The sequence below is a fragment of the Acanthopleuribacter pedis genome, from assembly GCF_017377855.1.
Classification (GTDB): Bacteria; Acidobacteriota; Holophagae; order Acanthopleuribacterales; family Acanthopleuribacteraceae; genus Acanthopleuribacter; species Acanthopleuribacter pedis.
On sequence record NZ_JAFREP010000019.1, the window covers coordinates 1 to 57,671 of the forward strand.

The following is a 57,671-nucleotide window of genomic DNA, read 5'->3' on the forward strand; positions in this document are numbered from 1 at the left end:
GACTTTTTGACCTTTTCTGGTTTTAAATCAGCGATTAATTAACCTCTCCTCCTGTCATAAAAACCTCATTTGAGAATAAATTTCGGTGGGCTTATCAATCAAGCCCGCCAGAGCATGTCTCATGCCGAAATTTTACCATAAACACTTAGTTACAAACAGGTTAATCTGTAATTTTCTCTCTTAACTTAACGGCATTGCCCCTACCCTGCAGCGGACATCGCTAATTTCTTAGTCCTGCGCGATCCCAAACGAAACCTTTTATACATCGATAAAACCGCAAGCATTCATCGATTGATTTCCGCGAATAGTTTTTATTTCCTCTCCCGCCCGCGCCGCTTCGGCAAGTCGTTATTGCTCTCAACCCTCAAAGCATTGTTTGGGGGTCGGCGTGAACTTTTCGAAGGTTTGGCCATATCCAAGACCGATTACACTTTTCCCACGCACCCGGTGGTTCATTTAGACCTTTCCGCGGGTCGCGTCTCCAATCGCGGCGAATTTGAAAAAATATTGATCCAAAAAGTCCAGGATTGGGTGGAAGAACACAACGCGGATTTTCAGGTAACCAATGAATCACCACGCGCCTGTTTGAAGCAGCTTATTCAGTTCTTGGCGAAAAAAGGCCAGGTCGTTTTGCTGATTGATGAGTACGACAAACCCATCTTGGATCACTTAGACGATTTAGAAATGGCAAAAATGGTTCGCGAGGTGCTCAAAGATTTCTACAGTGTCGTTAAAGAGCAAAGTGATAACCTCCGTTTCGTGATGGTCACCGGCGTCTCCAAATTCTCAAAAGTGTCCCTCTTCTCGGGGTTAAATAATTTAGTTGACATTTCAAACATAAGAGACTACGCCGACTTGCTTGGTTTTACTCAGTCTGAACTTGATGCGAATTTCGGTCCCCATATGGAGGTAATGGCCACAGAACTTGATCTTTCCCTTGAGGAAGTCAAAGATAACCTGCGCATTTGGTATAACGGCTACCGCTTCTCCGATAAGCACATCTATGTTTACAACCCTGTTTCGGTAATGCGTGCGCTTAGTGAACGCCGCTTTGCAAACTTTTGGTTTGAAACAGCAACTCCTACAATGCTGATAAAACTAATTCGCGAGGATCAACGGTTCCGAATAGAAGATATCGGGGAAGAAATAGGCGGCCATATTGCGTTTGATACCTTTGACCTAGAAGCACTTCAGCTCAACGCATTGCTCTTCCAAACAGGCTATCTCACCATTGCAGAAAGTGTCGGACGCATTGAACGAACCTATCGCCTTGACTTCCCAAATTATGAGGTTCGTAAATCCTTATTCACTTATCTCATTGAGGATTTGACGCGGATCAACCGCGGTTTCTCCGCCGGTCCCTTAATCCGGTGCGCACGTGCGCTCACCGCCTTGGACCGAGATGAATTTGAGCGCGTCCTAAAACAAGATTTATTTGCAAACATCCCCTACACCTTACAAATGCCTTATGAAAGGTATTATCAGTCTTTATTTCACATGCTATTCGTATTACTTGGTTTGGAGATTCACGCCGAAGTCCCCACCAACCGCGGCCGCATCGACCACCTCCTAAAGACAGAGCAACACATTTTTATTTTTGAAATGAAATTCCTTCGTGCCGCGAGCGAAGCCATCCAGCAAATCAAAGATAAGCGGTACCCTTCCGGCTTTGCCTCAGATGGTAGACAAGTGGTACTTGTCGGGATGAGCTTTGAAGATTCAGGACTGCGAGAAGTATTGTTCGAACTGGTCCCCCAGCAAACAAAATAAGTGACCGTTGTCTTCAACTAAAAAAAGCGCGATACTAAGCGGCAATTTTTTGGTGCGAGGAGGCGGCAGTTGCGGGAATTTGGGATACCGGGGGCACCGGATCATGAACTGAATCGCGGACCGGCGAGTCAAGCGATCGGCCAGGCCGCGGCGGCGTCACACCTCTTGCTGGCCCATTACGAGTACCGCCATGTTCTGCAGGCACCCGAACACTGGCTCCCACAAAACCGACCCGACCTCGCCGGTGAACGCGCCTGGTCCGCCGGGATCTTGCCTGAAAATAAATACAGCAGCTTCCGCAACGACCTCATGCTCGGCAGTTTCCACCCCAATCATCGCGCCAAGTGGACCGCCCACGAGTTGTGCCATGGTTTGGTCGGTTTCGCCTGGAAACCCGACGCGAGTCTGCTCTTCCACGCCACCGCCGCCCGCTTGAGCGAGTTGCTGCCCGTCGCCCTCTTTTATTTTTTGGACGAGGTCCACTTGAACCGTTGCCCCGAACATCAGTTCGGCGGCCCCTTGTTTGGCACCTTTTGCGCGGCCTGCGAACTGGCCGCGGCGAAGGGCCCGCGCGCACCCCGCGACGGCGACGCTCGGTGGCTCGCGGACGGGCTCGACTTTGTCCAACGCGAACTGGATGCCGTCGCCCGCACCATCGAAACCGGCCGTCCCCTCGCCCGCCCCTGGGCCAACCTCGACCTGTGCAGCGACGGCTTGGCCTACGCCGCCGCCCAGCAGCGCCGCCTCAACAGCCCGGTATTTGCCCAATACATCGAAGCCTTTTTCCCTGAGCAATGCGGGCATCACAAAGACTTGCAAGGCCTCATCGACCGCATCGCCGAGGTTTCCGCCGCGCTCACCGGCGGCGCTGCACCCACACCCTGGCGGGCCGACCGCGCCTTGTGGCAAAGCCAGGACATCGGCTGGCGATTCTTGGAACTGGCGGAGGATTGCGACAGCGACATCGCGGTTCAACTGAAACAGGCTGCTTGGCGCTTGGCCGAATCACCAGACGACCAAGGTCTGGAAACGGCCATCGACACCTACCTCGCCCTCAACGAGGAATTTTACCTGCCCGAACCGGAATCGTTTTTCGGGGTCGGTTACGCTTTGCCCAAGGGTTTCGGTTTCGATTTGACCCAAATCGCGGCCGGGTTGCAATCGGCTTGTCCGCGCACCTGGGAACTACTGGACCAGGAACGTGTGGCCCACGCGTTTGCCGCGGCGGACGCACCGCAACGGCACCCGCTGGGTTTGCGGTTCGCCGAATGGCTGGCCGCGAGCAACCACGAACACGCCGAACTCGCGGTGGTCGAGGCCTGGTGCAGCCACGCCCCCGCCGCCGACCCGCGCGTGCTTTCCTTGGCCGGTCCCCCACCCGCAAAGGCCCAGTTCGTACTCGCACCGGACGCACGCCTGATCGACGTGGCCCAGCCACTCAAAAAGCAACTGGGCTTAACCGAGCTCAGTTTGCCGGCGAACCTGCCGCCCGCGCTGCTGGCGGTGCGCCGCGACGCCTCGGGGCAAGTCTTGTTATCCGAATGCGATCCCGGACCGGCCGCGGCGTTGCGGCGGCTGCGCGAGGGCGCGGCCGATCAGGCGCAACTCGGCCTCGACGACGAACACCTACAGGCCTTAATCGAAGCGTGCTTGATCACACCAACACGCTGGACTGTCTAGGTTAAGACCTAAGAAGCGCTGATGCGCGGTGATTTTCGCTAAACCTCTGGGCTGCAACGGCCTGAAAAAATACTCGCCGCACCCAGTGGGTGCGGTCGTACCCGACCCCGGTCCGTTTTTTCAAAACCATTTCGCTCCAGATCTTTATCGAAAATCCCTCACTCTTATCGCGCCTCTTAGGTCATACAAATCTGATAAGATCGGGCAAAACAACCAAGGGAGGCCCACTTGGCGGAACAACAAGAGATGCTTGGCGAAGGCAAATTTGTGCGTTTGGTACGCCAAGGGCGTTGGGAATTCGCGCGGCGCAAAAACACCACCGGCATCGCGGTGATCGTCGCCCGCACCAACCAGGATGAAATCATTTTGGTCGAACAGTTCCGTCCGCCCATCGGCAAAAACGTGATTGAGTTGCCGGCCGGTCTGATCGGCGACATACCCGGTCAAGAAAATGAAGCCTTCGAAACCGCGGCCCGTCGCGAGCTGTTGGAAGAAACCGGCTTCGAGGCAAAGCGCTGGACCCGCCTGACCGAAGGTCCCCCCAGTGCCGGGATGATTAGCGAATGGATTACCTTGTTCGGCGCCACCGACTTAACCAAGATTAACGAAGGCGGCGGCGACGAAACCGAGGACATCAAGGTTCACGTGATTGCGTTGGACAAGGTCGACGCCTGGCTCCAACAAAAAGCCGCTGCCGGCATCGCCATCGACCCCAAGGTTTACAGCGGCCTCTACTTCGCCGCCAAGCTGTAAATACGGAAAACGGGTCGTGTTTATATTTTTTGTTGCATCCCTGCTTGGTTTGGACATCCAGGCACCGGACATGTTTCGCGGTATTTTAATCTTCAGAGAAGACGCGCAATACGTGCTTATCAGTCGTTCCGAACACCAAATTGCCCTCGCCAATCGGGACGGGACTTTATCCGCCGTTTACAACAAAAAAGGACAAGGTCCCACCGAACTTCATTACCCCGTTTATTTGGGCCGCTTCGGTAAAGAATTTTGGGTTCTTTCCAACCACGACCAGTTGCTTTCATTTGACACCCAACTCCAACCAACTTACAGAGGTAGGTTTGATCCCGGTTTAGCCGACTTGGATATCGCCTACGGTTTTAAACAAAATGGAAAACCTTACTGGGCACACCGAAGCATGTCTACCACCCCTCACCTACTAAGCCAAGTCAGCTTTGGTGACACGCGTTTTCAATTAGCGCAATCCTTGTTGCTGCAAACCCCGAATGGCGAAAACCGCTCGGCTTTGGCGGTCACCGACAACCAGGTCGCCCAGGTTCACGGCCAATGGCTGGCGGTATTTCCCGTTGCCGTCGCCGAGGACCATTACCTGGTCAAAGTGTATGCAAAGGTTTCAGACCCGGAGCCGACGTGGGTTTTATCCGCGAGCCTCGATGCATATCCTCCGGTATTGGCGACCCGTCCTCACCATGGTTTTCTCGAGGGGTTTTACGCGTTGGCGGATGGGTTTTTGATCAAGTGGCGCGGCAAAGAAAAACGGACGGATCGCCATATCACCACCTTTATCGACGCCTTCTCCTCGAAGGGCCGTTTCAAAACAAGGTTCACCACGGAAAACGATTTGTTTCCCTGCATCAATGAACCCCTGATGTTTGTACTGGAAGAAACCAAATCCCAAGCCGTGCTTAAGGGTTTTGGCAGCATCAAGGCTTGGCGCACGTGGCAGACAGCGAACGGACCCGCGCATTAACCTGATCTTCCCGCGGGCCGGATGTTGCAGCGCGCGTTTCGGTGAACCCGATCCCATGCGCGCAATAGGGCGAAGTTCCGCTATGATGAAGCATCCCGATTTTCCGAGGTGGGGTTGATGGAACAGCTCAGCAACAAAGAGATTTTGCGTTACAGCCGTCATTTGAAGCTGCCGTCGTTTGGCATTCACGCGCAGCGAAAACTCAAACAAAGCAAGGTGCTTCTGATTGGCGCCGGTGGTTTGGGTTGTCCGATTGGGCTGTACTTGGCGGCGGCCGGCGTCGGCGCCATGGTGTTGGTAGACGACGATGTGGTTGAGGTGCATAACCTGCAACGTCAGGTCGCGCACGGCACGGCCGGGGCCGGCTCGCCCAAGGTCGACAGCTTGCGCAAACGCTTGCACGACCTCAACCCCCACGTTCAACTCACGACGCATCAACGGCGCCTTAACGCGGACTGGATTATGGACGTCATCGCGGATTGCGACCTCGTCATCGACGGCACCGATAATTTTGCCACCCGTTACCTGGTGGCCGACGCCTGCCATTTGGCCAAAAAACCCTTGGTTTACGGGGCGATTTACCAGTTTGAAGGCCAGGTCTCGTTGTTTGTTCCCGGCGAGCCGGGTGGCTGTTATCGGTGTTTGTTTCCCGAGGCACCGAGCGCGGGCGCGGCACCTTCTTGCGATGAAGCCGGCGTGCTGGGTATTTTGCCAGGCACCATTGGGCTGATGATGGCCAACGAGGCCGTGAAATTTTTGTGTGATTTGGGTGAAACGCTGAGCGGCTATTTGTTGATGTACGACGCCTTGGCGCCCAGCATGCGCCGCCTCAAATTAAACCGCGATCCGGCCTGCGCGCTTTGCGGCGATCAGCCGACCATCACCCGCGCTGAGACGGCGGCGGCAGGCTGCGCGATTCAGCCACCCGCGCTCGAGGTTCCCGAAATTTCCGTGGCCGAAGCGCACCAAGCGGGCAACCAAGGCGCCGTTTTTTTGGATGTACGCGGCGTGCACGAGTTTGACATTTGCCACGTTCGCGGCGCCGAACTAATTCCCCTCCCCACCCTGGATGCAGAAAGCGCCGGCAAGCTGAATCGGGAAAACCAACTCATCGTTTATTGCCACAAGGGCGTGCGCAGCCGCAAAGCAACGGCGCGCCTGCAGGCCTTGGGTTTTGAGAACGTGGTCAGCATGCGCGGCGGCATCGACGCCTGGGCCGAACACATCGAACCGGAGATGGCGCGATACTAACTCGCGCGCAGCGCCCCGCTCTGGCGCGCGCGCGTTGCGGCCAAACGCTGCTCCAAGCTGACGGAATAAGGCACGGCCTGTTCAATGGCCAGAACCTCGGGCGCAAACTGTTGAAGTTGCGCGGCGGCAAAAGCCCGGGTTTGGTGGATGCTCGGCAGTTCGCCGACAAATTGCCCGGAACGGAATAGCGGCTGTAACAGGTCCACCCCTTCGTCAACCCGAGCCCAGGTCGGCAATGATTCGCCGCCGAGCGTCTGGCGCGCAACGCCCTCTCGCGCACAACCCAACGCCTGGTGGTAAATCACGTCGCCGACGGCACGACCGTCGCGGAAGAACCGGCGCACCCCCTGGGGCCCGGGAATCGAGGTTTTTACCGCTTGATCCGAGACCTTCATGGTGTCGCGCCACGGCTGTCCCGGCAATTGCAAGCCGGCCAGCTTGTAGACCCCGCCGAGCGCGGGTTGGTCATAGGCGGTCGCCAATTTGGTGCCGACCCCCCACATGTCGATGGCGGCACCGGCCGCCTTGAGATCGCGAATGGCGTATTCGTCCAAGTCGTTACTGGCCACGATTTTGACTTCCGGCAAACCGGCCTCATTCAAAATGTCCCGGGCCGCTGTCGAGAGTCGGGCCAAATCCCCGGAATCCAAACGGATCCCCAACAACTGGTGTCCTTTTTCGGCGAGCTTACGCGCCACGGTGACCGCGCGTTTGACCCCGACCAAGGTATCGTAGGTGTCCACCAGCAAAACCGAGTCGGCGGGAAAGGTAGAGGCATAAGCTTCAAAGGCGGCGGTTTCGTTCTCAAAGGACATGACCCAACTGTGGGCATGAGTACCTTTTACCGGGATGTCATAGGCCAAACCGGCGGCAACATTCGAGGTTCCCGCGCACCCGCCAATGTAGGCGGAACGACTCGCGCTCAACCCGCCATTTAATCCTTGGGCACGCCGCAACCCAAATTCAAGCACCGGATCATCGCCGGCGATGCTGCAAATGCGCGCGGCTTTGGTCGCGACGAGGGTGTTGAAATTGATTAGGTTCAGCAGCACGGTCTCTAAAAGCTGAACCTGTAGCAGTGGCCCGCGCACCCGCAAAATGGGTGCAAAAGCAAAAACGGTGGACCCCTCCGCCGGCGCATCAATGTCACAGCTCAGTTCCATACCAGCCAAATAGTTCAAAAATTCCGGGGGAAACATGGCCTGGCCGTCGCGCCGCTGGAGCGACGCTAAATAAGAAAGTTCTTCCGTTGAAAAATGCCACTCGCGAAGAAAGTCGACGACGTCGGCAAGCCCGGCCAACACGGCGTAAGCCCCGCCACAGGGGTGTTTGCGAAAAAATAAATGAAAGACGGCAGGCGCTTCATGGCGGCCTTGGGCAAAATATCCGGCGGCCATTGTGAGTTGGTAAAGATCTGTATTCAAAGGAGAACTTGTTGGTAGCATGAGTACACCTCCACTAAGTGTAAAAATTACACTTTAGATCGCACAAAGTCAAGCGCCCGCCATGTTTTCGTGAAAAAAAGCTTGTCCCTCACGCAACCTTGCGCTTTAATTTTTTCTGTCACAACGTCGATCACGAGCACCATCTCCCGTTTTCCTTATGTTTATTTTGTGACACGGTTCGTCCGTCCTGTTTACGCCCATCTTATGGTTTGCGTTTCGGCGGCACCGGCTGGCATCTCCACTAATTTTTTGCTTTTGACAGCTCTCCTCATGGCTCGCGTTTTTGCTCGCACCCTCAAGGAGATTGCTTCATGTTCCCATCAAACCAAGGTTTGACGGCCGCGTTGGTCCGCGCCGCAAGCTGGTGTTTCCTTCTTTTGTCGGCACCCGCGCTCTGGGCTCAACCCTCGAGCGCCACCCTTGCCGGTTCTTTTCAAGATGAACTGTCTTGCCCCGGTGATTGGCAACCCGAATGTACCGCCTCCGGCTTGACCTACGACGCCGGCGACGATGTGTGGCAGGCGACCTATACCCTGCCCGCCGGTTCCTATGAATACAAAGTTGCGCTCAACGGATCCTGGGACGAAAACTACGGCGCGGGCGCCACGCCCGGCGGCGACAACATCGCCCTCAATTTGGACACCGAACAGCAAGTCCGTTTTTACTACGATCACCAATCCAACTGGATCACCGACAACGTCAACAGCGTGATTGCCACCATCCCCGGCAGTTTCCAATCCGCCTTGGGCTGCGGTTCCGACTGGGATCCATCCTGCTTGCGTTCGATGCTGCAAGACATCGACGGCGACGGCATGTACCAATTTGACGCGGTTCTGCCCGCGGGCGACTACGCCTGTAAAGTCGCCATCAACGAAAGCTGGGACGAAAACTACGGCGCGGACGGCGCGCCCGGCGGCAGCGACATCCTTTTCTCGGTCCCTTCAGACGATACCCCTGTTTCCTTTGTTTACGACACCGCAACCAACATCTTGACGGTAACCGTTCAGAGCAGCGGCGACGCGGGCCCCACCGCGCCGGCCGTTCAGCACGCGATTCAGGACGAAACCTTCTACTTTCTGGTGAATGACCGTTTCGAAAACGGCGACACCGCAAACGATTACGGCGGCATGCAACCCGGCGATACCGACGCCGACCGCCTGCGCCACGGCTATTGGCCCGCGGACAAGGGTTTCTACCACGGCGGCGACATCGCGGGTATTACCAACCGTTTGGATTACTTGCAAAACATGGGCGTCACCGCGGTTTGGATGACGCCGGTACTGCGTAACAACGCGGTTCAAGGCGACAGCAGCAACGCCCTGGGCCACTCCTCCGGCTACCACGGTTACTGGACCATCGATTACCAAAGCATCGATCCCCACATGGGCAATGAAGAAGATCTGCGCAACCTAATCCAAGCGGCCCACGCGCGCGGCATGAAAATCTACTTCGACGTGGTGGTGAACCACACCGGTGACGTCATTCGCAACGCACAGAACCAATACAGCTACCGCACCAAGGAAGACGCGCCTTACCGCGACGCCGCGGGCAACAGCTTTGACGACCGCGATTTCATCGGCGGCGACTTCCCCGCCCTGGACGCGGCGAGCAGTTTCCCCTATACCCCGGTGTTCCTGAGCGAAAGCGACGCAACCCTCAAAGGCCCGGCCTGGCTGAACAACCCGATTTACTACCACAACCGCGGCGATTCGAGCTTTAGCGGCGAAAGCAACACCTACGGCGATATCTTCGGTTTGGACGATCTGTTCACCGAACACCCCGACGTGGTCAACGGCTTCGTCGATATCTTTAGCCGTTGGGCCACCGAATTCGGCGTCGACGGCTTCCGTCTCGACACGGTCAAACACGTCAACATTGAGTTCTGGCACCAGTTCGGTCCGGCGGTAACCCAACGTGCACAAGCCGCGGGCATCGCCGACTTTTTTATGTTCGGCGAGGTGTTTGAATTCAACCCGGCGGTGCTGAGCCGCTACACCAAAGAAGCGGCGCTGCCTTCCGTGCTTGATTTTGCGCTCAAGGGCAGCATCGATCAGTTCGCGGTGAACAGCGCGGGCACCCACGTGCTGCGCGACCTGTTCGCGGCCGACGATTACTACACGGACGCCGATTCCAACGCCTACCAACTGGGAACCTTTATCAGTAACCACGACGTGGGCCGCATCGGCCACCTGATCCGCACCAACCGCGCCGGCGCAAGCGATGCGGAAAAAACGGCGCGCGTCCGTTTGGCCCACGCGGCGCTGTTCCTCGCGCGCGGCTTCCCGGTGGTCTACTACGGTGACGAACAAGGCTTTGTCGGCGGCGGCAGCGACAAGGACAGCCGCGAGGACATGTTCCCCAGCGCGGTCGACGCCCACAACGCGCTCGACCTGATCGGCAGCGACGCCACCACGGCACAAAGCAACTTCGATGCACACCATCCGCTGTACACGGCGATCCGCGACCTGGCCGCGTTGCGCCGCGAGCACGAGGCGCTGCGCCGGGGTTACCAAATCCACCGCTACAGCCAAGGCGACGCGGGCATCTACGCCTTCTCGCGCATCACCCGTGACCGCACCGAATACCTGATCGCCCTGAACAACAGCGACGCACCAGCAAGCGCAACCATCACCACCTTCGCGGCCGATACCACCTTCGAGGCGGTTTACCCCGCGGGCGGCGCGGCCTTGACAAGCGACGCCGCCGGTGGGCTCACCATCACGGTGCCAGGTTTGGATTTTGTCGTGTACCGCGCGGCTTCGCCCTTTACCTTGCCCGCGCCCAGCCCGATGCAATTCACCACCGTCAACGAGGGCGACTCGGTCGGCGGCACGGTTGAGTTGGCCGTTTCCGGCAACGAGAACCGTTTTGGTGAAATCACGTTTGCCGTATCGGTTGACGGCGGCGAATGGCAGGTGCTCGGCACCGACACCAACGCGCCCTACCGCGTGTTCTGGGACAGCAGCAGCGTGGCCGAGGGTACCGCGGTTCGCTTCGTTGCCACCTTCGACGACTTAAACGGCAACCAAACAGCCACCGAGGTTAACGCGGTTGTCGGCGACGCCACCGCCGACCAAGCGGCGTACGCGATCATTCACTACACCCGTGAAGACGGCGACTACGGTGACAACAACAGCAGCGATTACAACGATTTCTGGGGTCTCCACCTCTGGGGCGACGCGATTGCACCGGAAGAAGCCACCGACTGGACCGCACCCAAGAAATTGATCGGTGAAAGCGAATACGGTCGTTTTGCTTGGATCAAACTCTCCGGCAATCCCGGCGCGATCAATTTCATTGTTCACCGCGGCGATACCAAGGACGGCACCGACGCCGACCGCGCCTTTGACGTCTCCGACGGCACCCAAATCTGGCTGAAGGGCGGCGACGGCGAACATTACTTCTCCCAAGCGGCGGCCCAAGGATACGCCACCATTCGCTACCAACGCCCCGACGGCGATTACGGCGTGGGCACCGACACCTACTGGGGCCTGCACCTGTGGTCCGAGGGCGGCGCCAACGCGATTGACCCGGCGGCTGAAACCGACTGGAACGCCCCACGCGCCCCGGACGGCGTCGATGATTTCGGTGCCTTTTGGCGCGTCCCACTGAACGCGGGCGATCCCAACGCGGACCGCAAACCCTTGAAATTCATCATCCACACGCCAGGCGGTGACAACACCGATCCCGGCGGGGACCGCGAACCCGGCGGTGATCGTCAGATCATCCCGGCCGAACAACCCGCGACCTGGGTCCTTGCCCAAGACGAAACCCTTTACCGCGAACGCGGTGCGGCTGAAAACTTCGTGACCCTGCACTACCATCGCCCCGACGGCGATTACGGTGACCTGAGCAGCGACGACTTCAACGACTTCTGGGGTTTACACGTGTGGAACGGTGCCGCCTCTCCCACCGGCTGGACCAGCCCGTTGAAGCCGGCCGGTCAAGACGGTTTCGGCGTGTTTTTCCGTGTCCCGCTGCAAGCGGGTGCCACCGAATTGGCCTACATCATCCACCGCGGCGACACCAAGGATCCCGACGCCGACATGTTCCTCGACCTGCGTAACCGCGGCTATGAGGTCTGGCAATTGTCCGGCGCCGATCCCGCCGACGCCTACATCCTGCCGCGCGAATCCGGCGGCGGCCCCGGCGGTCCCAATCCCGGCAACCTCGGTGAACAGCGTGCCTACTGGGTAAGTCGCGACATCGTTTTGTGGGAAGGCGCGGGCGACCCCAGCTGGACCTACCGCCTGCACAGCAGTGCAACGGCGGACCTGGCCACGAGTAACGAGGGCGTTACCGGCGGCGAAGCCTGGGAACTTACCTTGGAACCCACCGGCCCCGGCCAAGCGATTTTGGCCAAGTTCCCCCACCTTGCCGGCTTACCCGCCTTGCGTGTACCCGAGCAAAACCGTGACGCCTTGGTCGCCTTCCTCCGGGGTCAGACGGCCGTCTCCGCGGTGAACGCGGACGGCGTGGCCATGGGCGCAACCGCCCTGCAAATCCCCGGTGTATTGGACGACGCATTCGCGGCCGCCTACCCCGAACCGCTCGGCATCGTCTGGCAAGACAACGTGCCCACGATTCGTGTCTGGGCGCCCACCGCGCAAAATGTGGGTCTTCAGTTGTTTGCCGGTCCCGCCACCGACGACGGCGAAGCCGCGGCCATGACCTTTGACGCCGAAACCGGTATTTGGAGCGCCACCCTCTCCGCCGAACGCAAGGGTTGGTACTACCTGTTCGACGTCAGCGTGTACCATCCCGCCGCCGGCGCGGTGGTCAACCTGACCGTCACCGATCCCTACTCGGTGGCCCTGAGCCTCAACTCAACCCGTTCCATGATCGTCGACCTCAACGACGCCGAGCTAGCCCCGTCGGGTTGGGCGACGTACAGCAAACCCGCGCTGGATGCACCGGAAGATATTTCCATCTACGAGCTGCACGTACGCGACTTCAGCATCAGCGACAGCACGGTGCCCGAGGACATGCGCGGCAAATTCGCGGCGTTGACCTTGCCCGAAAGCAACGGTGTCAAACACCTCAAGCGCCTGCAAAGCGCCGGTTTGACCCACTTGCACCTGTTGCCCGTGTTCGATATTGCGACCATCATCGAAGGCCGCGATCAACGCACCGAACCCGACTTCGACGAACTGCGCACCTTCTCCGCGGATTCCGAGATGCAACAAGAGATCGTCAGCGAAAGCGGCGATCTGGACGGCTTCAACTGGGGTTACGACCCCTACCACTACAACGTGCCCGAGGGCTCCTACACCATGGGCGCCAACGAGGAGAACCCCGACGGACGCGGCCGCGTCCTCGAATTCCGCGACATGGTGAAGGCCGTCAACAACATGGGTCTGCGCCTGGTGATGGACGTGGTTTACAACCACACCAACGCTTCTGGTCTGAACGAACGCTCCGTGCTGGACCGCATCGTTCCCGGTTACTACCATCGCTTGGACGAAAACGGCAACGTCACCAACAGTACTTGCTGCGACAACACGGCCACCGAACACGCCATGATGGAAAAATTGATGGTGGATTCCCTGGTGGTGTGGGCGCGTGACTACAAGGTCGACGCCTTCCGCTTCGACTTGATGGGCCACCACATGACCCGCAACATGGCCGCCGTACGCGCCGCCCTCGACGCGCTGACCTTGGAGAACGACGGCGTCGACGGCAGCAAAATTTACGTTTACGGTGAAGGCTGGAACTTCGGCGAGGTGGTCAACAACACCCGCGGTGAAAACGCGACCCAACGCAACATGGCCGGCACCGGCATTGGTACCTTCAGCGACCGTTTGCGCGATGCGATCCGCGGCGGCGGCCCCTTCGACAACGGCATCGACCTGAAACGTCAAGGCTTTGCCAACGGTTTGCACTACGATCCCAACGATTTGGATCAGGGCGACACCTTGAGTACCTTGATGGTGTTGACCGACCAGGTGCGCGTCGGCATGGCGGGCAACCTCGCCGGCTACCGCTTCATCGACCGCGACGGCAACGAGGTGCGCGGTGACCAGGTGCCCTACGGCGGCGACAGCGCCGGTTACACCGAGGATCCCCAGGAAGTGATCACCTACATTTCCAAACACGACAACCAAACACTGTACGACATCAACGTGTACGGCTTGCCGGTGGAAACCGACATGGAAACCCGCGTGCGGGTTCAGTCCTTGGGCTTGAGCATCGTGATGTTGGGCCAGGGTATCCCCTTCTTCCACGCCGGGGTCGACTTCCTGCGCTCCAAATCCTTGGACCGCGACAGCTTTAACTCGGGCGACTGGTTCAACCACTTGGACTTCTCGTTCCAAACCGGCAACTACGGTATTGGTTTGCCGGTTGCCGAGAAAAACGCGGACAACTGGGACCTGATGGCGCCGTTGCTGGCCGATCCTTCCCTAAAACCGGATCAGGCGGCCATGGCCCACTCAGCCGCGTTGTTCCGCGAGTGGTTGGCGATTCGCTACAGTTCGCCGCTGTTCCGCTTGCGCACCGCGACCCAGGTTCAGGAACGTTTGCGTTACCACAACACCGGCCCCAACCAGCAGCCAGGCTTGATTGTGATGAGTTTGGACGACCGCGTGGGTGATGATCTCGACCCCAACCACGACTTGGTGGTGGTGTTGATCAACGCCAATGACGACGACCAAAGCTTCACCATGCACGAGCTGATCGATGCACCGCTGAAGCTGCACCCGGTTCAGGTGGTTTCCGCCGACGCGACCAACCGCGCCAGTGATTGGGACCGCGCCACCGGCACCTTCTCGGTTCCCGGCCGCACCACCGCGGTCTGGGTGCTGAACACGGCGCCCAGCGCGGACGGTCTGCCCGATGCGATCCAAGCCTTGTGCGACCAGGTTCGCGCGGCCATGGAAGCGGGTGACATCACGATGCGCGACGGCGCCCGTGTCCTCGCGATCATGAACGCGGCCAAGAGCCTGGCCGAACGGGAGCAGACGGACCAAGCGCTGCGCCTGTTGCAAACGGCATCCTGGTGGATCTACGGCAGCAACATGCCGCAAGACATCAAAAACCGCTTGCTCGACGGCCTCAACGTGATCCTTAGCGACTACGGTCTGTAGGAAAACAAAGCGATTCGGTGGGGGTTCATCCTGCCGAATCGCACAAGGCAAATTAAACCCAACGCCTTTCCCAAGGCACAACCATTCGACGGGGGTGGATCATAAGGTCCACCCCTTTTTTGATTTCTGAAGCGCGGGACCAACCTACCCAAGCATCCCATCGACGCCGCCAATTCTGAAAACAGCCACCATGGGCCACAAGGTTTTAGAACCTAACAAGAGTAGCGATCGCACAGACCTTGCAGAACCAAAGGCATTCGCCCACATGCGAAAAAACAGGACACGCCGGCGGGTTAACTCTCCGTTGCCGAGGATTTGAAGGCGTTGACGAGGACCGCCAAATCACGGCCCGTCCCCTTTAACTTCTCAGAGTGGCCGGTGACGACCTGGGCATTGCCGCGTATTTCCTGAATACTTTGATTGACACCATTCAGGTCTTCCGCCATCTGATCGGAGACAGAGGCCATCGCCTCGATATTGCAGCTCACCTCTTTTACCCCGGAATCAGCCTGGGAAATGTTGGCGGTAATGTCTTTGGTGGTGACACTCTGCTCCTCAATGGCGGCGGCAATCAAGGTGATAATCTCGTCTACATGATGTACGGTATGTTGCACTTGCTGGATTTGCTCGGCGGCAACATTAGACACCTTGGACATGGTCTCGATTTTTCCGCGAATATCTTCGGCGGCGTCGCCCACTTGCCGCGCAAGCGCTTTCACCTCGCCGGCAACCACTGAAAAACCACGACCCATCTCGCCGGCCCGTGAGGCTTCAATGGTGGCATTTAGCGCCAGCAGTTTGGTTTGTTCCGATATAGTATTGATGGTGTCAATGATGCCGTTAATTTCCAAGGCGGCTTTGGTTAATTCGTCCATGTGGGTGCCGGCCAGCTTGGTGTCCTGGTTGGCCGAATCCGAGTGCTGCTTGGCCTGATTGGTGCCGGCGGCGATTTCCGCGACGGTTGTCGCCATTTCTTCCGCGCTGCTGGTCACCACCGACAAACTATCTACCGCTTTTTTGGCGGCGGAGGCCACACCGTTCATGTTGGTAGACATCTGTTCCCCGGCGGCGGCAACATTGTTGGATTTTTCGGTCAAGGCCTTACTATGGGCCAGCAAGGTATTGGAATTGGCCGCCAAATCGCCGGCGGCATCATTTACGATGCGGCCGGTGCGGGTAATTTCGGTCACCATGTGTTCCATATTCTCAAGAAACTCATCCATTTTGGCGGAAAGCCGACCCAACTCATCCTCGGCCACGTAGTGGTTGCGCAGGGACAAATCTTTTTCCTCGCTCAATCGCGTCATGGTCGCACTCATCTGGGTCAGGGGGTTGATAATGGAACGCGCGGTTTGGTACCCCAACAAGCCGGTGAACGCCAATACCAACAGAACCGTGATCGTAAATTGAATCAACTTTAGTTTGGCCTGACCAGATAAGCGCAGCGCTGATTGAACCAGGTGCTCCGCCAAGTTTTTTTCGAGTTCATGCATAAAATTGATTTTTTGAGTTTGGATCACAAACCATTCCGCGGCGTCGACATGAAAACCACCCTCGGGTTTGCCTTGCGCAATTGCGCGCATGGCCTCTGCTTTGGTCACCTCAGGCCGTTGCATGGTGACCTGAAACAGGTTTCTCTGTTCTTGCGTGGCGAAGGACAGAAACACCTCGTTAAAACTTTTCTGGTCCGCGACCAAAGTAATGAACCGGACATACAGACCCGGCTGAAAGCGACCGCTCACAAAGGTGCCGCTTAACACGGCGCGTTCCTGGCCGGCCCGCTCCTTGGCCTTCATGAAATTAACGTAACCCGATATTTGGCTAAGCAGTTCATGGTTGGTTAGGATTTCCGAAAATTCGGCGATCCCCGAAAGGAAATGAGCGTGAATGCTGGTGTAGTAAGCGATGGATTCCTTCAGCGAAAGGTCCCGATTCATCGCGGCGCGATGCGCCCCCAAGTTTTGTAGGTCGACCCAGCCTTTGCGAATCGGTTCAAAAGCCTGCTCCTCCCGGCCATCTAGGTCAAACGTTTTCAGAAACAGGGTCAGTGCTTGGATTTTTTCGTCGGAAAGCCGCTGCTGTGCCCGCAGCGCCTGTCCACCTTCCTCCTGATTGCTACCCACAAAAACAGCAGCACGACCACGCTCCTTCTGGGTTTCATGGATCACCGTGGAAAGATGAACCGCCAATTCAGCCAAGGATTGCAATTCCCGTGTTTCATTGAGGACCTTGATGCGTTGATTCATCCCGAGAAGGGAAAAGTATAGGAGCGCGATGATCGGCACCACCAAAAGCACCAACAGTTTTGTTCGAATCGAAAGTTGCTGCAACATAAGGTGACTCCTTTGGGCATCATTCATTTTCACAACCAGGCCGGCAACGGGAACCCAAACTTGAACGAGGGCACCAAATAACGCTGGATCACCAAGCAGCACATGGCGAACTTATTTTCACGAGGTTCGGGGCAGGATTTTAGGGACCTTCATTCGTTACTGGGTTTATCGCCGTTTAAATGAAGTGACTTAATTTTAAGAACAAAGAAACAAAATAAAAATTGAAACATACGTTAACAAACCGATAAACAATGGCCCCAGTTCATGATGAACAACAGCGCCAGGGCACGCGCAAGAAAACAGAAACAGCGCGGCCATGCCTTAGCCGCGCCGTAACAAGGGCCTACCGTTTTTGACTTTATGATCGTTAACACCTTCATTTCAGGCGATCCCTGTCCCATCCGCGGTCGCTTGCCAAGGAGATCCGGCGACAAGGCCGCCGACATAAACCTACACCGCGAGATGGAGCGAGGGCATTAAAAGGGATAACCTACCGAGAAACATTAGTAACTTTGGTTCCCCGGCAGGTCCGCCGCGGGTAGCCTAGTCATCGACCCGAACGTAGGTAAAGGCCGAAGCCCGGGCCAAGCCTTCACGCTGGGTTGCACCAAGCTCACGACCCAGTCGGGTTACATTGCGGTCATTGTGTTCATGCCAGACGCCGTCCCGCCGTGTTAACGCGGTGTAGTGGCCCGCGTTGGGATTATCGCCGTGGTGCTGCATCGCCCCGGCCAAACGGTAACGGATTCCGTTGACGGTGACTTCATTAGGGACCTGCACCCTGCGCCCATCTTTTACTTGCCCCCCACCTTCACCATAAGTGGCGCGCTGCAACTGAATGTTTAAGACACGCGGACTGCCGACGTCGGTAGTTTCCTCGGCGCTGGAACGGTACACGGGGCCGTTGTCAACATAGGTAAAGTCATCCATTCGTTGGGTAGCGAAGCGGCTCTCCAACATCGTCTGCAAATCCAATTCGCCTTCCGCGGGCAGACTGAGCCGCACTTGGTGCGCCACGCTGTTTTGCACGGTGTGATCCCCGTTGGTCAGCGGGGCATAGTCCCCTTCATTGGTCGCGCTCACCAGCGCACGATCACCGACCGGCCTGCGGGTCACGGTCACCTGCATGCCTTGCTCCCCAAAGGGATCAAACAGCGGCAACAATTGCTGGAACAAAATCTCGGCCGCATCGTGCTGGCGCGTTCTCAGATTGCCGGCCCCCTCGCCGACATCCTGAAACATACCCATGGTCTCCATTAATTCCAGCGAACGCGTTAGGTCAGCCGGGTCAACCAGCCGCCCCGCCTCAATGTTGGTCAAAATGCGGTGCATCCGTTCGCCCAGCTCGGCGATCTGCTCCCGCGGAAGGTCCGGCCGGACCCCGTGCAAAAGCGCAACCCGTTCCGCATCCAACTGGAACAAAGCAATCATTTCGGGATCCATCGCCAACATGTTGAGGCCGGCATTAAAGAAACAACTGTTGCCGGTTACGTTGTCCAAGCCGCTGGGCGTGGTGCGGACGGTTGCATTGGCTTTCGGCACGGCGGTTTTGCCCGCCCCGGATACATCCTTCTGTTTGCTCAAGGGTGCCGTTCTGCCGGCGTTCTTTTTACCGAAGGTCGGCAGCGCGGGAAAACGCTTCTTCTTCACCAAACTCATGCGTTCGCTTTGCTTGGGTTTAAAAATGCCCTCATGCTGGCGTTCCATAAAGGTGACAAACGCCTGTTTGGCCTTTTGTTCGTTTTTCTTCGGATCACTTTTGTAAGCTTCCATGGTTTTGAAGAAATCGGCGCTGTAATCGGTTGCCTTGGCATCCTTCAACATCGCCTCGGCTTCTTTTCGGATCGAGGAGCCCGGGGTCCCGAGCTTTTTGAACATGCTTTTAAAGGTTCCCTCGTTTTCCTTCATATAGGTACCGAAGGCGTTAGGGCCGTCGGCTTTTTTGCTGTTAAACGCCTTTTTGACGTAGCTCAAGGTGTTGGTACCCATGAATTCGTACAAGGTCGATTTGGTTGTTTTGGCGGCGCTGACATTCACCCCGACCTGAACGCCACCACCGACAGGAACCAGGATCGTCGGCAATTGGCCGGACACCCCACCTGAACCTTGAACCCGCGCGTATTCCAGCTTGGGTCCGTTGGTATCCGCCTTAAATTGCAGGTTCACGGCCAAACCTGCTTTAAAACCGACATCCAAACCCTGCATATCACCCGGCGTCAATTTAAAGGCTTCCGCTTTGAAATCAGGTTTGAAATCGGCGAAATGTTCGTTGTGGGTCATGGCCTGCATGAACTGGCCAAAATCCTCGGACTGGATGAGCGCCTCCATCACCTGGGAGGCGGTGGCGTCCCCGCGCACCTCAAAGCCGATGGAATGGTACACCCCGTCATTGTCGGGGTTGATGTCGCCCTTAACGATTTTGGTTTTCACCGTGACCTCGGCTTCAACCGCGCCAAATTTCAGGGTAAAAGAGCCGCCGACCTCCTCGGCGGTGCCGGTCGTGGAAAATTTGGCGGCCAGCAATTTGGCGGGATCAATCGGCAAGTCGGGGTTCATCAACTCGCGCCCGAAAAATTCCAATCGGGCCGCCGCACCGGGATCCAATTTGGCCAAAGTTTCACCCTGGGGAACCGTCGCCATCACCATCTCGGAAAGACGGGCAAAGGTGTGGGTGGTGCTGGTTACAAAGTCAGCCGTTGATTTGGCGCCGCGGGCACGCTCCATGGCTGCTTTCTCCAGGGCCTCCGGGGACTTTTTGGCGCTCGTGAAAAGGCGTCGATGGAGGGGCACCCGCGAGGGTTTGACCCGCCGCGCCGTATCCGCGTAGTGTCCAAACTCTTGTTCCAAATTTTTGACGGCGTACATCAGCGCAATCCTGGCGGCGTCCAAATCCGCTCGATCCACGGGTGTTTTGCTTTTGGCCACCTCAATGCGTTTTTGCAGCGCGTTTAACATCGCGTCGGCTTCTTTGCCCTGGAAACGGCGGCCGTGCATTTGCACGGCGTAATGCGCCTGTTTGGCGGATTCCGCCAATTGCGGTTCGGTCTCCAGTGCCTCCAACAACGGCAGGCTTTTGGAAAAGGTGGTGGTGGTTTTGGCGACGCTGCCTTTGAGAACCGCGTTCAAGATTTCCCCGGAAAGTTTGGCCCGCCCCTCCACGGCACGGGTCAAGATCACGTCAGGCGGGCGGCGACCTTGGACGTCGACCCGCTCCTGGGGATCGACAACACCCATCAACTGCAGCCGTTCATTGAAGCGACGGCGCGTCAGCGTGGATTCGGGTTTGGCTTTTTGGTCAACGGTTTTAAGGGCGACATCAAGAAAAAAGGCGTCCACGCTCGGGAAAACCCGCGCCTTTTGGTAACCCACGGCGGCTTCGCCGCTTAAGTTAAACCCTTTAATCCCCAAACGCCCGAGCAAACCACCGGCCACCTTGCGTTGCTTTTCAACTTTGTGGTCGTCCCGCACGGTGGTGTTCTGATTGTATTCAATGCTAAAACCACCCTCGGCGGCGTTCACATTAAACACACCCAGTCCGACCTTGCCCTCCACCCGCACTTTGAGCGAGGAACCGTCGCCGGGGTTACGGAAATCGGGATTGAGGGTTTTGAGTTCGGTAATTTTGGCTTCAACGGCACGGTTGCGGGCGGCCTGGGTCACTTGGTCCTTCATCCCCGTCAAGGTTTCCCGCAAAAAGGCGTCCTTGGGATCCTTGAGTCGGCCGATTTGATCATCGAGGATACCGCGCATCTGATCAAAAGCGGCGAGGGCGTCCTCGAGCCGGGTCGTATCACCGCTCACCAGCGCTTTCAGCGGCGCCAGATCCGTTTTGGCCAGTTGCTTATCGGCGGGTACTTTTTCCAACAAGGACAAGGTCACGGAGGCGGCGATACCGACGTCGGCCATCTCAACCGGGCCGCTCACCAAGGATTGCGCATAATGCTCCATCACATTGGCGGGCCACTTATCGATTTCAAAATCTGCCAAACGGTCCATGGCGTGTTCAACGGCGCGCAACTCGGTCGGGGACAAAGGCATGTTGTCCATCATGGCTTCTTGGAGGAAGGGCGTTTTACCAATAATGCCCAGCACCGTGGTGCTGAAATTACCGCTCCCTTCCCATCGTTTCATGACCGATTCGGGAATAACCCCGGAATTTTTCAAGGTATCGAAGCTGCGTTCAAAGTGGCGAAACTGGGCATCCCCATGTTGCAAAACCTCGTTAATGGCTTTGGCGGTGAGGGGGCTCCCGCTTTCCAAGGCCAAATCGAGGCCGTGCTCCAAGATGAGGGTTTTGGCCTGGGATTCGCCGTAATAACCCCGCAAACTGTCGATGAAGTGGCCCATGGTGGTGCGGTTTTCCCCGGCATCCGGGGCGGTATTGCGGGTGCGAATCATGTTCGCCATCCCATCGACGAAATCGGTGATCCCGTATTTCGCCGCGGTGACACTGCGCCCCAACCACTGGCCGACCGCCGATTCACCCACCTCAAGCTGGATGCCCCCGTTTCCTCGGCCGGCCACCGACTTCAGGGTGACCTTGGTATCAAAACTACTGCCTTTGGCACGGTACGCGGCAATCGCATCAGCATGACGACCCGTCGTTGGTAATCCTTGCATATCATTCCCTCGTCTGAACTTTTATGATTTGGAACCCCGTCCGACCGTATAGGGAAGGTCGTAACCGGCTCTGGACTTTGGGCTCTGTTCACCAACACGCATGGAAATGAAGACTTGACGAAAAAAATGATTTTTTTTCATGAAATTCGACCAAAACCTGGCACCGGCCCGTGTAACAGGTAAGCCATCGTTTCAAGGAGTCACCGTTGGAAGCATCCACCCTTGCCCCACCCTGCGACAATTTGCCCCAGTTACTCGACGCCTTTTGCCGTCACTTCCGGTTGAACCCGATCCCGGTGAAGGATCGCAACCGCGCCTGCCTCATTTTTGACAACCGCCTCGCGGTCACCATTGCGGAACGGCCCGGACGCCGCGACATCATTCTGTTTTGCGATGTGGCGACGGTCCCAACGGATCGTCCCGAAATTACAGCCCTGTTGCTGGCCGCCAACGAGGGAACGGTTCCCATGGATGGACCGGATCGTGTGCCGGTATTTCCGGCGGCCTTTGCCTTAAACCCGGACACCGGCAGCATCGTCCTGCGCGACCAACGGCCCCTGGCCACCCTTACCGCGCTGCGCTTCAGCGATTGGCTGGACGCTTTTGTCTCACTGGCCACCTGCTGGCAAGACGCCGTCACCGCCGATGTACCAACCCGGCAAGACACCGCGCTCGAGGCGCCGCGGCCGTCGGAACCGGCGGAACCACGCCCCCAAGCGGCGACGCCCGCTGCCCAACTGCCACGTAACAACTGGCGCCGCTGCTAATTGAATACCGAGGAGCTTGCTCATGTCGACCCGATCTCGTTTACCCGAACTGCTCGAAACCTTTACCCGCCAACTCAATCTGCCGCCCGTGCCGGTACGCTCGGCAAGCGACGGGGTAATCCTCGCCGTGGGCAACGATGTACAGATCAGTCTGCGCGAACAGCCGGGCCGCGACGCCCTGTTCCTGCGTGCCGAGGTGGCCGCGGTTCCCAAAAGGAGGCGCCAATCCATCCTTAAAACCTTGTTGGCCGACAACCTTTTCCCAGAAAATTTGGATGCCGCCTACGGGCTTTCACCGGACCAAACGACCATCATTCTGCAGGCTGTCGCCGAGGGGCCGATGCTGGAGGAAACCGGCCTGTTCCCCGTCCTCTCGCAATTCGAAGCCATGGTTTCCACCAAACGCGCGACGCTGACCGAATAATCGTTTGACCCGGTTCCACGGTAAATAAACGTCTTATCGCCCCCGAAGTGTAAGCCGCACCACATTTTTTTGAGATTTTCAGACAATCGGGGTTTTGGCAGCGTGTATGTCATAAAGCCTGTTTTGCGCGATTTTGACACAAATCAGGCACAAGCCCCGGGTTGATTCCCGGGGCGGTCTTTTCACCACCCATAAGGAACCCATGGTTCGGCTGTTGGAACACGGGCAGGGCGGCGCCGCCGCAAAACCCTCGCCCGCTCAACCCGAACCCGCGCGGGCGATGCAGCATCGTGCGCCACGCGTCATCCAGCTTTGTCTCATTGTAGAAAAAGCACCAAGGGAAGGATGACCGATTAAGGCTGGGCCCGCCAGGCCGAGCATGGGCGCAGGACGAGCCGATCATCAACCCGCCGAACGGGTTGGCCGCGGACAGGAAAAGGGCTTGCCTCGTGCAATCCCTCTTTGAAGCCATGCAAAACACCGTTGGTCCCCGTCGATGGCTTGTGCGCCGGCCCGTGGATTCGGTTCGGCTCCGCCACGGACGAGGTGCGAAACCCGGCTCACCGCCACGTTTCGTCCCGCTTGGTACGCCTTATTTCAAGGGTATGCGAATTCAATTCACTTTTTATTGATACACCATGGAGACGCGAATGAACGAACCATCACGTCACTCGGCGGAAACGCCGAATACGATCATTGCACGCATTGAACATCAAACACGAAACCATGCTTGCAAAACAGCCGTCATCGACGGCGAAACACGCATTTCTTACGATCAACTTTGGGCCCGCGCGGGGGCCGTGGCCCACGAATTAAGGCGCCGCGGCATTCAACCCGGCGCCCTGGTTGGGGTGTGCATGCATCGCACCTGGGACCTCATCGCAACCCTGTGCGGCGTGTTGCGGGCGGGATGCGCCTATGTCCCACTCGACCCGGCTTATCCACGCGAACGGGTGCGTTACATGCTTGAACACGCCCGCGCTTCAGCGGTCTGTGTGGGAGACCAAACCACCGCCGACCTGTGCGCCGGCGCCGCGGGATGCATCACCACCGATGCCGGCCCGGCAGGAGACGGCGGCCCCCTGCCAGGACCGGCACCCAATGACCCAGCCTACGTCATTTACACCTCGGGTTCGACTGGTAAACCCAAAGGCGTGGTGGTCGAACACCAACAGGTGGTTGCCATGAGCCATGCTCTGGACCTTCTCATCGATCAACAGGAACGCGACGGCATGCTGGCCGCGGCCTCGGTCTGTTTTGACACCTCGGTGATGGAAACCCTGGGCATTTTGTCGCTCGGTGGAACAATGATTCTCGCCGAAAACGCCCTGGCCCTACCCACGCTTCCCGCCGCCGATCAGGTGAAGGCTTGCGTGATGGTGCCCTCCGCCATGCAGGCTTTGCTGCGAACCCATCGCCTGCCCCAAAATATCCGTTGCGTGCTGTTTGGCGGCGAAGCCTTGAAACCGGCGCTGGTGCGGCAGATCCACGCGCTCCCGCAACAACCGCGCGTGGTCAACTGTTACGGTCCAACCGAGGACACCGTGTTTTCAACCACCGCGCGGGTCCCGGTCGGCGCCAAAGTCGTCACCATCGGCACCTCGGTGCCCGGATCGCGGGCCTACATTTTGGACGAAAACCAGGCACCGGTTCCCGTTGGCCAACCCGGCGAGCTTTACCTCGCCGGTACCAAGCTGGCACGCGGGTACTTGCACGATCCCGCCCAAACCGCCGCGCGTTTTGTGACCACCACCCACGAAACCATTCCCGAAACCCGCCTGTACCGCACCGGCGACCTCTGTCAATGGTTGGCGAACGGGGAAATCGCGTTCCTGGGTCGGGTCGATCAACAGGTCAAAATTCGTGGCTACCGCATTGAGCTGGGCGAGGTGGAAACCACCTTGGAGAGGATGCCGGGCGTGGATGCCGCGGCGGCGGCGGCCTTGGACGGCGGCGTGGGCCAAAAACTGTTAACGGTTTATGTGGTCTGCCGGGATCAAACGATTACGGCCGAACGGGTCAAACATTATTTGGCCCAACGTCTGCCGAGCTACATGGTGCCCAAACTGGTGATGCAGCTCGACAGCTTGCCGCTCCTCCCCAACGACAAACTGGATCGCAAACGGCTGCCCGATCTCAACCAAGTGCGTGCCGCCTCGGCGGCAATGGCCGCGGCCGAAAAAACGGAACCCCACCCGTGGCTCGGTTTGGTTCAAAGCACCGTGGCCGAACTCTTAAACATCAAGGACGCGGCCGTCATTTCACCCGACCAATCCTTTGACAGCTTGGGGCTGGACTCGTTGACCATCCCGGAATTAAGCAGCCGATTAACCCGTGCATTGGGTCGCAAACTCCCCTACGAGGCGATTTTCAAACATCCCACGCCTAAGGCACTGGCTCATTTCATCCAACACCACGAGGCGGGCGGCGAAGTTCACCCATACACGCCGATCACCGGCCAAGTAGCGTCCAATACTTTGGCCGACTTCCAAGGCCATATTCAATCCAGCCACCCCACCTTCCAAGCCGCCAAGGTGAATGCTTGGTCGGCGACCGATAAAGCCAAACTGGTGGGTGAAGTTCTGAAGATGGTCAATGATCGACGCCGCAATCCCTACAGCAAGGTGATTCGCACCGGCAGTGCCGGCCGCGGCACGGTCTCAGACGCCTACACGTCGGAGGAGCGCGAGGCGGTGATTTGGACAACCAACCTCTACCTAGGCATGAACCGCGATCAAACCGTGATCAACGAGGCCCGGACGGCGCTGGAACAATTCGGCACGGGGATGGGCACCTCGGCGGCGGCCTCGGGCATGACGGACCTACACCTGGCATTTGAGAACGAATTTGCTGAACTAACCGGCAAACCCAGCGCCTGTCTGTTCCCGACCGGATACACCGCCAACGTCGGGGTTATCGCGGGTTTGCTCGGCAAAAACGACGTGGTGGTGCTGGACCAGCTCTGCCACGCCTCCATTGTCGACGGGGCCAGACTTTGCGGCGCCACCGTGCGTACCTTCAAACACAACGACCCCGCCGATTTGGCCGCCGTCCTCGAATCGGAAGTATCTCCCTACCGCACCGTGCTGGTCGTGTTTGAGGGCGTCTACAGCATGGGCGAAGGCGCCGCGCCGGTGGCGGAACTCGTCCACACGGCCAAACACTACGGCGCGCTGGTTTTGGTGGACGAGGCACACTCGTTTGGTTTTTACGGGGAACGCGGCGCCGGTATTTGCGCGGCGCAAGGCGTCACCGAGCAGGTCGATTTCATCATGACCACGCTCAGCAAAGCCTTGGGCAGCTTGGGTGGCGTGATCGCGGCGAGCCGGGAACACGTCGACCTGCTCAAATCGGCCTCGCGGGCCTACATTTTCCAAGCCTCGGTCAGCCCGGCGGATATGGCCGCGGCCCTCACCGCGCTGCGCCGACTCAGCAGCGACGACACCCCGCGCGAACGCCTGTGGGACACGACCCGCTACATGCGTCGGCGGTTTAGCGAGGCCGGTTATGATTTGGGAACCGGTGACGGACCCATCGTTACCCCGCACTTCGGCGACAAGGACAAACTTTACGGCCTGGTGCAAGGAATGTTCGAACGCGGGGTGCAAACCTCGGCGGTGACCTATCCCATCGTCGAAAGCGGGCGCGGGCGTTTGCGGCTCATTTGCTCAGCGGCCCATACCCGCGAGGACGTGGACAAAACCTTGGCCGCGCTCCAAGATGCCGAACGGGAGTACGACCAACGCCAACGGGTGGAACAACCAAGTGAGGAACACGACATTGGCGACCTGGGCCGGATCGAAGATTGGGCCACGGCTTTAGCCACCTACGTGCGCGACCTGATGCAGGAAGGCGCCCCACCCATCCCGAACCTGGCGGTCACCATCGCCATGCCGGGCGAACAAGCACCGGTTTCTTTTTTAATCCAAGACCAAGACATCAGCCTGGGCACGCTAGACCGGCCGGAGGTGCCGACCTGCACCCTGCGGCTCACCCAAGCCAATGCGGTCACGGCGCTTTGCGATTTTGACGTGCAAGGGTTGTTGCAACAGATTTGCGACGGTTCTTGCGTGCTAAGCGGCGCGGTGGAACCCTTTGTGTGGCTGATGGGCCGTTTGGTCGACTGCAACCAAACCAAACAAACCGTGTAGATCCAAAGGTGCGGAGGCCGGCCCACGGCCTCCGCAATCTTTGGATGAAACGAGCAGCGTGAGCCCGATCTCACAACCCGAAAAACGCTTGGCAGGCATCTCTTGGGTTTGTTAGAGTTCGAGGCAACCAAGCGAATTTAAACCTAAGAAGCGCGATAACTCGCGGTAGTTTAACTAAATCTCTGGGCTGCAACGGCTTGTAAAAATGCTCACCGCACCCAGTGGGTGCGCGTCGTGCACGACCCCGGCCCGCTTTTCCCAAGCCATTTCGCTCCAGACATTTAGCCAAACCTCCTCGCGCTTATCGCGCCTCTTAGGTTAAATCGCCCGAACGCGCCGAACTGGAACGGTGAAACCACGGTTGCAGTTCAAAACCGTCGCAGGTCTTTCACCTAAGGTGAGCGATTCTTGGCGGCGCAATTGCATCCACCCAAATCGCACACTTTAAGGTTTCAAACTGCGTCCCACCTCCCCTGTGTTTTGGTTTAAACTCGTCAGTGTCTTCTTGTTGCCAATTTAAGGGTTCGCACCCAGCGTCGCGGGGTGATCCACGGTGAACCTCCGCCCGCCGCGCGCCGAACCGCGCGCCGATTCCTTCACCGTTCCGAGGTTCCTGATTTGTCCACTTCCTCCGGTTACCCGCTGACCCCCACCCAACGCAACGTTTGGTTCGATCAGCTCCGCTATCCCGACAGTGTTTTGTACAACCTCGGCGGTTTTGCCCACATCCGCGGCGCCCTCGATGCCGACCTGCTCGGCGTTTCGCTGCGCCACCAAATCAACAGCCACGACAGCATGCGCCTGTTTTTCAAAACCGACACCCAGGGCGAACCTATTCAAAGCGCGGTGGCCCACCTGGAAATCGCGCTCGAGTTGGTCGATCTGGAAACGGAACCGGAACGCTCCTGGCGTGAGGAGGGCGAAAGCCTGTTCCGCACGCCCTTTAACCTAGCCAAAGCGCCGCTGTTCCGCTTTCGCCTTTACCGCGAAAACGACAAAAAATACCACTTGCTTTGCATTTTCCACCACCTCACGGTCGACGGTTACGGCGTGTTTATGTTCGTCGACCGCCTGTTCCAGGACTACCAACACTTGGCCGCGGGCGGCAACCTCGACCACGGCGGCCGTCCGGCTTTTCTACAACAGGGCCGACGCTTATCCACGACCCGCCTCGAAAAAAGCAAGGCTTTCTGGCGTACCCGCCTCGCCGACCTGCCACCCGCCCTGGAACCGGTCGTCAGCGGTCGTCCCAAAACGCCCCCGACCGGCGAACTCAAAGCGGGCTTGTTTGCGGGCACCCTGCCCCGTCAGTTGGTGCGGGATCTCAAGTGGTTCGCGGCCCAGCACCAAACGGCGCTGTTCCCGATCTTCCTCAACGCCTACGCTTTATGTCTGGCCCACCTCTTCGACCGGCGCCGCACCGCGGTCGGCGTATCCCTGCTCAACCGCTCCGGCCGCCGCGGCAAAGCCACCCTCGGCCATTTCGCCGACAACACGCTGGTCGTGCCCGACGTGGATCTAAAGGTGCCCTTCTACAAAAACACCATGGCGGTTAAACGGGAACTCAACCAAGTCTACCGCCACCACGGCCAACCCTTCGCGACCCTCGCAAAATGGGGGATGAGCCAAGGTCTTTCCCGCTTATTCGAGGCCTCGTTCAGTTACGAAACGCCCGGTTTCGATTTTAATTACGGCGATTTGGAGTTGGATTACGAGGCGTTAATCACCCACCAGCTCACCCACCCGCTGCACCTGAGCATTCGCAACTATCGCGAGGATCGCGACTTATTGGTCCTACTTGAATACCAGGAACAGTTCATCGACGCCTTCGGCGCTGAAGAATTAACCCGCTGGTTCTGCCAAATCCTGCAAGAGGCCGCGGCCAACCCAACCCATACCGGGCAACAAATCATTAACGCGGTCGCCGAACGCGATACCCGCCCGCGTCAATGGTCCAAACGGGACACGCCGGCCCCGCCGCCCGGCCCCAACGTGGCCCGCCTGTTCCACGAACGGGCCGAGGCCTATCCACAACGCACGGCCCTGGTCGTAGGCGGTAACCCAACGAGTTACGCCACCCTTGCCAAAAACATCCATCGCCTCGCCACGCGCCTGCGCACCCGCCACGGTCTCCAACGCGGCGAGGTCGTCGGTGTTTTATCCGAAAACAGCGCCTCTTTTGTGATCGGCGCATTCGCCACCCTACAGGTCGGCGGCGTCTTCTTACCGATGAACCCGGACGAACCGGCCGCGCGCGGCAAGGAACTGCTGCAACGCGCCGGCGCGCGCCTGCTGCTTACGGACAACCGTCTCCACGACCGCGCCATGCACCGCGACGGCATCGACATCGTCCCGTTCGAGGAAGAGGCAATCGGTTTACGCGCCGCCCACAACTTGGCCCAGGCCTACAAGGACGATCCCGTTGAACTGACCCCGCACGACACCGCCTACCTCATATATACATCGGGCACGAGCGGCGCCCCTAAGGCGGTGGCGGTTCCCCACGGCGCCCTCACCAACCTGGTCACCCAATTTTTGGCCAAAGACTTCGCCGACCTGCCGCAACCGCAGCGCATCGCCGTGATTGATGTTTTTTATTTCGACGCCGCTTACCACTCCTTGTTCGGCGCCTTGCTCCACGGCCACACCCTTTACATCTGTCCGCGTGAAACCGCCGCCGACGCCCGACAACTCATGCTCTACCTGGAAAAACACGAGATCGACGGCATCGGCCTCAACCCGCGGCTGATCACCCAACTCTACAGCCTGCCCGCCATGCGCCACCGCCGCCTGCCGCGCGGTTTTGTGGAAACCGGCAATGAGGCGGTCGGGCTGGAAGAAGTGAGCCGCCTGCTGGACGATCCCGCCCGCGCCGATCTGCGCTTGATCAACTACTACGGCCCCACCGAAACCTGCGTCGAAGTAACCCGCCACGAAATCGAACTGGAGCGGGTACGCGAGCAAGGCACGGTGCCCATCGGCAAACCCGACGGTGGCTACCACATCCTGATCCTCAACCGCCACGGCGACTTAACCCCGCCGGGATTTATCGGCGAAATCCACATCGGCGGGCCCGGCTTAGCCCACGGTTATCGCGGCGACCCGGCGGCAACGGCCGAACGTTTTGTACCCAGCCCTTTCGGCAACGGCGCACGCCTCTACCGCACCGGCGACTTGGCCCGTTGGTTGCCCGACGGCACCATCGCTTTTGTCGGCCGTCTCGATCAGCAGATGAAAGTCGCGGGCTACCGCGTCGAGGCGGGCGAGGTAGAGCACCATCTCAAACGCATCGAAGACATCCGCGACGCGGCGGTTAAAATGGTGCGCAACACACGCGGCGAATGGCAACTGGCAGCCTACCTGGAAGCCAACCATGATTTGGATACGGATGCAGTGCGCGAGGTGTTGACCCGCGCCCTGCCCCACTATATGATTCCCAGCCACTTTACCCTGGTAGGCAAACTCCCCTACTCGGATCGCGGCAAGGTCAACAAACGTGCCTTACCACTCCCGAGCGAAGCACGCGCGGCCGACAACATGGGACCACGCGACGACTTGGAGCGCCTGCTGGTTTACCTGTTCAGTAAGGTGCTGGCGCTGCCCGAGGTGGGCATCCACGACAACTTCTTCGCGCTGGGCGGTCAAAGCCTGAGCGGCACCCGCCTGATCAACGAGCTGCGGGCAGAGGGCTTGAACCTGCGCTTTCGCGACCTTTTCGAACGACCCACCGTGGACGCCCTCGCCAAAATCCTGCGCCGGCCCGGTCACAAGGCGCCACCGCCCATTCAGGCAAGCGCGGAACAAAGTGATTATCCCTGTTCCCACGGCCAGGAGCGTTTGTGGCTCTTGCAACAGGTGGAACAGAACAAGGCCACCTACAACATGGTCGGCGCCTACTGGCTGGAAGGTAATTTAGACCGCGACGCGCTGGAACTGGCCACGCGTTTGATGTTCCAGTACCACGGCATTTTGCGAACCACCATTCACTTGGTCAACAACGAGCCCCGGCAACGCATCAACCCCATGCCCGACGTGTTGATCAAAGACGTCGATTTCCGTGATAAACCCGACCCAACCGCCTCGGCCATCCGTGCCACGCGACGTTTCAGCGCGGCGCCCTTCGACCTCACCGAAGGCCCGTTAATTCGCTTGATCCTGATCCAAACCGAAACGCGGCGTTACCTGTTATCGCTGTGCCTGCATCACATCGCGGGCGACGCGGTTTCGGTCGACCGTCTGCTCGAACAGTTTTCCCAGGCTTACAACGCCTACCATCAGGGCGCCAAGGTCACCCTCAAAAAACCGCGCCTCCAGTACCGCGATTATGCGGTTTGGCAACGGGGCCGCGCCTTGCTGGGCTCCTGGCAGGTATCGCGGCGTTTCTGGAACAACCGCCTCGCCGATCTACCGGAACCTCTGCTCTTACCCATTGATTTCCAGAGGCCCCCGGTGCGCACCGGCGCGGGTCATGTGGTCCGCACCAAATGGGAACCCTCGCTCACGGCGATGATTGATCGCTTGGCAAGGGACCGTTCGGCGACACGGTTCGCCGTGTTGTACGCCTTGACCACCGCCTTTTTCTACCGCCTGACCGGTCAGGACGATATTTTGCTGGGGACCCCTTCCTCCGGGCGTACCCATCCCGATCTGAAACCCATTATCGGGTTCATGGTCAATACCATCGTGTTGCGAAGCCGGATCAACGGTCACATGAACCTGCCGACGCTGTTGGAACAATCGGCAAAAACCATCGCCAACGCCTTCGACCACGGCGACTATCCTTTTGACTTAATGGTCGAAGCACAAACCGGTCGACGGGACCCCTCGCGCAACCCACTCTTCGACGTGCTGATCACGCTGGAACAAAGTGAACCCGTCACCATCAATTTAAGCGAGCTGCGTACCGAGGCTTTGGATATCGCGCCAAACCTCACCAAATTCGACCTTATCTTCAACTTTAAACGCAATGAACATCATCTCATCTTGGAGGCCCAATACAACACCGATTTGTTTCGGCCGACCACCATCGACGCCTTACTGCAGCGCTTCACCACCTTGGCCTCCGCCTGGGCCGAACAACCGGAATGCCCGCTGGCCCGCATTCACCTGTTGTCCGTGGCGGAATGGAACCGCCTGAACAGCTCGCCGCTTTCCGCCACGCTCAAGTACCGTCATCTGTTTGACGCCTTTGAAGCGACCTGTTTGCAGTTCCCGGATCGGGCGGCGGTGCAGATGCCCGACCGCACCCTTTCCTATGAAGAGCTGGGCCTGATGACGATGCAACTGCTGGGTCACCCCGAGTTTATCGACCGGGTAACCCCGGGCGGCGTGGTGGCGGTGGAAGCCCGCCGCGGCCCGGAAGCGGTGGCGGCGTCCCTGGCGATCAGCGCCCGCGGCGCGGCCTTCGTCTGGCTGGATCCCCGCCAACCCCGTGAGAAATTAGCGGCCATGTTCGACGCGGTCTCGATGAATCTGTTCCTGCGCAGCACACCCCCAATACGCGACGGCACCTCACCGTTACCCGAACACGTCACCGAACGCACGATTGCCGCCCTTGTGGCGGATCGTCACGCGGCAACCCAGATTCCCGACGTCCCCCGTCACCCCCAACAGATTGCCTACATCGTGTTTACCTCGGGTTCAACCGGTAGCCCCAAACCCATCGCCGTCAGCCACGACGCCTTGCTCCACCAACTCGACGCCACCCGCCAAGACTTGGCGCTGCGTTACCCGGCCCAGCTTCACATCGCGGGCACAAGTAGCATGATGTTCGATGCGGCGATGGACGAAATTTGGGCGACCCTGGTCGACGGCCACACCTGGCACCCCATGACGGAAGAAACCCGCCGCGATCCCCACCAACTTCTGCATTTCCTGGAAACCCAAACCATTCACACCTTGGTCACCACCCCCAGTTACCTCGACGTGTTGCTCGACGCGGGTTTGGGTTTGCGCCCCTTGCGTCTGGAAACCTTGCGGCTTGGGGGCGAGGTCCTTAAGGCATCGCAGATCAAACGCTTGCGCGACCGCACCCACAGCGCGGCCGTCACGGTGTTTAACTATTACGGCCCCAGCGAGGTGTGCGTCAACGCCACCCATTTCCAACTTAAACCCGGCCCCGCCTCCGAACAACATCCCCCCATTGGCACGGCAATCCCCCATATGTCGGTGCTCCTGATGGACCGCGACGGCAACCCGGTGCCCGCGGGTTTCACCGGCGAAATCTGCATCGCGGGCGCCGGTCTTGCCCACGGTTACCCCAACAGCCCCCGCGAAACCGCCGCCGCCTTCAGGCCCCACCCGCTGCAAAACGGCGCGCGCATCTACCACTCCGGCGACCTAGGCCGCTTGGACGAACAGGGCAATCTGCATTTCCTCGGACGCCGCGATCGACAGGTCAAAATCCGCGGCTATCGCATTGAATGCGGCGAAATTGAGCAAGCCCTATCCAGCCTGGAAGGGGTTTCCGCGGCCGTGGTCCAGCCGTTTGTGGATTCATCCGGGCAATGGGAATTAGCGGCTTACGTGGTCGCCAAACAACAGGAAACCGCGGAGTTACGTCGTCAACTGCACACCAAATTGCCAGCCTACATGGAACCAGCGGTATTCATTCACCTGCATACTTTGCCGCTCTCCCGCAACGGCAAGGTCGACCGCAAAGCCTTGCCTGACCCGTTGGCCGAAATCCCCGACGAAAACCGCGGCTTCGCGGCACCCAACGACGGGTTGGAACGGCTGCTCTCTGATTTGTGGCGCGGTGTTTTGGGCCACGAACGCATTGGCCGCAACGACAACTTTTTCGATCTGGGCGGCAACAGCCTCAAGGCGGCACGCCTGGCGGTGGCCATTCATCGTCGCCTGGATACCCGCCCGGCCACGCGCGATCTCTTCGCCCATCCGACCATTGCCGAATTGGCGGTACATCTGTGTCAGCGGGAACCCAACCTCTACCATCCCATCCCCAAAGCCCCGCAACAAGCCACCTACCCGGTTTCTAACAGCCAACAACGACTGTGGACCGCGCGCCAGTTGGCCGGCGATTCAGCGGCCTACAATTTACCGGAATGTTGGTGGTTGACGGGTCGCCTCAACAAAATCGCCTTGGAACAAGCATTCAAAACCGTGTTCGCCGCCTACCAGGTGTTGCGCACCCGGTTTGTGATGGAAGGTGCCGAGCTGCGCCAAATCGTCGACGAATCGGCCGAACTCCCACTCGCCTTTGAAGATTTTTCCGAGGAGAACGAAGCGGAAAAAGCGGCTTTGCGGCTGGCGGTTAACGAAGCCAACATCCCGTTTAACCTGGAAACAGAAGTACCGATCCGCGTGCTGTTGGTGCGCACCGAACCCACCCGCCACCTGCTGGTGGTCACGCTGCACCACATCGCCGCCGACGGCTGGTCGATGCCGATCCTATGGTCGCGGGTGGCGGCGGCCTACAACGCGGCGACCACGCCCTTGGAGGAAGCACCGCCGGCCCCCGCGATTCAGTACGTGGATTATGCGGTGTGGCAGGGCCGTCAATTGGAAAGCGGCGCCCTTGCCGATCAGGAAACCTATTGGCTAAAGCAGATGGGGGGCGAGTTGCCGAAGTTGCAATTGGTCACGGACGGACCGCGTCCGGCGCTGCGCAGCTACAAAGGCGCGGACCACCGCTTCCGCCTGGACGGCCCCACCAGCCGCGCGGTCCACGCGCTCTCCCGCAACCAAGGCACCACGGTGTTTTCCATTCTCAGTTCCGCGGTTTTTGCACTTTTGTACCGCTACTCGGGGCAAAGTGACTTGATGTGCGGGGTAACGGTTGCGGGTCGGCGCCACATCGACCTGGACCAGCAAATCGGTTTGTTCCTCAACACGCTGCCGCTGCGTTGCTCGGTTGACGGCGCGGCACCCTTCCACCGCCTCATGCAGGCTATCGCCGAACTCCTGGGCGACGCTTTGGCTCACGGCGATTACCCGATTGACCGCCTCATCGAAAAACTCGAGCTCAAGCCGGACCCGGCCCGCTCGCCCCTGTTTGACGTACTGCTGGTGAACCAGGACACCGTCGCCGAACCGCCGCGTCTCCCCGGCATCACCGCCACCCCCCACGAAATCGTCAAACAACAAGCCAAATTCGACCTTACTTTTTATTTCCAGGACGAGGGCAAACGCATCGGTTTGGCGCTGGAGTACAACGCCGAACTTTTCACGCCCGAACGCATGCAACAGATGGCGGGTCACCTCACCCGCCTGATCAAAGGTGCGGTCCAGGAACCGCATCGTTCGGTGGGCATGCTCGACATGCTTACCAGTTCGGAACGCCACCGCCTGGTCTTCGGCGTCAACCAAACGGCCTTTGCCTTCGACAACAACTACACCCTGGGCGAGGCCTTTTCAGCGGGCGCGGCGCTGTATCCCAACCGCACCGCGCTCCATTTCGCGGGCACCAGCCATACCTACGCGGAGCTGGACCAGCTTACCAACCGCCTGGCCAACGCCCTGGTGGCCCAACACGCGGTCGGTGCCGGCGATTTCACGGCCATTTATACGCGTCGCTCCGACTGGACCGTGATTGCCATCTTGGCCGCGCTTAAAGCCGGCGCCGCCTTTGTTCCGCTTGATTTGGAACTGCCCCCCTCGCGCGCGGCCTTTATGGTCAAGGATGCGGGCTGTCGCTTGATTCTCAGCGACGGTTCACCGCTGCCCAAAGAAGTCGCGGCTACCGGCGCGGCGGTGGTTGACCTGCGCACCGTCGACGGCGCCGAATCCGCCTTGCCGGCTCGGACCACCCCGCTCGGACCGGCTTATGCCATTTACACCTCGGGTTCAACCGGAAAACCCAAGGGTGTGTTGGTGGCGCACCGCTCCGTCATGAACCTGGTTTTCGGCCTGGAAGCCTCCGTTTACGGCCAACACCGCGAACACCTCCACGAGGCACTGGTGGCGCCCTTCATTTTCGACGCCTCGATTCAGCAGGTTTTCGGCGCGCTTTTGCTGTGTCACACCCTGCACGTGTTGGACGAAACCACCCGGCGCGACGCCGCCACCTTGTGCCGCCACCTCCAAACCCAGGACATCCACATTTTCGATATCACGCCCGGCCTGTTCCACGCCCTGTTGGAGGCCGGTTTCGGCAACGAACCGGGCGGCAACATCAAACACATCACCATCGGTTCGGAACTGGTGGCCACGGATTTGATTCGCACCTGGCGGGCCCGACCGGGCGCGCAACAGGTCGCCATGACCAACACGTACGGCCCGACCGAGGCCTGCGTTGAGGTCACCGCTTATCAACTCGGCGATGAACTGGACACCTCCCTTCCCAGCATCCCTATCGGCAAACCCATGCCCAACACCCGCGTCTACCTGCTGGAACGCGACGGCGATTTGGCGCCCATCGGCGTTCCCGGCGAAATTTGCATCGCGGGCGAGGGTTTGGCGCTCGGCTACCTCAACCGCGCCGACCTTACCGCCGCCGCCTTCCGACCCAACCCTTGGGAAGCGGGCGAACGGCTTTACTACACCGGTGATTTGGCGGTGCGCTTACCCAGCGGCGACATCGTTTTCCTTGGCCGCCGCGACCACCAGGTCAAAATCCACGGCTACCGCATCGAGTGCGGCGAGGTGGAACAAGCACTGCTGCGCCATCCGCAAATCGAAGGCGCGGTGGTGACCGCGCGCGGCTTTGACGGGGGCAACCACGAATTGGTGGCCTATTTGATCGGCGAAGAAGTTCCGCTGGTGCCGTTACGCGAACATTTGGCGGCCTTCCTACCCCACTATATGATTCCGAGGTTTCTGGTTTTCCTGGAGCGCTTCCCGCTCAACGCCAACAACAAGGTGGACCGCGACAAATTACCCGACCCCCGTGATCGCAGCCCGGAGGCCGGCGTCCACGTGCCACCCCGCGACCGGCTCGAGGCCAAATTGTTGGACCTGTGGCGGGCGCTGTTGGGCTTGTCTGCCGACGACAAGCTGGGCGTTCACGATCACTTCTTCGAAAAAGGCGGGCACAGCTTGACAGCAACCCGCTTGGCGGCGGCGATTCACCGGGTGTTGGGTGTGCGGCTCCCGCTGCGGGTGTTGTTTGAAGCCTGTAGCGTGGCGGCCCAAGCCGAGATCATTCGCGAGGAAGAACCCAGCGCCTTTATTCCGATTCAACCCATTCCCACCGCGCCCCACTATCCGCTTTCCCATGCCCAAAAACGCCTCTGGCTGTTAAGCCAGGTGGGCGAAGACCAGACCACGTACAACATTCCAGCCTACACCCAACTCGTGGGTGATTTGGACGTTTCCGCCCTGCGCGCCTCCTTTATGGCGATGATGCGGCGCCATGAATCGCTGCGTACCACCTTCGCCATGGTCGACGGCGAGCCCCGCCAATTCGTCCACGCCGGCCGGCCGCTGCCCTTTAGCGAGGTCCACCTCGACGATTTGGATGACGCGGATCTGGTTGCCCAAGGTTATGCACAAAAAGAGTTCAACAAAGCCTTTGACCTCAGCACCGGCCCCCTGATGCGCATCACGCTATTGAAGCTGGAGGCGAAACGCCACCTGCTCCTGGTGACCATGCACCACATCATTAGCGACGGTTGGTCGATGGGGATTTGGCTCAAGGAGCTGAGTTATTTTTACACCGCCCAGGTTCAGGGACGCGCGCCGCGGTTACCCGAACTGGGTGTGCAATACCGCGATTACGCCCACTGGCAAACCCGTTTGCTGAACACGCCGATGTTGCAGAAACAACGCGCATACTGGTTGGACCAACTCAAAGGTCCGCGCGCCGATTGCAGCATGCCGACCGCCAAACCGCGACCGCGCATCCGCACCGCCAACGGCGCCACCCACCATTTCCAATTGGATCCGCCGCTGGTGAACGGTTTGCGGGCGCTGGGTTTGCGACACGGCGCCTCTTTGTTTATGACCCTGGTCGCACTCCTCAAGGTCGTGCTCCTGCGCTACAGCGGGCGCAAGGATATCCGCGTGGGTTCGGCCGTTGCCAACCGAACCCATGCCGATTTGGAAGGGGTCATCGGTTTTTTTGTGAATAACTTGGTGCTGCGCGAAAAACTCGAACCCGACATGACCTTCGAGCAGGTGCTCAACGCCGTGCGCCAAACCACCACCGCCGCATACGAAAACCAGGATTACCCCTTCGATTTACTGGCCGAGGAACTGGACGGCCAACGCGATCCGGCCCGCCACCCCCTGTTTGATGTATTTGTGGTGCTGCAAAACAACGAGTTGGACCCGCCCGAGTTGCCCCACCTTCAATTGGTTCCGTTCGACATGCGCACCGCTATTGCCAAATTCGACCTCATGCTGGATTTCCACGAGGACGGTGAAGCCCTGGACGTGCGACTGGAGTACAGCAGCGACATTTACACCAGCGCCGGCATGTTCCGCCTCATCGCCCACATTGTCGAACTCACCCGCAGCGTGCTGGCCCACCCGCGGCGGCCCGTCGCGCGCCTCGACATGCTGACCCAACTGGACCGCATCCAACTGTTCTCGACCTTCTGCCCGGACCAGCAGGTATTCTCACAAACCGAAACCGTCATCGAACTTTTTGAGGCGGCCGCCTCACGCATGCACCGCGAAACGGCCCTCGTCTATGGTGAGAAACGCTGGACCTATCACCAGCTCAACCAGGCCGTCAACCAATGGGCCCATTTTCTGCGCCAGGAGCAGGGTATCGAACCGGGCGATGTCGTCGGTGTGTTGGCCAACCGCGATCCCTGGTCGGTGGTGGCCCTACTGGCCGTGCTCAAAGCGGGCGGGGTGTACCTGCCCATTGATCCCGATAACCCGGCCACGCGTCGCGCCGCCATCATCGCCGACGCCGGGTGTCGCCGCATCCTCGTCGGCCGCGATCAGGACTTGCCCGAACTCGCCTTCGCGCCACCTGTCTATGAATTGGAACGGCTACCCAATACCTCGAAAATCAATCCCGGCATCGTCTGCCACCAAAACGACCCCGCCTACATCGTTTATACCTCGGGTGCAACCGGTCATCCCAAGGGTGTTTTGGGTACGCACCGTTGCCTCTACAACCTGGTCCAGTGGCAACGCGCCAACAACCGCTCCATGCGGGAAATGCGCACCATCCAATACGCGCCGCTGGGTTTCGACGTTTCGCTGCAGGAAATCTTGTTCACCCTCACCACTCACGGCGAGTTGCACCTGATTCCCGACAGCCTGCGCGGCGATTTACCCGCGCTCACCGACCTCATCCAGGCCGAGTCGATTGAATCGATTACCATGCCTTTTTCGGTGCTCAACCTGTTTCTGCACGAACAGGCCGATTTGGAAAAACTCGCCTCCTTGCGCCACGTGATCACCTCCGGCGAGCAGCCGTATTTCACACGCGGCATCCGTCGCTTCCTCGAACACTTCACCGACGCCCGGCTCCACAACCAATACGGCCCCAGTGAAACCCACGTGGTCACCAACTTCACGCTGAACCACGAATCCGAGGTCGAAGACCGCATTCCTCTCGGTCGGCCGATTAGCAACTCGCGCGTCTATGTTATTGATGATTTGGGCCAAGTGGCACCCATCGGCTGCTACGGCGAGATTTGGATTGGCGGCGCCAATGTCGGCCTGGGTTACGTCAACCAACCCGAACTCACCAAGGCGCGCTTTACCGCCACCAAAAACCTACCGGACAAAACCGTGTACCGCACCGGCGACCGCGGACGCTGGACCGAGGACGGGCTGCTTGAATTTATCGGTCGGGCCGACGAACAGGTCAAAATACGCGGTTACCGTGTGGAATTCAGCGAGATTCGCCGCGCCTTGGAAAGCCACGGGTCCGTCAACGAATCGGCCGTTATTGTTTGGACCGATCCCGAGGGCGATACCCAGATGCTCGCCTATTACGCGTCGCGTCCGCGCGTGGCCGCCTCGGTACTGCGCCAGTACATTGCGGCGCGGCTGCCCGCCTACATGGTGCCCGTCTTTATGTTCCCGCTGGATCATTTACCCAAAACCCACACCGGTAAGTTGGACCGCGCCGCGTTGCCGCGTCCCATCCCACGACGCGGCACCAAGGTTCATCCCCCGGCCGAACCCACCAACGCCGTGGAGAAACGGTTACAAGATCTGTGGCAGGACGTGCTCGGCACCGTCCCCATCGGCATCGATGATCCCTTTTTCGAACTGGGCGGGACCAGCTTGAAGGCCATGCGTTTGGTTCACGAAATTCACACCAAGCTGGGTTTCCAAATCCGGCCCCGCGATTTATTTCAGGCCGGCACCATCCGGCGCCTTGCCGCCGAAGCGGAAAGCTTCCCGCGCGGACCGCTCCAGCCCCTACCCGCGAGCGGTCCCGCGGCGCACCACCCCGTCGGCGACGGGCAACTACGTCTGTGGCTGCACCAGCAAAACGAACCAAACGATGTGAGTTACAACGTCACCGCTTTTTACGAGGTGAAGGGCGCCTGTTACGGCAGTCTCTTCCGCAAGGCCGTCGAAACCTTGGTGGCCCGTCACGAAATTTTGCGTACCACCTACCGCCTGATCAACGATGAGCTGCGCCAAATCGTGGGCGAGGCCCGCTCCGGTATTCAGGTCATGGATCTGAGCCATCTCAATGAAGAGGACCGCCACATCGAAGCAGAACACATTGCCTGCCGCGAGGCCGAAACCCCTTTTGATTTGGCGACCGGCCCCGTGCTGCGCGCCACCTTGGTTCGCTTCGACGACACCCATTATTTGATTCTGCTGAACATCCACCATATCGCCGTTGACGGCCTATCCCTCCGGTTCTTAGTCGAAGAATTACAACTTTTGTACCACGCTTTAATTAACGATTACCCAAACCCACTCGAACTTAAGCGCCGCCAGTATCGCGACGCCGTCGCCTACCTGCGGCGCAGCCGCGGCCCAGAGCTGCTCGCGGCCCAGCGCACTTATTGGCGCGCGCATCTTACGCCCCTGCCCGCCCCGCTCAAGCTTCCCACCTTCCAACCGAGACCGCCCGTGAAGGACAGCTCAGGGGCGATCCATTTCGTTTCTCTCGGCGAGACCCTGGGTCGTGACTTGGCGCGGTTCGCCGCAAAGCAAAATAAATCCCTGTTCATGGTACTCCACGCGCTGGTGAACACCCTGCTTTATCGCTACACCGGCCAGGAAGACATCGTCATCGGCACCCCCGACGCGGGCAGAGACCACCCCGAGCTCGCCGACCAAGTCGGTTATTTCGTCAACATGCTGCCCCTGCGCACCCGGGTCGACGGCAACCAAAGCTTCGCCGCGCTATTGGACGCGAGTGCCGAGATCGCGATGGCCGCCTACGACCACGCGGCCCTGCCATTCGACGACGTGGTCGCCGCGGTCAACCCGCCCACCGACCTCTCGCGTTCACCGCTGTTCGACGTTGTCCTTGTGCTCCAGGACGGCGTTGAAGACATGCCCGATCTGGACGGTTTATCCCTAAAACCCTATCCCTGCCGCCACATCAACAGCCGCTTCGACCTAACTTTTAACATCACCCAAAACGGGTCCGACCTGATGTTGGCCCTTGAATACCGAACCGCATTGTTCGAGCCGAAATTTATGGCCCGCTGCGGTCGCCATTTCCTCGAACTGGCCGAGCAAGTTTGCCGCCGCCCAGAGCAACGCATCGCCTGCTTTAACCTGCTCCACCAAAGCGAATGGCAACGCCTGGAATCCTTCCAAAATGTGGCCGGCCTGACCCTACCCAACGTGGACACCATGACCCTGTTTGGGGAACGGGCCAAACAATACGCCGACGAACTCGCCGTTTTTTCCCGCAAACAAAAATTGACCTATGCCGAATTAGACCACTACGCCAACGGGCTCGCCTACACCCTGCTCAAACGCAAAGAGCTAAAGGGACGCGAGCCCGTGGTTGCCGTGTTGTGCGAACCAAACGCATCCGCCGTCGTGTTTCTACTCGCGATCCTCAAAGCCGGCGCGGTTTACCTGCCGATCAGCCAGGCCGTTCCCGGTGATCGCGCCCTCGCGATGCTCCAGGACGCCGGCGCGGTACTCCTGATCGGTCCCGAACATCTCTACCGGGACCTGCAAGCTTGGCTCGAGGATCCGCTCGAAATCCCGGTCCTGATCCAAAACAAGCTACCCCGGCCCCGCAAGAAACTGACCCGCCCGCCGGTCGACCTCGACCAAGCCGCAACCATCATTTTCACTTCTGGTTCCACCGGACGACCCAAGGGTGTTGTCAGCACCCATCGTGGTTTGATCAACACCGCGCTGGACCAGGGTCGCGCCTTCGAAATCAGCCCACGCGACCGCCTGCTCAAGTTGGCCGATCTCGGTTTTGACGCCTCGCTGTACGAAACCTTCATCGCCTTGTTCCACGGCGCCTCGCTGTACTGCGTCGATTACGAAACCTACCGCGACCAGAACCACTTCCTCGCATACATCGCCGAAAACGAAATCTCATGGGCCTTGATGCCGCCCGCCTACATGCGCACCTTGGACCGCAAAGACCTGCCCACCTTGAAGTTCCTCATTTCAGCCGGGGAGAGTGGCGATCCGGGAGACCTGCGTTACTACGCCCAAACCAAAACCGTGATTAACGCCTACGGCCCAACCGAAACCTCCGTTTGCGCCTCCAACCACTTCGTGGAGCCGCACCGTCGCTATCCCTTCGGCGTGCCGCTCGGGCATCCCCTCGCCAATTGCGAGCTTTGGGTCCTCAACCAACAGTTCATGCCGATGCCCATCGGGGTCACCGGCGAGATTGCCATCGGTGGGCCCGGTCTGGCACGCGGTTACCTCGATCCACGCTGGACCGCCGAACGTTTTGTGCCTCACCCCTTCTCACACGGCGAACGGCTGTACCTAACCGGCGATCTCGGATTCTGGAACGAGCAAGGCGAACTTGTGTTTATGGGTCGCCGTGACAACCAGGTGAGTTTGCACGGGTTTCGGATAGAATGCGGCGAGGTGGCCCATGCCCTGCGGGACAACCCCCGGGTTAAGGACGCCTACGTCATGGTTCGCGAGGTCGCCGCCAACCTTCACCTCACCGCCTACATCGTGCAACAAACGCCGGTCACCGCCGATGAATTGCGCCACCACCTATTGCACCGCCTCATTTCTTACATGGTCCCCAGTCATTACATTTTCCTGGAGGCGCTCCCGCTTACCGCCAACGGCAAAATCGACGTCAAGCGCCTGCCTGAACCCACGCGCGGCGGAATTCGTCCCGACGACCTCGATCCACCCCGTGACCGCTTCGAACAAATGCTGTTCGATCTGTTTTGTCTGATCCTCAACCTCGAGGAAGTCAGTCTGTACGATCATTTCTTTGAGCTGGGTGGCCATAGTCTATCCGCCATCAAATTAAAAACGTTGCTTTTGGAGCATTACGGCATCACCCTACACCCGCGCGCCGTCTTCGAGAACCCAACCATCGCCGATTTGGCCCAGCACCTGCGCGACCAAGAAAAATTACGGCGCACCCGTAAACAGACCGTTGAACCGCCGATCCCACGTTACGACCACGGCGGCAGCGAAACCTACCCGGCCTCTTTCGCCCAACAACGCATGTGGGTCCAACACCACCTGGGTTCCCCCGCGTACCACCTCAGCGCGGCATTTTGGGTCGAAGGTTTGCTGGATGTCGTCCGCCTGCGCACGGCCCTGCAAATCCTCATTCAAACCCACGGCGTCCTACGTACCGCCTTCTTCGAACGTGACGGCCAGGCCTGGCAAAAGCTGGTTGCAGTTGAGCAAGCACTTGATTTTAAGGTGGTTGATATCCAGGATGATTGTGCCGACGCCGACGATGTCGATGAGGCCAAAATCGCCAAAGCCTACGCGCTTACCCAACAAGCCGTCGCCGCGCCCTTCGATCTCGGCGCCGGAAAACCCCTGCGCGTCAGGCTGGTCCAACTCAGCGATGATTATTTCCTGCTTGCGCTAACCATCCACCACATCATCGCCGACGGCTGGACCCTGGCGCTCTTTGTGCGCCAATTAAACGAATTAATGACCCGCGCCGGCGATCCCGACCACACCCCCGAACCACCGGCCCTCGGTTACGGCGATTGGGCCGCCTGGCAACGGGCCCGCTTTGCCGAACCAGACGAGGCCGTCAACCGGGCACGTGAATTTTGGCACACCCATTTCAATCCCTTGCCACCGCTCACCCTGCTGCCGACCGACCATCCCCGCGGCGGTATTCGCACCTACGCCGGGGACAGCTTGCAAACCGTCTTCGACAAAGAACTGGGCGGGGCGATGCGCAAACTGGCGGCACGTCAAGGCGCGAGCAGTTACACGACCTGGCTCACCCTCTTCGCCATTTTGCTCTACCGCCAAAGTTCCGCCCGTGATTGGGTCGTCGGCACCGTTGTTTCCGGCCGTGAACGCACCGAGACCGACGCCGTTTTGGGTTTGTTTGCCAACACCTTGGCTCTGCCAATCCACGTTGATCCGCGCGATTCCTTCAAACAATTGCTGCGCAAAACCCACCAACTCTGTAACCGCGCCATCGAATACGGCGAATACCCCTTCGACCTACTGGTCAGCGAACTCGATCCGCCCCGTGACCTGGCCCACCATCCGCTCTTCGACGTCATGTTCTCCTGGCAAAACCAGGACATCGAGGATTTGGATTTCGGTCCCGCTATTCAGTTCACCCCCTCGCGCCAGAGCGAGCCCATCTGCATGTTTGACATTACCCTGCAAATGCGTGACACCCTCGACGGCACCCTCGAATTGGACCTGATATGGCGCAAGGACCTTTACTCACGGGCGCGCATGGCCGAACTGCTCGCCCAGTTCCAACAGCTCGCCGGATCCGCCCTTGCCGCCGCTCACGAACCTGTCGGTTACCTGTCTTTTATTCCGCCCGCCCGCCGCGATTTGATCCAACGCCGTTTCGCCCAAGCCCGCGTCGCCAACTACCCGCGCCACCTTTCCCTGGCCCAATTGATCGAAACGCGTGCCCAACAGTTCCATGACCGCATCGCCTTGGTCGCCGCCGGTGAAAAAATCACCTATGCCACCCTACTCAACCAAGCCCGCGAAATTGCCCACGCCTTGTGGCAGCGCGACATTCGTCTGGAGCAACCCGTCACCGTGTCGCTCGACCGAACCCACACCGAATGGATCCAGTGTTTGCTGGGTATTGTGCTCGCCGGCGGCGTGTTCCACTACATCGACCCGGAATTACCGCTAAACCGCCGTCTCGCCCTGTTGGTCGAAGCCCAATCTACCTTATTGTTCGGGAACCGCGAGGATTGGCCCGAGGAAGAGATCGCCGAGTTAGAAGTCAAATTCACAACGCCCACCTTGCTCCACGAGGATGGTCGCGAACCCGCCCATCACGACGAATTGCCCATTCCCTCGGCCGCAAACCTAGCCTATTTGGTAGCGACCTCCGGCACCTACGGCACGCCCAAGTTGGTTATGGTCGAAGCGCGCGCTTTGATCAACAGCACCTTCGCCAAAATGGACACCTACCAAATTAGCGACCAAGACCACGTGCTCCAATTTGCAGCACCTACCTTTGACGTCGCTTTGTCCGAGGTCTTCACCACCTTTTTTAGCGGCGCTTGCTTGGTGCTGATGGAACGGGAAGCACTCGCCCCCGACCGCTTCCCCGCCTTCTGCGAAACGCACGGTATCACCGTTCTCACCCTGCCACCTTCCTTCCTGCACACCCTCGAAAAAAGACCGCTGCCCGGCGTGCGTTTACTCGCCTCGAGTGGGGATAAGCCGATGCTGGAAGATGTGCGCCACTACGCGCGCCACCACCAGATCGCCAACGCCTACGGGCCGACCGAAACCGCGGTGTGCTCCCACATTCATTTGTTGGACCGCGAGCCCGGTGCTGACGAACGGATTCCCGTCGGTCGCCCCATTCCCAATACCGAAACCTACATTTTGGACGAGCTTGGTCAGTCCTTGCCGGTCGGCGTTGTCGGTGAGGTCGCCATTGCGGGTGAGGGCCTCGCACGCGGTTATTGGGAGGACCCCGCCGCCACCGCCGCCTCCTGGGTACCTCATCCCTTTGCAGAGGGTCGCCGCCTCTACCGTACCGGGGATCGCGGCCGTTGGCGCGGTGACGGCTGCCTCGAGGTCCTCGGCCGTTTTGACGACATGCTGAAAATTCGTGGGTTCCGCATTCATCTCAACGAAATCGCGCGCATGCTCAACAAGCACCAAGCGGTGGATCTCGCCGTCGTCGCCCAGCGAAACGACGGCGCCGACGAACCCTGCCTGGTCGCCTACCTCAAGTGGTTGCCCGCCTATGCACCACCTTCCCCCGCGGAACTTCGCCATTGGCTGGGTCAGCGCCTTCCCCACTATATGGTCCCCACTTTTTACGTGAGCGTGCGCCACTTCCCGACCGGACCCGGCGGCAAAATCCAAATGAATCGCCTGCCCGAACCCGACCCGGCCCGCCACACCGGCAGAGACACCGAGCAATTGTCGCTAACCGGCGAAGTCGCGGCCATACTCGCCGAAATTTGGTCCGCGCTATTGGGCTGCTCCAAACCCCATCCCCAAGACCATTTCTTCGAATTGGGCGGCCACAGCTTGCGTGCCACCGTGCTCACCGCCCGGGTTCGCACCGAACTCAAGCGCGATATCAGCATCCGAGCCGTGTTCCAGACACCGATCTTCAGCGACATGGCCGCGCTGATCGAAGCCGCACCCGTCGCCGATACCAATGCCGTCCAACCCGCGCCGACACCCGACACCTACCCGCTCACCCCCGCGCAGAACCGCCTCTATTTCCTCTATCTGCTTCATGGTGGCACGGACACGACCTGGCATCTCTCCACGGGGTTCCGCATGCACGGCCGCTGGGATTGGGACGCCTTCCGCCGCGCCACCTTGGCCCTCATCAACCGCCACGATGTGTTGCGCACCGCGTTCATCGACGAGGACGGCGTTCCCATGGGTCGCTTGCTCCCAACCGAGACCGTGCGCGCCAACCTCAAGCAATACCTCACCGTGCGCTACACCGCAGACCTAAGCGAAATTACCAAACGGGCTATGGAAACGGTTTACACACCGTTCCAGCTGGAAAAAGGCCTCTCCTGGCGGTTGCTCATTGTCCGCGAGGGTGACGTGGGCACGCGGTTCTACCTCGCCCTTCACCACATCTTAATTGACGGCTGGGGTCTATCCGTCCTGCTCAAGGAGTGGTCACAACTCTACCGCGCCCTCGCCGGAAACAAGCCCAACCCACTACGTCCGAACGATTTGTACTTCGCCGATATGGCCCATCATCTCGCCAACCGCGACTGGCGCCAGGCCCGCGATTTCTGGCGTCAACGCCTCGGCGATGCACCCGACCCCCTGCCACTGCCCTACGATTACGCCCGTGATTTTGACCGTCCCTCGCTAGGTGGCTCGGAACATAAAGAGCTCTCCATTGAAATCACGGAAGCCCTCCAAAGCCTGGCTACCAAACGCGGCACCACCTTGGCCAACACCGTCCTCGCCGTGTGGTTTTTCCTCATGTACCGCCTCACCGCCCGCGAGGATATCGTGATTGGTGTCGGTTACGCCAATCGAGAACTACCGGAAATCCAGGAGATGGTGGGTTTGTTCACCAACGTGTTGCTCATCCGCCTTTCCATGCAGGAAGACCTGACCTTCACCGACCTTTTGGACCGAGTCGCCACGGAAATGGGCGCGGCCATGTCGTTCGGCGATTTCCCCTACGAGTCGGTTGTGGAAATGGTCGAGCCAGAGCGCCGCAACACACGCCAACCGGTGGTTAACGTCATGTACAGCTTCCAAAACTTCCGCGACCCACACGGCGGCGCCGTCGTGTCGGAAGAGGCGGAGCAAGACCCGGACGCCATCTGGGTGCGCCCGACCTTCACCATGCTGGACGACGCCCCGAGCCACGCTACCGCCATGTTCGACCTCACCCTGTTCGCCTACGCGCGGAAAGACGGAACACTGGGCCTCGACTTGGAATACGACGCGGGCCTCTTCGCCTCGGATACGGCAGAATACATGGCCCAAAACCTGGTCGAATTTCTCCAAACCATCGCCACCACCACGAAAGAAGCCTAAGGGCGTGTGACGCGCAAAGCACACGAGCAAAACATGGGGAAATGCCATTTAGAAGGCTTAGAATCGCCCTTCGTCTATCGTCACCACAGACTTTTTTCTGGGTTCTATAAAAAACGGCCTTTAATCAAATTCAGCAGCCTAAACACTTCTCTCCCTGCTAGAATTACCCTCGCCAAACCTCGCATGGAGAGAAATGTTAAACAACTTCGTGCGAACAAAAAATACGCACCCAAGACACGGGCTCACCTGGGAAAATTCGATAAAGGGATTTGTCCAGGCAACCCGACCCAAGTTCAGCCAAGAACCCGGCAACCGGTTTTTTGGAACCTCCATCTTACGAACCTTTGATGTGACAGTCCCCACCTGTCGGTTTGAGAAGGTATTAATCGTCGGCGGGGTGGAGTTCAGCAAAAAAACAGGCTACGCCTTCGTGTTCGGTGATTCCAGCAATCATTCGGTTATTGGTTTGATCGGCGGAGGTTCGACATGAGTCGACGCCCCCGAATCAAACTCGATAAACCCATTGCGTATTACCATGTGATGACCCGAACCGCGCAGCAGGAGTTTTACCTGGATGATTCTTATGTTCCAGGTTTTAAGCATGTTATGCTGGACATCTTCCAAAAAGCGGCCTCGGTTTTTTACGTGAACATTCTCGCTTGGGTGATCATGGATAACCATTACCATTTGTGTCTTGAGGTGGAAAAACCGCCGATGGATCCCGAGGACCTCAGAATTCGTTTTGAGCGCCTCCAGGAGATCAACGTCGGTAAAAGGCGGTGGCAGCCTGAGCTTGCCCATGCCTGCTACAAGCGCTTTACCGATTTATCCGAATTTATGAAATCCATCAATTATCGGACAGCCATCGCGTTCAACCGCGCGCGAGACACAAAGGGTCATCTGTGGGGCGCCAGATACAACAGCAAAGTCGTTGAGGATGAGCACGGCCTGTTGAAAGTCATGTGCTACATCGAGCACAATCCCGTGAAAGCAGGTCTATGCAAGACGTCGTCGTTATACCCCTGGTGTTCTGCCGGTGACCTTAAGCGCCGGCTTGCCGCGGGAAAAACCATTGATTTCCCTGCTATCAACTTTCTCAAGAACCTGCCCCGCAAACGTCGCACACAAAGGTACATCCAGCTAGTGGACGAACTAGCGACGAAACTTCACGGTGATCCCGCAAGTCCTGAGCCGGGCGTTGCATCCTACGAATTGCCGATAACCGATGCCGAGCTTGAAGCGTGGCGCGAAGAGTTCGCATCGAAGGCGCCTGAGGATTGGTCAAACCAGGCGTTTGGTTCAGGGGCATTTCAGATAGAGATCGCGCGGAAGGAACAGGCCAAGAAGCAAAAAATCACCAAGGTCCGGAAAGAGGCGGTTAAACGAAGGCGTATCGATCCAAGCGAACATCCCGGCTAAACATTCCAGATCAAGCACAACTATATTAAACCAAGCTATTTAAAAACAAGCCATGTTTGTTTTTACGCCATAGGTGTGTCTGCCTATGGATTCTTATTCTTGTAGAATTAAGAATCAGGACCAAAATACCCACGTTTCCATCGAAAACAACAGAGCCCACCCACAAATAACCACCCCACCCCTCCCTCCCGGTGAACCTAATGAGCAGAGCTAACCCCCATCTCCATTAAAATCAACCTTTTTCACCTGCCTGTCACCCTCTCGTTTATTAAAATCAACCTTTTTCACCTGCCTGTCACCCTCTCGTTTCCATCGAAAACAACAGAGCCCACCCACAAATAACCACCCCACCACTCCCTCCCGGTGAACCTAATGAGCAGAGCTAACCCCCATCTCCATTAAAATCAACCTTTTTCACCTGCCTGTCACCCTCTCGTTCTTTTACCTGCCTGTCACCCTCTCGCTCTCGTTCTTTTACCTGCCTGTCACCCTCTCGTTGCGGCGGCCGGCGTACCGACGCGGCGACCAATGACGCCAACGGCGACGGTCGGCTCGATGTTCTCGACATGCTTTACATCAACACCCGCGATACCCAGGCAACCTTGTAGCCTTTGGTATCGCAACATCAAAAACCCCCGGCTCCGGTCGAAATCGCCGTGTCCCGGGGGTTATAATTTTTTGCAGACGAAGGGTTAGGCTTTTTTCTGTTCCAACACTTCAAAGTGGTCAAAGGCCAATCGCCAGGCGCCTTGGTCATCTTTAATCCAGCGTTCTTTGTGGATTTCGCCGGCGGCCACGTTCATTGACCAAGTGGCTGCCAACAACACGCTGCCGTCGCTTTCTTCGCTCAGTTTCACCTGACTGTAAACCAATTCGCCCGCCCCTTGCGCCACAAAGGGACGCCAAAAGTCATCGATTTGTTGGTGGCCGATGTAGGTGCCCATCGGCGCGGCGACCATTTCGGCATTGGGCAAATAGGTGGCGACGCAGGTGTCCACGTCGCCGCGGTTAAAGGCGGCAATCCAATTGCGGGAGGCGGTGGCCACCTCGGCCAGAACCAGATGAGAAGCTTGGGTAGAGGTTGGAATGGTCGTAGTCATGGGGAACTCCTTGAGCAAGTTTTAGAAGCGGGGTGATCACCCTCGCCGTCGATGTCCCCATTAAAACCCAATAAAAACACACAGAAAATAACCAAAAGTCGACATATTCTGTGCAAAAATGAACAACATGAATTGGGAAGATGTTCGTTTCTTTTTGGCCACGGCCCAGCAGGGCTCTTACAGCGCCGCCGCTACCCTTTTAAAAGTCAGCCATACCACCGTGGCCCGTCGCGTCCAAGTATTGGAGCAACAGCTTCAGGTGAAGCTGGTCGAACGCTACGGCAACAAGGTGCGCATCACCGAGGCCGGCGAACACCTGCGTTTGCAAGCGGAACAGGCCCAACAACACCTCGTCGCGGTGGAACGCCAAATCGCGGGATTGGATACGGTCCCGGCCGGGAGCCTGCGCGTCACCGCGCCTTATTTGCTTTGCCACACCCTCTTGCCCGAATGGATTGCCGCCTTTCAGCGCGATTATCCCGACATTGAGTTGGAGTTGGTGGCGGCGTTCAGCCGCTTCAACCTCCACAAACGCGAGGCTGATCTCGCGCTGCGCCTGACCAACCAACCACCGGAAACCTTGCACGGACGCAAGTTGGCGCAGATCACCTGGTCCCTTGCCATCCGCGCGGATGAGGCCGAATTCTGGAAGGCGGCGAATATCAAACCCATCCTTGGCGACGACGACGAACGCGTTCGCCCGACTTGGCTACCCGACACTGTCGGCAAGGTCAGGGTCAGCCAACGTTTCAACGATCCCTTCCTGCATCTGGGCGCGGTCTCACAAGGAACCGCGGCAGGTTTGGTCCCCGATTTTTGGCGAAATACCCAAAGCAACCTGGTTCAGCTGTGCGCGGTACCCAAGGCAAGCTGCGACCTATGGATCCTGACCCACCAAGACCTTCGCCAAAACGCACGCATTCGGGCGTTTTTTGATCAGGTCGGGGCCCAAGCTACAGCGGTGTTTGGCAATTCAGCGAAGCGACCAGATCTAGTACGTTGATCACACGGTTTTGGTCCAAATCATAGGTCTCATTGAATAATTCGGGCCGGCCCCAAATCGGCCGAATCGGACCCGGCCCTATGGAAACACTGAGGTTGTAAGTCAAGTCACGGCTTTTGCCGGCACCGCGTCCCACCAAACGAAACGCATAATCGCCCGGCATGACAAAGGGATCCAAGCTCAGGGTTACCGCGGTCGATCCGTCGGGCTGGACGGGGTTCTCGCTAAAAACGGCCTCGAAGCCTTCGGGTAAAGGCGGGTCGAACGCGTAGGTGATCTCCTGGGAAAAACCACCGGTGATCTGGGAGGTCACGGTCACGGACGGAGCCGTGCTGCCTGGACATTGCGGATCCTGCAACGGCGCGGTAAAGGCCGGGGTAAACTCGGGGACGATGCCGCCGGCAATTCGGCCGACCACGGTGTAACCACGCCCACCACTATTAAATCTGTTATCCGTCCAAACGGGACGAATTTCGTCGCCGACGATGGCCAAACCATTGTAGTCGCCCCACTGGAATCCGTCGTCCATGCGTTGGGAACTGCTCTCGGTAAGCCGCGTTTCCGGCGCCCAGGTGGCCCCGCCGTCCCTGGAATAAGTGTGGTACATGTCGGTTCTCAAACGAGCCGGGTCGTTGCGCGTGTCGTAATAAACCACATGAACCCAGCCGTTGCGGTCAATCTCCATCCAAGGATTAAAGCGGTCGGTAGCGAAAGGATCTTTGTCGCGGTGGGGTTGGGTGATTTGCCAGCTCTGACCGCCGTCGTCACTATAGGCCACGCGCACCAAGCTGGTGCCGCCGACGTTACCAACCACGGAATGGTCATTCCAGCACAGGTACATCCGGTTGTGATAGGCACCGCCGGAGAGATCCGTCGCCGCCGAGACATGGACAAAGGCGAGGCGCCGGTCAAACGAAGGAATGTTGTAGATAAAAGAAGCATTGGTTTCGGTTACGGTTTGCCGGGGGCCGAAATTGAGACCGCCGTCGGTGGATACGGCGAAGGTGAGCAGGCGGGCTTGGGTTTCCGGCCAAAAGTGGTAGACCACCCCGTTTTCATCGCTGGTGACATCGCTACCGATCCCGCTTTGGCTGTCTTGATGCACGAAGGTGGTAAAACTTGCGCCGTTGTCGTCGGAACGCGAGAGCCGCATGCTGTTGCCGACATGCCAGGTAACGTAAATATTTCCGCAATGGGGGTTTACACCGCAGTTGAACTTATCAACATGCATGTACTCTTTGTCTTCAAAGTTCCCCGAGGAAATAATCGCGGTACGGTTCCAGGAAGCACCTGCATCGTCACTGCGGTAAAACCAAACCCCGCCGCCGCCGCTCAATTCAGCGAGCGCCGCCGCGTAAGCATATTGCCCGTCAGGCGACCAATCCATGGTGGGATCACAGCAGGAATTGGGAAGTGGCGCGGCACCGGCCGCCGGCTGCCAGGTCCGGCCCCCGTCGGTGGAGTAATAATGGCGCTGTCTGCTGGTCACGCCATTGGCATCGACCCCGTTGGTACCCACGATGACCAGGTCGGGATTGGTAGGGTGAACCGCGATCGCGGATTCGGCACCGTAGCGTTCGCCCGATACATTATTATTGGCCTCAAGTTCGATAGCGGTATCACCTTTTTTGGCGGCGGGTTTCGTTTTGTCCCATGCACGCCGGAGTGCACCAAATTCAAGACGGAACTGCTCAGGTGCGGAGCGCGGGTATTGGGCCCTTCCCGAACGCTGCAAATGGGGAAAGCGCTGTCGCAGGAGGACGCGGTAAAACACGGGTACCTGCTGAATATCCTCAAAATCCCGCTCAGGGAGCACCGCCAAATCCTCCTGACTAAGTCCCAGGTTGCGGTCGTCCCAAGGTATACCGAGCGCCTCGGTGCGTTGAAAAAGATCGTTGTAATCCACAAGCGGATCCGTGCCGAGCGGGTTCAAGTCGGGTGGCTCCTGGGCCATCCCCGCCATACACAAAACCACCATACCAACCATTGCCGTCATTCGTTTCAAACCGCGCTCCTCCGGTGGGTTACCGATAAAGACCCAAACCCCGGGCAACCGAAACGGCTTCAAACGGGGCGCATTGCTGCAGGGGATGTTCACTTCGTGTGGGTATTCTATCGATAAGAGAACGACGGGGTTAAGGGATATTTCGCCAAAGCGGGCCCTGTCTTGGATGACGGCGATTTAGGACACGACCAAGACTAACCATAAGATATTTAAATCTAGACATATAAAACAACACGCAAGCGTTCGGCGTCCATTCCTTCAGACCATTGTCGCCGGGAGAGGCTTGGGCTATGATGGGCCTACTCGATGAAGATCCAAAATAAATCGCCGCGGGCGTTCTCCAACCCGGCGTTTTGATAAATCTAAGGAGCTGCAATGAAAGTTGATGTAGTACAAGGTGATCTAGCCGCCGTAGAAGGACGTTGCTTACTGGTGCTTGCCACCAACGACGGCACCCTGTTAAACGGCCCGGCCCCATTGGCCGAATTCCTGGCCCCGCTGGTCGAAACGGAAGAATTTGGCAAAAGTCTCGGTGGGCATTATTACCATATCAATCCGGCCGGTTTCGCCGTACAACGCGTGTTGTTTTTCAACGTGGGCGAAAAAGTAGAAAAAGACCAGCTCTTGCGCCGTGCGGGTGCCTCGGCTTGGAAGCTCCTGCGCGGTAAAGGCTTGGAAGAAGTCGTTGTCAGCCTGGACGGTCTCGATCAGGGTGCAGCCAAAGCCGTATTGGACGGTCTGTTCCTGGGCAGCTACCAGTATACCGAGTTAAAATCGGACAAGGATAAATTGCCCAAATCGCTGAACCACGTCAAAGTTCACGCGGCCGAGAATCTGACGGAATTGGTGAGACAAACCAAAGCATTGTGCGACGGCACCAACCGCGCCCGCGACCTGTACCAAATGCCCGCCAACCTGCTCAACCCCACCAAGCTGGCGGACACCGCCAAAGCCTGGGCCGAGGATCGTGGTTTCACCCTGAGCATTTTAGAAGAAGACGAAATGCGCGAAATGGGCATGGGCAGCTTGTTATCCGTTTCCCAGGGCAGCGACGAGCCGGGCAAGCTGATCATCATGGAATACAATCCCGCGGGCGAATCTGAGAAAACATTCGCGCTGGTAGGCAAAGCGGTTACCTTCGACAGCGGCGGTCTCTCGCTGAAACCCAGCAATGCCATGGCCGAAATGAAAGGCGACATGGGCGGCGGCGCCACCGTCTTCGGCATTATGTCCGTTTTGCGCGACCTCAATTTCCCCCACCGCGTCGTCGGTCTGGTGCCCTCGGTCGAGAACATGCCGAGCGGCAAAGCCACCCGTCCCAGCGACGTGGTCACCTCGCTTTCCGGGGTCACCATAGAAATTAACAACACCGACGCCGAGGGTCGTTTGATCATGGCCGACACCCTCACTTACGCCAAAAAGTTCAACCCCGACTACGTGATTGACTTTGCAACTCTGACAGGCGCCTGCTTGGTGGCCCTCGGCCCCAAGGTTTGCGCGGTCATGGGCAACCACGAACCTTTGGTAGAAGCCATTCTGGAAGGCGGCAAAGCGTACGGCGAGCCCTTCTGGGAACTGCCCCTCGTGGAAGAGTACAAAGAATTGCTAAAAAGCAAAGTTGCCGATATTTCAAACATCAGCAGCGTTCGCTGGGGCGGCACCATCACCGCGGGTTTGTTCTTGGAACGTTTCGCGGGTGATTTCCAATGGGCCCACTGCGACATCGCCTCCGCCATTTTTGAGAAAGGCGATGAGATCAATCCCGCGGGTGGCACCGGCATCGGCGTTCGCGCCGGCTACGGCGCTTTGGTAAGAATGTCGTAACTTTTTCACAAACAACACGTAAGACCAAACAGGAAGCGGGGTGTCCCCCCGCTTTTTTTGCATCCAATTCTTGCACTTTTCATCACAAACCCCTAATAATGGGATACTTTTCAATACATGCATGAATCGATGAGGCCCTTTTTGCTCAGGAGAAGACCTTGACCTCGCTGCCTGCTTTTCGTGCCGACCTGTCGTCTCGCTTGCTTTCACGGCGCGCTTTAACCCGTTTTGGGTTAATGGTGTCGGCCGCCTGTCTATGGGCTTTCTCCGCCGCGGCCCAAACCATCCCCCACCCGATTGAGGTGCCTTTGCCCGACGGCCTTAAAATGATCGGCGGTGGCGATACGGTGGTTCATTCGATCGCATCAAACACGTTGATTCTGGAGAATCGCGGGCTTACCATTCGCGGCGATGCACAGCTTGAATATGTGTCACTCAACAACGCGCGTTTAAAAGTGTTGGGTCAAGGTTCGGTCGAACCCATGCGACCGGCCGCGCTCCCCGACCATCCCGTCCTCCAATGCGGCACCATTGAATTAAATGGAGAAAGCATCCTCTCCGCGGATTACATTCGAGCGGATCGACTCATCATCGGCGAAAACGCGGTGGTGGAAGGTGGCCGCCAACAGCTCCCCCTGATGTGGGGCGATTTACTTTACGAGGATCCTTCGATTCCGGGAAGTTACGGTGGTCAGGGCGCCCTGGTTGACCGCGACCAAATTGTTTTTGCCAACCCCACCCACGGCAGCTTCGCCGAACCCTTCGCCGCCGGCGGCGAACGAAAATCAGTCCGCATTGATTGCCGCGAGCTGGTGGTCAACGGCAAAATCCTCTCGGCGATTAACGCGGATCAGGTCCCAAGCAACGGCGCCGTCTGGATCACCACCGAAATTTTGGCCGGCAACGGGCGCATTGACGCCTCGGCGCGTGGCATTGCCGCGGAACAAGGCCAAGGTGGCGGACGCATTGCCGTCTATTTCCATTCCGCCGACAACTGGTCCGGTACCATGCACGCAAAGGGCGCCGGCATGAACGATGTCCTAGGTGTGACCGAGGATGCCGAGGATAACGACAAAAATGTCATCGAACGGTTTTCCAGCGGCGGCACGATCTACACCAAAAGCGCGAGTCAACGTTTCGGGGATTTGACCATCGGCGAAAGTGAAACCCTGGAACAAAACGCGGTCACGCCGCTTGTTTCACTCGGTCAGCTTCGGTTAATTACGGCCGATACCAATGAGGACAACACACTCACCGTCGGTCACGCCTTACCCCCCGGCTTAGCAGGTCTTTATCTGCTAATCGAAACACCGTCGCGCACCCTGGAATACCCTATTGTCGACAGCCAATACAACCAAATCCAAGTCGACGGCAATTTACCAGTGATTCCGGTCGGCACCGTGATCAGCGCACGGGTGCGTGTGAATAATCTGCGCATCGAGCAGGGCTCAGTGATGGTCAGTCGCGATCCCTTATTTGTACACGGCTCCGTTGTGGTCGACGGCAACAGCGTCACCCGCCGTGTTTTGCAGGTTCCGGTCATTACCATGCCGGAACGCCCCACCCGCCACGACCGCGACAGCGACGGGGATGTGGACATCGTCATCGACATCCATCGGGGCAACTAAAACGCCCCATCGCCGCGGCCCCACGGGTCCCTCCCAAGCGAACGCTCATACCTTACCAAGCGCACCTCTCGCCGGTGTTTGGCCTTCCTTTTTGAAAAGGTCGGCCGTGAAAGCGAGGGTGCAGCCAAGAACGTGCACGACCGGGCCAATCATCGAAGCTACTACCACGGGAGGCTCATCCGTGTGCGGCGATCATGGTTCATATAGAAAAAAGCGTCCCCTCCCAATCATGGAGACGCTTTTGTTTTTCACCGCATTGTCCTGAGGAGCCCGGCCAGTCACCGGGTTCTGGTCGTTAACACGAATGCCGTTCCGGGAAACGACGCATCGCCCGAAACGAAGGTACTTCCCAAGGGCGAATGGCAAACACCGCCGCAACACCGAGCTTTTCTTCCAGGGGCAGGCTGGTGTCGGCCTGAATCAAT

Annotated in this window: 20 protein-coding genes (1 of these 20 running past the window's edge); 14 read left to right on the top strand and 6 right to left on the bottom strand. The window is 58.6% G+C overall.

All coding sequences use genetic code 11. The features are described 5' to 3' along the window. Positions 1-216: 216 nt before the first annotated feature. The 5 genes from J3U88_RS35070 (at position 217) to moeB (ending at position 6,424) form a co-directional block, all read left to right on the top strand. Complete coding sequence (locus J3U88_RS35070) at positions 217-1,770, top strand: ATP-binding protein (RefSeq protein ID WP_341535191.1); 1,554 nt, start codon at positions 217-219, stop codon at positions 1,768-1,770. Between the two features lie 69 nt (positions 1,771-1,839). Further along, entirely contained in the window at positions 1,840-3,450 is a 1,611-nt protein-coding gene (locus J3U88_RS19685; RefSeq protein WP_207860661.1) for a hypothetical protein, read from the top strand. A 228-nt stretch (positions 3,451-3,678) separates the two neighbouring features. Further along, complete coding sequence (locus J3U88_RS19690; protein ID WP_207860662.1) at positions 3,679-4,203, top strand: NUDIX hydrolase; 525 nt, start codon at positions 3,679-3,681, stop codon at positions 4,201-4,203. A 16-nt stretch (positions 4,204-4,219) separates the two neighbouring features. Further along, positions 4,220-5,173: a hypothetical protein gene (locus J3U88_RS19695; RefSeq protein WP_207860663.1), complete on the top strand. Its 954-nt coding sequence runs from the start codon at positions 4,220-4,222 to the stop codon at positions 5,171-5,173. Between the two features lie 117 nt (positions 5,174-5,290). Beyond that, positions 5,291-6,424, top strand: a complete 1,134-nt coding sequence (gene moeB / locus J3U88_RS19700; protein WP_207860664.1) for a molybdopterin-synthase adenylyltransferase MoeB — start codon at positions 5,291-5,293, stop codon at positions 6,422-6,424. Here moeB and J3U88_RS19705 read toward each other — a convergent pair. Next, positions 6,421-7,848, bottom strand: a complete 1,428-nt coding sequence (locus J3U88_RS19705; protein ID WP_207860665.1) for a nicotinate phosphoribosyltransferase — start codon at positions 7,846-7,848, stop codon at positions 6,421-6,423. The two genes, moeB and J3U88_RS19705, sit on opposite strands and share 4 nt — an antisense overlap. 332 nt (positions 7,849-8,180) lie before the next feature. On the opposite strand from J3U88_RS19705, the gene pulA reads away from it, so the two are divergent. Beyond that, on the top strand, positions 8,181-14,954 hold the full coding sequence (gene pulA / locus J3U88_RS19710) for a pullulanase-type alpha-1,6-glucosidase (RefSeq protein ID WP_207860666.1): 6,774 nt from the start codon (positions 8,181-8,183) through the stop codon (positions 14,952-14,954). Between the two features lie 293 nt (positions 14,955-15,247). On the opposite strand, the gene J3U88_RS19715 is transcribed toward pulA, so the two are convergent. Both J3U88_RS19715 and J3U88_RS19720 read right to left on the bottom strand, forming a co-directional pair. Continuing rightward, positions 15,248-17,287, bottom strand: coding sequence for a methyl-accepting chemotaxis protein (locus tag J3U88_RS19715; RefSeq protein ID WP_207860667.1), 2,040 nt, complete (start codon positions 17,285-17,287; stop codon positions 15,248-15,250). A gap of 543 nt (positions 17,288-17,830) precedes the next feature. After that, complete coding sequence (locus tag J3U88_RS19720; RefSeq protein ID WP_207860668.1) at positions 17,831-21,907, bottom strand: ubiquitin carboxyl-terminal hydrolase; 4,077 nt, start codon at positions 21,905-21,907, stop codon at positions 17,831-17,833. Positions 21,908-22,113: 206 nt separating this feature from the next. Between J3U88_RS19720 and J3U88_RS19725 the strand changes: the two genes are divergently transcribed. From J3U88_RS19725 to J3U88_RS19745, 5 genes are all read left to right on the top strand, one after another. After that, positions 22,114-22,674 carry a type III secretion system chaperone gene (locus tag J3U88_RS19725; protein ID WP_207860669.1) on the top strand — a complete coding sequence of 187 codons (561 nt, stop codon included), beginning with the start codon at positions 22,114-22,116 and terminating at the stop codon, positions 22,672-22,674. A gap of 22 nt (positions 22,675-22,696) precedes the next feature. Next, positions 22,697-23,098 carry a type III secretion system chaperone gene (locus J3U88_RS19730; protein WP_207860670.1) on the top strand — a complete coding sequence of 134 codons (402 nt, stop codon included), beginning with the start codon at positions 22,697-22,699 and terminating at the stop codon, positions 23,096-23,098. A gap of 650 nt (positions 23,099-23,748) precedes the next feature. Next, on the top strand, positions 23,749-27,249 hold the full coding sequence (locus tag J3U88_RS19735; protein WP_207860671.1) for an amino acid adenylation domain-containing protein: 3,501 nt from the start codon (positions 23,749-23,751) through the stop codon (positions 27,247-27,249). Positions 27,250-27,867: 618 nt separating this feature from the next. Beyond that, positions 27,868-48,267, top strand: coding sequence for a non-ribosomal peptide synthetase (locus J3U88_RS19740; protein ID WP_207860672.1), 20,400 nt, complete (start codon positions 27,868-27,870; stop codon positions 48,265-48,267). A 486-nt stretch (positions 48,268-48,753) separates the two neighbouring features. Beyond that, the gene (locus tag J3U88_RS19745) at positions 48,754-49,686 is read left to right on the top strand and encodes a transposase (protein WP_207860673.1); all 933 of its coding nucleotides are present in this window, start codon (positions 48,754-48,756) and stop codon (positions 49,684-49,686) included. 692 nt (positions 49,687-50,378) lie between these two features. Here J3U88_RS19745 and J3U88_RS19750 read toward each other — a convergent pair. Continuing rightward, the gene (locus tag J3U88_RS19750) at positions 50,379-50,786 is read right to left on the bottom strand and encodes a YybH family protein (RefSeq protein ID WP_207860674.1); all 408 of its coding nucleotides are present in this window, start codon (positions 50,784-50,786) and stop codon (positions 50,379-50,381) included. A gap of 127 nt (positions 50,787-50,913) precedes the next feature. Between J3U88_RS19750 and J3U88_RS19755 the strand changes: the two genes are divergently transcribed. Then, on the top strand, positions 50,914-51,789 hold the full coding sequence (locus J3U88_RS19755) for a LysR family transcriptional regulator (protein WP_207860675.1): 876 nt from the start codon (positions 50,914-50,916) through the stop codon (positions 51,787-51,789). On the opposite strand, the gene J3U88_RS19760 is transcribed toward J3U88_RS19755, so the two are convergent. Then, entirely contained in the window at positions 51,740-53,785 is a 2,046-nt protein-coding gene (locus J3U88_RS19760) for a hypothetical protein (protein WP_243436056.1), read from the bottom strand. The two genes, J3U88_RS19755 and J3U88_RS19760, sit on opposite strands and share 50 nt — an antisense overlap. Positions 53,786-54,169: 384 nt before the next feature. Here J3U88_RS19760 and J3U88_RS19765 point away from each other — a divergent pair, with 384 nt between their 5' ends. After that, on the top strand, positions 54,170-55,618 hold the full coding sequence (locus J3U88_RS19765) for a leucyl aminopeptidase (protein WP_207860677.1): 1,449 nt from the start codon (positions 54,170-54,172) through the stop codon (positions 55,616-55,618). Between the two features lie 158 nt (positions 55,619-55,776). After that, entirely contained in the window at positions 55,777-57,246 is a 1,470-nt protein-coding gene (locus J3U88_RS19770) for a hypothetical protein (RefSeq protein ID WP_207860678.1), read from the top strand. Positions 57,247-57,541: 295 nt separating this feature from the next. On the opposite strand, the gene J3U88_RS19775 is transcribed toward J3U88_RS19770, so the two are convergent. Beyond that, positions 57,542-57,671: the 3' end of a helix-turn-helix domain-containing protein gene (locus J3U88_RS19775; RefSeq protein WP_207860679.1), read on the bottom strand. It continues 623 nt past the right edge of the window; the window shows 130 of its 753 coding nt (coding positions 624-753); the start codon falls outside the window, past its right edge — the gene reads right to left on this strand; it ends in the stop codon at positions 57,542-57,544.

Excerpts from the sequence above, each read along its gene's own strand:
- moeB (WP_207860664.1), top strand. The coding sequence starts at position 5,291 with ATGGAACAGCTCAGCAACAAAGAGATTTTGCGTTACAGCCGTCATTTG.
- pulA (WP_207860666.1), top strand. The coding sequence starts at position 8,181 with ATGTTCCCATCAAACCAAGGTTTGACGGCCGCGTTGGTCCGCGCCGCA.
- J3U88_RS19715 (WP_207860667.1), bottom strand. The coding sequence starts at position 17,287 with ATGTTGCAGCAACTTTCGATTCGAACAAAACTGTTGGTGCTTTTGGTG.
- J3U88_RS19720 (WP_207860668.1), bottom strand. The coding sequence starts at position 21,907 with ATGCAAGGATTACCAACGACGGGTCGTCATGCTGATGCGATTGCCGCG.
- J3U88_RS19730 (WP_207860670.1), top strand. The coding sequence starts at position 22,697 with ATGTCGACCCGATCTCGTTTACCCGAACTGCTCGAAACCTTTACCCGC.
- J3U88_RS19735 (WP_207860671.1), top strand. The coding sequence starts at position 23,749 with ATGAACGAACCATCACGTCACTCGGCGGAAACGCCGAATACGATCATT.
- J3U88_RS19745 (WP_207860673.1), top strand. The coding sequence starts at position 48,754 with ATGAGTCGACGCCCCCGAATCAAACTCGATAAACCCATTGCGTATTAC.
- J3U88_RS19750 (WP_207860674.1), bottom strand. The coding sequence starts at position 50,786 with ATGACTACGACCATTCCAACCTCTACCCAAGCTTCTCATCTGGTTCTG.
- J3U88_RS19755 (WP_207860675.1), top strand. The coding sequence starts at position 50,914 with ATGAATTGGGAAGATGTTCGTTTCTTTTTGGCCACGGCCCAGCAGGGC.
- J3U88_RS19760 (WP_243436056.1), bottom strand. The coding sequence starts at position 53,785 with ATGACGGCAATGGTTGGTATGGTGGTTTTGTGTATGGCGGGGATGGCC.
- J3U88_RS19765 (WP_207860677.1), top strand. The coding sequence starts at position 54,170 with ATGAAAGTTGATGTAGTACAAGGTGATCTAGCCGCCGTAGAAGGACGT.